Raw genomic sequence first — 42,012 nt, 5'->3', positions numbered from 1 at the left:
AGAAAAAAATGCCGGATGCGGCGCTGGTGCGTCTTATTCGTCCTACGCAGGGTTACGGTAGGGGGCAACAGCGCATTATTCCCTCACATACGCCAGATTCAGCAACGGATACGGTTTCCCCAAATCGTCCACCTCAGAGCGCCCTGTAACCTTAAAGCCCATCTTCTTATAGAACCCAACCGCCTGCTTATTTTGCTCATTAACGTTGGTTGTCAGTTCCGGTGCCATCGAGAGCGCATGCTCCACCAGCATCCGACCCACGCCGCAGCCGCGCACATCAGGATCGATAAACAGCGCATCCATATGCTGCCCACTTAATAACATAAACCCAACCGGCTGATCCCGCTCATTAACCGCGACCCACAACGGTGCTTCCGGCAGAAAGGAACGCACCAGCTCTTCCAATTCGGCCCTATACTCTGCTGATAAAAAATCGTGGGTGGCATCGACAGAACGACACCAAATCGCAACGAGTTCCTCCCCTTCCTCATGCCGTGAGCGGCGAATACTAATAACCATTTTCTCTCCTTTTAGTCATTCTTATATTCTAACGTAGCCTTTTCCTTGAAACTTTCTCACCTTCAACATGCAGGCTCGACATTGGTAAATTTTCTGGTTATCTTCAGCTATCTGGATGTCTAAACGTATAAGCGTATGTAGTGAGGTAATCAGGTTATGCCGATTCGTGTGCCGGACGAGCTACCCGCCGTCAATTTCTTGCGTGAAGAAAACGTCTTTGTAATGACAACTTCTCGCGCGTCTGGTCAGGAAATTCGTCCGCTAAAGGTGCTTATCCTTAACCTGATGCCGAAGAAGATCGAAACTGAAAATCAGTTCTTACGCCTGCTTTCAAACTCGCCTTTACAGGTCGATATTCAGCTGTTGCGCATCGATTCCCGTGAATCGCGCAACACGCCCGCAGAGCATCTGAACAACTTCTACTGTAACTTTGAAGATATTCAGGAACAGAACTTTGACGGTCTGATAGTCACCGGTGCGCCGCTGGGTCTGGTGGAGTTTAATGATGTCGCTTACTGGCCGCAGATCAAACAGGTGCTGGAGTGGTCGAAAGATCACGTCACCTCAACGCTGTTTGTTTGCTGGGCGGTACAGGCCGCGCTCAATATCCTCTACGGCATTCCTAAGCAAACTCGCACCGACAAACTCTCTGGCGTTTACGAGCATCATATTCTCCATCCTCATGCGCTTCTGACGCGTGGCTTTGATGATTCATTTCTTGCACCACATTCGCGCTATGCTGACTTTCCGGCAGCGTTGATTCGTGATTATACCGATCTGGAAATTCTGGCGGAGACAGAAGAAGGGGATGCATATCTGTTTGCCAGTAAAGATAAGCGCATTGCCTTTGTGACGGGCCATCCCGAATATGATGCGCAAACGCTGGCGCAGGAATATTTCCGCGATGTGGAAGCCGGACTAAACCCGGATGTACCGTATAATTATTTCCCGCACAACGATCCGCAAAACAAACCGCGAGCGAGCTGGCGCAGTCATGGCAATTTGCTGTTTACCAACTGGCTCAACTATTACGTCTACCAGATCACGCCATACGATCTACGCCGTATGAATCCTACACTGGATTAATCTTCTGTGGCGGTCGATCGTTAAGCGATTCAGCACTTTACCTCAGGCACCTTCGGGTGCCTTTTTTATTTCCGAAACACACCTCAGCAGGTGAATAAATTTTATTCATATTGTTATCAATAAGTTATCATATATTTTTATTTAAAATGGAAATTGTTTTTGATTTTGCATTTTAAATGAGTAGTCTTAGTTGTGCTGAACGAAAAGCACACAACGATCCTTCGTTCACAGTGGGGAAGTTTTCGGATCCATGACGAGGAGCTGCACGATGACTGAACAGGCAACAACAACCGATGAACTGGCTTTCACAAGGCCGTATGGCGAGCAGGAAAAGCAAGTTCTCACTGCCGAGGCGGTAGAATTTCTGACTGAGCTGGTGACGCATTTTACGCCCCAACGCAATAAACTTCTGGCAGCGCGCATTCAGCAGCAGCGGGATATCGATAACGGAACGTTGCCTGATTTTATTTCGGAAATAGCTTCCATTCGTGATGCAGGCTGGAAAATTCGCGGGATTCCTGCGGACTTACAAGATCGTCGAGTCGAGATAACTGGCCCGGTTGAGCGCAAGATGGTGATCAACGCACTCAACGCGAATGTGAAAGTGTTTATGGCCGATTTCGAAGATTCACTGGCACCAGACTGGAACAAAGTGATCGATGGGCAAATTAACCTGCGCGATGCGGTTAACGGCACCATCAGTTACACCAATGAAGCAGGCAAAATCTATCAGCTCAAGCCAATTCCCGCGGTGTTGATTTGTCGGGTACGCGGCCTGCATTTGCCGGAAAAACATGTCACCTGGCGCGGCGAAGCGATTCCTGGCAGCCTGTTTGATTTTGCGCTCTATTTCTTTCACAACTACCAGGCACTGTTGGCAAAAGGCAGCGGCCCCTATTTCTATCTGCCGAAAACCCAGTCCTGGCAGGAAGCGGCCTGGTGGAGCGAAGTCTTCAGCTATGCAGAAGATCGCTTTAATCTGCCGCGCGGCACTATCAAGGCGACGTTGCTGATTGAAACGCTGCCTGCCGTGTTCCAGATGGACGAAATCCTTCACGCGCTGCGTGACCATATTGTTGGTCTGAACTGCGGTCGCTGGGATTACATCTTCAGCTATATCAAAACGTTGAAAAACTATCCCGATCGCGTCCTGTCAGACAGACAGGCAGTGACGATGGATAAACCCTTCCTGAATGCTTACTCACGCCTGTTGATTAAAACCTGCCATAAACGCGGTGCTTTTGCGATGGGCGGCATGGCGGCGTTTATTCCGAGCAAAGATGAAGAGCTCAATAACCAGGTGCTCAACAAAGTAAAAGCGGATAAATCGCTGGAGGCCAATAACGGTCACGATGGCACATGGATCGCTCACCCAGGCCTTGCGGATACGGCAATGGCGGTATTCAACGACATTCTCGGCTCCCGCAAAAACCAGCTTGAGGTGATGCGCGAACAAGACGCGCCGATTACTGCCGATCAGCTGCTGGCACCTTGTGATGGTGAACGCACCGAAGACGGTATGCGCGCCAACATTCGCGTGGCTGTGCAGTACATCGAAGCGTGGATCTCTGGCAACGGCTGTGTGCCGATTTATGGCCTGATGGAAGATGCGGCGACGGCTGAAATTTCCCGTACCTCGATCTGGCAGTGGATCCATCATCAAAAAACGTTGAGCAATGGCAAACCGGTGACCAAAGCCTTGTTCCGCCAGATGCTGGGCGAAGAGATGAAAGTCATTGCCAGCGAACTGGGCGAAGAACGTTTCTCCCAGGGGCGTTTCGACGATGCCGCACGCCTGATGGAACAGATCACCACTTCTGATGAGTTAATTGATTTCCTGACCCTGCCAGGCTACCGCCTGTTAGCGTAAACCACCACATAACTATGGAGCATCTGCACATGAAAACCCGTACACAACAAATTGAAGAATTACAGAAAGAGTGGACTCAACCGCGTTGGGAAGGCATTACTCGCCCATACAGCGCGGAAGATGTGGTGAAATTACGCGGTTCAGTCAATCCTGAATGCACGCTGGCGCAACTGGGCGCGGCGAAAATGTGGCGTCTGCTGCATGGCGAGTCGAAAAAAGGCTACATCAACAGCCTCGGTGCACTGACTGGCGGTCAGGCGCTGCAACAGGCGAAAGCGGGCATTGAAGCGGTCTACCTGTCTGGCTGGCAGGTTGCGGCAGACGCTAACCTGGCGGCCAGCATGTATCCGGATCAGTCGCTCTATCCGGCGAACTCGGTTCCTGCCGTAGTGGAGCGGATCAACAATACTTTCCGCCGTGCGGATCAGATCCAGTGGTCCGCGGGCATTGAGCCGGGCGATCCGCGCTATGTCGATTACTTCCTGCCGATCGTTGCTGATGCGGAAGCCGGTTTTGGCGGTGTCCTGAATGCCTTTGAACTGATGAAAGCGATGATTGAAGCCGGTGCAGCGGCAGTTCACTTCGAAGATCAGCTGGCGTCAGTGAAGAAATGCGGTCACATGGGCGGCAAAGTTTTGGTGCCAACTCAGGAAGCTATTCAGAAACTGGTCGCGGCGCGTCTGGCAGCTGACGTGACGGGCGTTCCAACCCTGCTGGTTGCACGTACCGATGCTGATGCGGCGGATCTGATCACCTCCGATTGCGACCCGTATGATAGCGAATTTATTACCGGCGAGCGCACCAACGAAGGTTTCTTCCGTACTCATGCAGGTATTGAACAAGCGATCAGCCGCGGCCTGGCGTATGCGCCGTATGCTGACCTGGTATGGTGTGAAACCTCCACGCCGGATCTGGAACTGGCGCGTCGCTTTGCGGAAGCCATCCACGCGAAATATCCGGGCAAACTGCTGGCTTATAACTGCTCGCCGTCGTTCAACTGGCAGAAAAACCTCGACGACAAAACTATTGCCAGCTTCCAGCAGCAGCTGTCGGATATGGGTTACAAGTTCCAGTTCATCACCCTGGCAGGCATCCACAGCATGTGGTTCAACATGTTCGACCTGGCAAACGCCTATGCGCAGGGCGAGGGTATGAAGCACTATGTTGAAAAAGTGCAGCAACCGGAATTCGCCGCCGCGAAAGATGGCTACACCTTTGTTTCTCACCAGCAGGAAGTGGGGACAGGTTATTTCGATAAAGTGACGACCATTATTCAGGGCGGCACGTCGTCAGTTACCGCGCTGACCGGCTCCACCGAAGAATCGCAGTTCTAACAACCGATAAACGTTGCTAACTGTAGGCCGGATAAGGCGTTCACGCCGCATCCGGCAATGAGCGCCTGATGCGACGCTTGCGCGTCTTATCATGCCTACAAATGTTGCTGACGCGTAGGCCAGATAAGGCGTTCACGCCGCATCCAGCAATCAACGCCTGATGCGACGCTTACGCGTCTTATCATGCCTACAAATGTTGCTGACCGTAGGCCGGATAAGGCGTTCACGCCGCATCCGGCAATGAGCGCCTGATGCGACGCTTGCGTGTCTTATCATGCCTACAAATGTTGCTGACTGTAGGCAGGATAAGGCGTTCACGCCGCATCCGGCAACGAGCATCTGATGCGACGCTTGCGCGTCTTATCCGGCAATTCTCTGCTCCCGACGAGGACAACAAATGCCGCGTGGCCTGGAATTACTGATTGCACAAACCATTTTGCAAGGTTTCGACGCTCAGTATGGTCGATTTCTCGAAGTGACCTCCGGGGCGCAGCAGCGTTTCGAGCAAGCCGACTGGCACGCTGTCCAGCAGGCGATGAAAAACCGTATCCATCTTTATGATCATCATGTTGGTCTGGTGGTGGAACAGCTGCGCTGTATCACTAACGGCCAAAGCACGGACGCGGAATTTTTACTGCGCGTCAAAGAGCATTACACCCGGCTGTTGCCGGATTACCCGCGCTTCGAGATTGCGGAGAGCTTTTTTAACTCTGTGTACTGTCGGTTATTTGACCACCGCTCGCTGACTCCCGAGCGGCTTTTTATCTTTAGCTCCCAGCCAGAGCGTCGCTTTCGTACCATTCCGCGCCCGCTGGCAAAAGACTTTTATCCCGATCACGGCTGGGAATCGCTACTAATGCGTGTCCTCAGCGACCTGCCGCTGCGTCTGCGCTGGCAGAATAAAAGCCGTGACATTCATTACATCATTCGCCATCTGACGGAAACGCTGGGGACAGAAAACCTCGCGGAAAGCCATTTACAGGTGGCGAACGAACTGTTTTACCGCAATAAAGCCGCCTGGCTGGTGGGCAAACTGATCACGCCTTCCGGCACGTTGCCCTTTTTGCTGCCTATCCACCAGGCGGACGACGGCGAGCTGTTTATTGATACCTGCCTGACGACGACCGCCGAAGCGAGCATCGTCTTTGGCTTCGCGCGTTCATATTTTATGGTTTACGCGTCGCTACCTGCCGCACTGGTCGAGTGGTTACGGGAAATTCTACCGGGCAAAACGACCGCAGAGCTGTACATGGCCATCGGCTGCCAGAAGCACGCCAAAACTGAAAGTTACCGTGAATATCTGATTTATCTGCAAGGCTGTAATGAGCAATTTATTGAAGCGCCGGGCATTCGTGGAATGGTGATGCTGGTGTTCACGCTGCCGGGCTTTGATCGGGTATTCAAAGTGATTAAAGACAAGTTCGCGCCGCAGAAAGAGATGTCTGCCGCTCACGTTCGCGCCTGCTATCAGTTGGTTAAAGAGCACGATCGTGTAGGTCGAATGGCGGACACCCAGGAGTTTGAAAACTTTGTGCTGGAGAAGCGGCAAATCGCACCGGCATTAATGGAATTACTGCTCCAGGAAGCGCCGGAAAAAATCACCGATCTCGGCGAACAGATTGTGATTCGCCATCTCTACATTGAACGGCGGATGGTGCCGCTCAATATCTGGCTGGAACAGGTTGAGGGCCAACAGCTGCGCGACGCTATTGAAGAGTACGGCAACGCTATTCGCCAGCTTGCCGCCGCCAACATCTTCCCCGGCGACATGCTATTTAAAAACTTTGGTGTCACCCGTCACGGGCGCGTGGTGTTTTATGATTACGATGAAATTTGCTACATGACGGAAGTGAATTTCCGCGACATCCCACCGCCGCGCTACCCGGAAGACGAACTTGCCAGTGAGCCGTGGTACAGCGTTTCGCCGGGCGATGTTTTCCCGGAAGAATTCCGCCACTGGCTATGTGCCGACCCGCGCATTGGGCCACTGTTTGAAGAGATGCACGCCGACCTGTTCCGCGCTGATTACTGGCGAGCGCTACAAAACCGTATCCGTGAAGGGCACGTGGAAGATGTTTATGCGTATCGGCGCAGGCAGCGGTTTAGCGTGCGATTCGTATAAATCAGAGACGAAAAGTCATCGCATTCCGCCATACGCCAGCGTCACTTCCTTCGCCGCTTTAATCACCATCGCGCCAAACTCGGTTACGCGGTCGTCGGTAATACGTGAAATCGGCCCGGAAATCGAAATTGCGGCAAATGGTTCGCGGTGCTCATCGAAAATACACGCCGCGAGGCAACGAAGCCCCAACGCATGTTCTTCATCGTCAAATGAATAGCCACGTTTACGCGTCTGGGCGAGGTCCTCTTTTAGATGCACAGGAGACACCAGCGTCGCGTGGGTATAGGCATGTAATCCTTTGCGATGCAGCAGCTTCGTCACCTGCTCTTCGCTTAGTTGGGCTAAAAAGGCTTTACCGGCACCAGAGGCATGCATCGGTAACTTACCGCCGATAGGGGCTGACATACGCATCAGATGCGTACACTGCACCTGGTCGATAATAATCGCTTCGTGATCGCTTTGATCCAGCACCGCCATATTGACCGTTTCGCCAGACTCTTCCATCAGATTGCGCAGAATAGGATGGACAATGGCTAACAAATTACGGCTCTGGAGAAAGCTGCTGCCGACCATAAAAGCATGTGCGCCGATCGCCCAGTGACCCAGTTCACCGACCTGACGCACGAAACCCTGCTGTTGCATCGTGGTTAGCAGGCGGTGAGTCGTGGAATTGGGTAATCCGGCTTGCTGTGCCAGTTCCGTAAGTGCCACACTGCCATTGGATTCGGCAATCCACTCCAGTAATTTCAGCCCACGCGTTAAAGACTGAACCTGTCCAGTCGCGGGTGCGGTGGCAACGGCGGGTTTTCTGCCGCGTTTTGCGGGAATGGGTGCGACCATGACAGTCTCCTTTTTCTGTATCGTGGAAATCATTTTCATTTTTATTACGGTGTAATGCAATAGTTGCCACACTGATCCGATGAGTTAATGTTGAACAAATCTCATGTTGCGTGGTGGTCGCTTTTACCACTGATGCGTTTATGCCAGTATGGTCTGTTGAATTTTTTTACAGTCTGGGTTGAGCGTGTCGGGAGCGAGTGTGAGCAGCAAAGTTGAACAACTGCGTGCGCAGTTAAATGAACGTATTCTGGTGCTGGACGGCGGTATGGGCACCATGATCCAGAGTTATCGACTGAACGAGGCAGATTTTCGCGGTGAACGTTTTGCCGACTGGCCTTGCGATCTTAAAGGTAACAACGACCTGCTGGTTCTCAGCAAACCGGAAGTGATCTCCGCCATCCACAACGCTTACTTTGAAGCGGGCGCAGATATCATCGAAACCAACACCTTCAACTCCACGACGATTGCGATGGCGGATTACCAGATGGAATCCCTGTCGGCGGAAATCAACTTTGCGGCGGCGAAACTGGCGCGTGCTTGTGCTGACGAGTGGACCGCGCGCACGCCGGAGAAACCGCGCTACGTTGCTGGTGTTCTCGGCCCAACCAACCGCACGGCGTCTATATCGCCGGACGTAAACGATCCGGCATTCCGCAACATCACTTTTGACCAGCTGGTGGCGGCTTATCGCGAATCCACCAAAGCGCTGGTGGAAGGTGGCGCGGATCTGATCCTGATTGAAACCGTTTTCGACACCCTTAACGCCAAAGCGGCGATTTTTGCGGTGAAAACGGAGTTCGAAGCGCTGGGCGTTGAACTGCCGATTATGATCTCCGGCACCATCACCGACGCCTCCGGGCGCACGCTCTCCGGGCAGACCACCGAAGCATTTTACAACTCATTGCGCCACGCCGAAGCGCTGACCTTTGGCCTGAACTGTGCGCTGGGACCCGATGAACTGCGCCAGTACGTGCAGGAGCTGTCTCGGATTGCAGAATGCTACGTCACCGCCCACCCGAACGCCGGGCTGCCCAACGCTTTTGGTGAATACGATCTCGATGCCGACACGATGGCAAAACAGATACGTGAATGGGCGGAAGCGGGATTCCTCAATATCGTCGGCGGTTGCTGCGGCACCACGCCACGACATATTGCGGCAATGAGTCGCGCAGTAGAAGGATTAGCGCCGCGCAAACTGCCGGAGATTCCCGTCGCCTGCCGTTTGTCCGGCCTTGAGCCGCTGAACATTGGCGAAGACAGCCTGTTTGTTAACGTCGGCGAGCGGACTAACGTCACCGGTTCTGCCAAATTCAAACGCCTGATTAAAGAAGAGAAATACAGCGAGGCGCTGGATGTGGCGCGTCAGCAGGTGGAAAGCGGCGCGCAGATTATCGATATCAACATGGATGAAGGGATGCTCGATGCCGAAGCGGCGATGGTGCGTTTCCTCAGCCTGATTGCTGGTGAGCCGGATATTGCCCGCGTGCCGATTATGATCGACTCCTCAAAATGGGACGTCATTGAAAAAGGTCTGAAGTGTATTCAGGGCAAAGGCATTGTTAACTCTATCTCAATGAAAGAGGGCGTCGACGCCTTTATCCATCATGCGAAACTGTTGCGTCGTTACGGTGCAGCGGTGGTGGTAATGGCCTTTGACGAACAGGGCCAGGCCGATACCCGTGCACGGAAAATCGAAATTTGCCGTCGGGCGTACAAAATACTCACCGAGGAAGTCGGCTTCCCGGCGGAAGACATCATCTTTGATCCGAACATCTTCGCGGTCGCAACTGGCATTGAAGAGCACAACAACTACGCGCAGGACTTTATCGGCGCGTGTGAAGACATCAAACGCGAACTGCCGCACGCGCTGATTTCCGGCGGCGTCTCTAACGTTTCCTTCTCGTTCCGTGGTAACGATCCGGTGCGCGAAGCTATTCACGCGGTGTTCCTCTACTACGCCATTCGTAACGGTATGGATATGGGGATCGTCAACGCCGGGCAACTGGCGATTTACGACGACCTGCCCGCCGAACTGCGCGACGCGGTGGAAGATGTGATCCTTAACCGTCGCGACGATGGCACCGAGCGTTTACTGGAACTTGCCGAGAAATATCGCGGCAGCAAAACCGACGATACCGCTAACGCCCAGCAGGCGGAGTGGCGCTCGTGGGACGTGAATAAACGTCTGGAATACTCGCTGGTCAAAGGCATTACCGAGTTTATCGAACAGGACACCGAAGAAGCCCGCCAGCAGGCCGAGCGCCCCATTCAGGTGATTGAAGGCCCGCTGATGGACGGCATGAACGTGGTCGGCGACCTGTTTGGCGAAGGGAAAATGTTCCTGCCGCAGGTGGTGAAATCGGCGCGCGTCATGAAACAGGCGGTGGCGTATCTCGAACCGTTTATCGAAGCCAGCAAAGAGCAGGGCAAAACCAACGGCAAGATGGTGATCGCCACCGTGAAGGGCGATGTGCACGATATCGGTAAAAATATCGTTGGCGTGGTGCTGCAATGCAACAACTATGAAATCGTCGATCTCGGCGTGATGGTGCCTGCGGAAAAAATCCTCCGTACCGCCAGAGAAGTGAATGCCGATTTGATTGGTCTTTCGGGATTGATCACGCCATCGCTGGACGAAATGGTCAACGTGGCGAAAGAGATGGAGCGTCAGGGCTTCACCATTCCGCTACTGATTGGCGGTGCGACCACCTCAAAAGCGCACACGGCGGTGAAAATCGAGCAAAACTACAGCGGCCCGACGGTGTATGTGCAGAACGCCTCGCGCACCGTTGGCGTCGTGGCGGCGCTGCTTTCTGACACTCAGCATGACGACTTTGTCGCTCGTACCCGCAAAGAGTACGAAACCGTGCGTATTCAGCACGGACGCAAGAAACCGCGCACCCCGCCAGTTACGCTGGAAGCGGCGCGCGATAACGATTTCGCTTTTGACTGGCAGGCTTACACGCCGCCCGTGGCACACCGTCTCGGCGTGCAGGAAGTCGAAGCCAGCATTGAAACGCTGCGTAATTATATCGACTGGACGCCGTTCTTTATGACCTGGTCGCTGGCCGGGAAGTATCCGCGCATTCTGGAAGATGAAGTGGTGGGCGAAGAGGCGAAGCGGCTGTTTAAAGACGCCAACGACATGTTGGATAAATTAAGCGCCGAGAAAACGCTGAATCCGCGTGGCGTGGTGGGCCTGTTCCCGGCAAACCGTGTGGGCGATGACATTGAAATCTACCGTGACGAAACGCGTACACATGTGATCAACGTCAGCCACCATCTGCGTCAACAGACCGAAAAAACGGGCTTCGCTAACTACTGTCTCGCTGACTTCGTTGCGCCGAAGCTTTCTGGTAAAGCAGATTACATCGGTGCATTTGCCGTGACTGGTGGGTTGGAAGAAGACGCGCTGGCTGATGCGTTCGAAGTGCAGCACGATGATTACAACAAAATCATGGTGAAGGCCCTTGCCGATCGTCTGGCGGAAGCCTTTGCAGAATATCTCCATGAGCGCGTGCGTAAAGTTTACTGGGGCTATGCGCCGAACGAGAACCTCAGCAACGAAGAGCTGATCCGCGAAAACTACCAGGGCATCCGTCCGGCACCGGGCTATCCGGCTTGCCCGGAACACACGGAAAAAGCCACCATCTGGGAGCTGCTGGAAGTGGAAAAACACACTGGCATGAAACTCACGGAATCTTTCGCGATGTGGCCCGGTGCATCGGTTTCGGGTTGGTACTTCAGCCATCCGGACAGCAAGTACTATGCCGTGGCGCAGATTCAACGCGATCAGGTCGAAGACTATGCCCGTCGTAAAGGTATGAGCGTTACCGAAGTTGAGCGCTGGCTGGCGCCGAATCTGGGGTATGACGCGGACTGATTCACAAATATGTCACTTTTCCTTACAACAAACAGGGCACTCAATGGGTGCCCTGTCTCTTTATTAATATGAAACACTTATACTGGAATCAGGCGGGAATAATCTTAGCCGGAAAAACGAATGTCAAAAGGCACAGTAAAGATGCCAGCCAGCGTGTTTCCGGTCCTTTGGTCATTCAATTGCTTCAGGAACATATAACGATAAGGAGAACCTGAACTCGTGTTAACGCTGCTTCACCTGCTTTCTGCCGTCGCCCTGTTGGTCTGGGGGACGCATATTGTTCGAACAGGCGTAATGCGCGTCTTCGGCGCACGCCTGCGTACAGTCCTTAGCCGGAGCGTCGAAAAGAAGCCGCTCGCCTTTTGCGCGGGGATCGGCGTTACCGCACTGGTACAGAGTAGTAATGCCACCACCATGCTGGTGACCTCGTTTGTCGCCCAGGATCTGGTTGCTCTCGCGCCCGCGCTGGTGATTGTGCTGGGGGCTGATGTCGGGACGGCGCTAATGGCGCGGGTCCTCACCTTCGATTTATCCTGGTTGTCACCGCTGCTCATTTTTATCGGCGTTATTTTTTTCCTCGGACGCAAACAGTCACGCGCCGGGCAACTGGGCCGCGTCGGTATTGGTCTTGGGCTGATTTTGCTGGCGCTGGAGTTGATTGTGCAGGCCGTAACGCCGATCACCCAGGCAAACGGCGTTCAGGTGATCTTTGCTTCGTTGACTGGCGATATTCTGCTGGATGCGCTGATTGGCGCGATGTTCGCCGTTATCAGCTACTCCAGCCTTGCTGCTGTATTGCTGACCGCTACTTTGACCGCCGCAGGCATTATCTCCTTCCCGGTGGCGCTCTGTCTGGTAATCGGAGCCAACCTCGGTTCCGGCCTGCTGGCGATGCTCAACAATAGTGCCGCCAATGCCGCCGCTCGACGTGTTGCGATGGGTAGCTTGTTGTTTAAGCTGGTGGGGAGCTTGATTATCCTGCCATTTGTCCATGTTCTGGCTGAATCAATGGATAAACTGCCTTTGCCAAAAGCGGAACTGGTTATCTATTTCCACGTCTTCTACAACCTCGTTCGTTGCCTGGTCATGCTGCCGTTTGTCGATCCAATGGCGCGATTTTGCAAAACGATTATTCGCGATGAACCTGAGTTGGATGCCCATCTGAAACCAAAACATCTGGACGTTAGTGCGCTGGATACTCCGACTCTTGCTCTGGCGAATGCCGCCCGTGAAACACTGCGCATCGGTGACGCGATGGAACAGATGATGGAAGGGCTGAATAAAGTGATGCACGGTGAACCGCGTGAAGAGAAGGTGTTGCGCAAGCTGGCGGATGATATCAACGTCCTCTACACCGCGATTAAACTTTATTTGGCGAGGATGCCAAAAGAAGAGCTGGCGGAAGAAGAGTCGCGCCGCTGGGCAGAGATTATCGAAATGGCTCTCAACCTGGAGCAGGCTTCCGATATCGTCGAGCGCATGGGCAGCGAAATTGCTGACAAATCACTGGCAGCACGGCGGGCATTTTCGCTTGATGGGTTGAAGGAACTAGATGCGCTCTATGAGCAATTGCTCAGTAATTTAAAGCTGGCAATGTCGGTGTTCTTCTCTGGCGATGTCACCAGCGCTCGTCGTTTGCGCCGTAGTAAGCATCGCTTTCGCATTCTTAATCGCCGTTATTCCCATGCTCACGTCGATCGCCTGCATCAGCAAAACGTGCAAAGCATTGAAACCAGTTCGCTGCATTTAGGCTTACTGGGCGATATGCAGCGTCTGAACTCGCTGTTTTGTTCGGTGGCTTACAGTGTGCTGGAACAGCCGGATGAAGATGAGGGACGGGACGAGTATTAATATGCCTGATAAGACGCGTCAAGCGTCGCATCAGGCACTATGTACAAGATGCCGGATCATGCATCCGGCAATTCACTTAAAAACGGTGACCCGCTTCCAGCGGCACCGCTTCCTCACCAGCTTTAAATACATAAGTGGTATTCGGGCCGCCCAGCGTAGCGTGACCTTTACTCACCGTGATCCAGTTACCTTCCGGCAGGCCAATAATGGTCAGTTCTGGCGCGACGACCAGCAGTTCGCGAATACGCTGCTCGCGCGTTTCCCCTTTATGGCCTTCCGGCAGCGCGTTGGTGAAGTGCGGGTTGATTTGCAGCGGGAACAGATTCAGCGCATCGAAACCTTGCGGATCGACAATCGGCATATCGTTGGTGGTGCGGATAGTTGGGCAAGCAAGGTTAGCGCCTGCGCTCCAGCCAATATACAGCGCGCCACGTTTAACCACGTCAGTAATTGGTGCCAGCAGCCCGCGCTCGCGGCACTGTTTCAGCAACTGGAAAGTGTTGCCGCCGCCGACAATCACGATCTCAGCATTTTCAATCGCGGCAACAGGATCGGCCACGCTATGAATACCGGTGACAGAAACGCCAAGTGGGGCAAGGACCGCAGCCGTTTTGGCCGTATAATCATCCCAGGTTTGCGTTACGCCAGCGAAAGGAATAAACACCGCTGAACGGCGACCTTGCAACTGTTCAGCAATCAACGGCAGCGCATGTTCCAGCCAGGCTTTACCCGGCAGCGTCGAGTTACTCAATAAAAGCAGTTCCATTACTTCTCCGGTTAGTAAGAAAACACGGAAGGAATGCTACCACTGCAAATTTAACCACTTACTGACGTGGCTCACGATGTCACACATTGTACCAGGCGTTCTGAAGACGGTTAGCAAACAAGGCGCTGAGGCTGATGACAAACGTAAGATTGCCTGATGCGCTACGCTTATCAGGCCTACAAGCTAATCGCAATATCTTGAATTTTCGCGATTTTGTAGGCCGAATAAGGTGTTTGCGCCGCATCCGGCATGAACAACGTGTACTTTGCCACCAATCAGAGCGCCCCTTAATGCGCTGATGTTTCTTATCCTTCTCGTGCAAATTGTGCCGCTTCAGTAATCAGCTGCGCATCAGGTCGCGAAGTTGCCGGGGCGACCGGCCAGCGACATGCACAGTTGAGTATCGCGATTAATCATGGCTGATTGCCTTTGCATGAGTGAGCAGATATTGCTCCGCCTCACCGGACCATACTCCCTGATGACGCGTCAGAATTGCCGCCAGTGCTTGATCCTGAATCTGCGTGAGTGACGTCAGCGGCAGGTCTTTCCCGGTATACACCAGTTTTTTGCCGCCGCCGACGGCAGGCAATTCAAGCGTGGTTTCGCCCGCAGCATTCAGCCCAAGAATATGTGTTACCACTTTTGCGGCCTGCACTTTTTTCTCTTCGATCAGTTTGACCGCCGCACGCATGTCATCGGTATTGCCGCCCGATGTGCCAACGTAATGAGTAAAGGCATAATGCACATCGTAGAAATTAATTGGCGCGCTGAAGTGCTTATCCTGCGGTCCGGCGAAGAAATTCAGACAACCATCTGTCGCCAGCAAGGAAGAGGCGAGAGTCACCAGTCCTTCATTTGGCACAAAGACGAAAATATCATCGAAGCCGTGACCGCCACTCAGTGCCATTAACGTATCAAATGCTGCATCGGCGGCATTGAGATAATGAATCAGTGTTTGCGGTTCTGATGGATAGTGCTGTCGCGCATAACTCAATTTGTTATTGTCGGTATCGGTAATAACGAGTAGCGACGGGTTAACTGGCCCATGCAGCGCATAATCAATCGCTAACAGTCCCATTGGTCCGGTGCCGCCGAGGATCAGTGTGCGCCCTTGCGGGCGAATCCCCATCGTGTGGTTATAACTACCTTCCTGAAGATGATAGTTGGCGTTGAACGCGCCAATCACGCAGGAAAGCGGTTCAACCAGCGAGCCTTCAAAGTAGGTTTCGCCGTCGTATGCCAGCAGGCAATCCTGTTCCATAACCTCATTTGGGATAACCACATGTGTGGCTTCACCACCCACCCACGGGAAAGAGTAACCGGGGCAGTCCGGGCTTTCCGGCAATTGCAGGTTGGCCTGAATCACATAGCGCTGGCCCGGCTGAAATTTGTGCTGCCACTTTTTACCCACGGCCAGAATATCGCCGCAAAATTCATGGCCGATGATGATGGGATTGGTCGCTACATCGTCGGGTACTTTTTTATGGTTTTCACCCAGATTGGCCTCTTTCCAGGAAGAGAGGCACAGGCTGTCGGTGACCACCGTCGCGAGGATTTCATCCTCCTGCATTTCAGGAAGATCAAAGGTTTCCAGGCGTAAATCACGTTTACCATAAAGACGCAGAGCTGTTGTTTTCATAAACCACCTCGTGTTGAACGATGGCCCCGACGGTTGCGCCGGGGCGAAGAATCAGGACAGGAAGCCCAGTGCATTGCCGATAATCCCTAAGCCAAACAGGGCGAAAATCAGCCATACCGGGTTAATTTTTTTGTTGAGCAGACGCACCATCAGCAGCGTCAGACCGAGCGCCAGCAAACCAGGGCAAAGTTGGTCGAGAATGTTCTGCACGGTCATGGTGACGGTGGAGCCATCGGCGGCAGGCGTTTGCGAAACTACCAACGGCACGTTGATCGACGTCCATTTGGTGACCAGCACGCCCATCACAAACAGTCCGAGAATCGATGCGCCCTCAGTCAGTTTTTGCAGCAAATTACCGCCCATATCGCTGACGATATTCACCCCTTTACGAAAGCCCAGTTGCAGCCCATACCATTTCATTGCCAGACGTACTGCATTGAAAATAAAGAAGAACAGCAGTGGGCCGAGAATGTTGCCAGAAAGAGCCAGAGATGCGCCGAGCGCGGCGGTAATCGGGCGTAGGGTTCCCCAGACCAGTGGATCGCCAACCCCTGCCAATGGTCCCATCAGACCGACTTTGATGCCGTTAATGGTGCCGTCATCAATTTCTGCACCGTTGGCCCGCGCTTCTTCCATGGCGGCGGTCACGCCGATGACCGGACCACATACGGCTGGCGTGGTATTGAAGAACACCAGGTGTCGCCTGAGCGCCGCAACCTGATCCTCTTTTAATGGGTAGAGTCGCTTGATGGCGGGGATCATGTCGTAGCAAAAGCCCAGCCCATGAATGCGTTCAAAGTTGAAGGACGCCTGTTGCAGGTTGGAGCGCAGAAACATGCTCACCAGATCGCTGCGTGTAATTTTTCTCTGTTCCATGATGGCTCCGTTAATCATCAAGTTGGTCAAGGGCGGTGATAGTGGTGGCCTGGGGATGTGGTTCAGCTTTACGCCACTGTGGATTTAGCTGGATGTAGAGCAGGGCCATGATCACGCCGACACCACCGAACGCCAGCAGACTGAGATCGAGGTAGCCACCTGCGAGGAAACCGAGGAAAAAGAAAGGCATCAAATATTTCACGCCCATCATGCGAAGCACCATGGCGTAACCGACCACCACGATAAAACCGCCAGCAATCTGCAGTCCACGGGTCACAAATTCGGGAATGGCGCTCAGCATATTGCTCACCATATCGGCGCTGACGAACAGCGAGACAATCAGTGCTGGAATCGCAACGCGCAGTGCCTGCACGCCAAGCGCGGAGACATGCAGAATATCGAGAGTGCGAAACCGCGCTTCTTCCGCTGCTTTATCCGCCGCGTGCTGGAACACAACGGTGATGGTGCGGGCAAACACCGTCAGCACCTGGCCTGCCGCAGCCACAGGCAACGCGATGGCGATACCGGTGGCGATGCTTTGCTGACCAACGATAACCAGAATGGCGGAGATTATGCTGGCGAGTGCAGAATCCGGAGATTGCGCCGCGCCGACGTTCATCCAGCCGAGAGCTATCAATTCCAGCGTACCACCGAGCATAATTCCGGTTTTTAAATCACCGAGAATTAAACCAATCACCGTACAGGCAATTAACGGGCGATGAGTCTGAAATTCATCCAGCACGCTGCCCATTCCGGCAATACAGGAAAAAAGAAATATGGCAATGATTTGTAGGGTACTTATTTCCATGATTTGTCACCTTTTAAGTGTCGTCATCCCTGCCTGTTAAAGCATATGTACACAGGCGCTATTATTTAATTTGCGACTAACTGTTCTTTTATTTTGTCGATAATATTGATGGAAGGATCTGACGCTACAACGCGTAAATCCAGCGTGACGCCAAGATTATTTAACTCATGAAATGCGTTAATATCATCGTCATCTAATGAAACTGCTTTGGTTAACTGTTTTTTACCGGGTCGCCAGGCCATGCCGCCAATATTCAGGGTGCCGATTTTTACTCCCTGGCGAACCATCGCTAAGGCATCCTGAGGTCGGGTAAAAAGATAAAATACGGTTTCGTCCTGATATTGTGGGTTGTGATACACCGCGACGGCTTTTTCAATATTGACCACGTTAACTTTCATTCCTGGCGGGGCGGCCTGACGCAATAATGTCCGGCGAACTTCATCGTTATACACTTCGTCATTGCAGATAATAATGCGCTGGGCGTTAGCCACTTTCGACCAGACGGTAGTGACCTGGCCGTGGATTAGGCGGTCATCAATGCGGGCGAGCGTAATGTTCATCAGAAATCCTCCTCTGCCGTTGCCAGTTGTTTCCAGACAACGCAGGTTTGCTTTGCGATTTGCGTCAGGTGTTCACACAGTTCATCAACGTTCATGCTGTCCTGGTTATCGACCAGTTCGAGCGCCAGCGGCAGGGAAAGGCCGCTGATTACCCGCAGGCGCGGATTACGCATCGCAAGCGTTGCCGCCGCGTTCCACGGGCTGCCGCACTGTAAGTCCACGGCGATTAACCACTCGTCATGATTGTGAATACTCACTAACTTTTCCAGCTTTGCCACGATGTCTCCGGCGTTCTCGCCGGGCACAAATTCAACTGCCTCAACATTGGCGTCGCCGTACACCATCTGAACCGATTCCAGCATGGCGCAAGCTAATTTGCCGTGGGCGCAAAAAATGGCATTGACCATAAAGCCTCCTTAGCCGCGCGTTTTTCCGCCAGCAATGTTAGTGGTTACTCCGGTAATATAACTGGCGCGTTCAGATAGCAGATAACTAACAAAATCAGCCACTTCTGCTAATTTTCCGGCGCGCCCAATAGGAATGGCGTTTTTGGTATAGCCTTCACGCAGCTGTTCGACGGTGATATTGCGCGTCCACGCCAGCGCCTCTTCATATTCCGGCGTGCGCAGCCCGGTTTTTTCCAGAATCCCCGGCGCGATGCCCACCACGCGGATACCATGTTTACCCAACTCTTTCGACCAGGAGCGCGTGAAGCTATTGAGCGCGGCTTTAGTGGCGGCGTAACAGCTTTGGCCTTCTGAGCCTTCCAGCCCACTTTCCGAGGAGACATTCACAATCACCCCATCATGTTGTTTGACCATCTGTCTCGCCACTGCCTGCGACATCAGAAAAACGCCTTTCTGGTTGATATTGACCATTTTTTCGAATGCGGCTTCGTTGAGTTCATACTGTCCGGCAGGCGCTTTCTCATCGACCAGCAGACGCGGGAAGTTGACCCCGGCGTTATTGACCAGACCGTCGATGCGACCAAAACGCTGAATAATTTCCGCTACCGTATGATTTACCTCTTTGGCGCTGGAAATATCGGTCGGCCAGAACTGATAACCTTTATGACTTTCATATTGACCATCGCCACCGTGAATATCGACCATCTGTACATTCGCGCCTTGTGCTAATAATTCATCCACAATCGCCAGACCAATACCGGATGCGCCACCGGTGACAATAATGATTTTATCCTGCAAATTTAACCACGTTTGCATAACAGACTCCTGATTTTAGGTAATAAAGGCCCGCCGTAATTTTTTATTACGGTAAACATCGGGAAGATTTTTATTTCAGTAATAGTTCAGCTGTGCTGCTATTCGTTACCAGACAATTAATATATTTTCCACGCAGTGCACCAATAATTCCGCTGTATTTTTCTTCACTCATGGCAATGCCAATGGAATACCGCGCCTGCTTTAATTTATTCATTTCGATAGAGAGTGTTTTCTCGCTCATATTCGTTTCGACCATTGCGCCGTGAATATCAAAAAAGCGTGAGCAAATATCACCGGCAACCTGACGGGCATTCAGGTCGTCACTCTCTTCGCCGCCATAAAATGCATGCCAGTTGGCGCCATCGCGAATAGTCGGTGAGCCAATCCCCACGAGGGCGACATCCAGATTATCCCAGTAGGCTGAGATGGTTTTAAAGTGCTGAGACTGCATGATCCCATTACGAATTAAGGGGTTATCTAGCAGAGCTGGAAAATCCGCGAGCTGCGATTCCCCTTTCAGCTTTGCCGCCGCGCTGTAGGTTAATGTGTTTACGTGATAGCGGCTTTCGAGTTTACCGGACGGGCCGCCAATAATCGGCACGCAAATTAACTGCCGCGATTGCCCCGCCTGCGGCAAGTTTTCAACCAGTGCGCTCACCGCGCGGCCCCAGGAAAAACCAACAATATCACCAGGTTCCAGCAAACGATCTAACAATTGCGCGCCGTGTAACCCCATTACCGCCAACTGAGCGTCTTCCTCTTCATCGCGCCCTGATACCACCACAGCTTCTTTCAGACCAAACTTTTGCTTCAGTTGCTGCTCCAGCCAGAGATTTTCGTTGTTGTCATAGTTGATGGCGATGGTGACAATTCCCTGTTCGCGGCCCCGTTTAAGTAAGCGGCTGATGGTGGTCCGATAAATACCCAGTTCGCGGGCGATTTGCGCCTGCGTCATGTCCTGTTCGTAATAGAGTTGGGCAATCTTCACAATCAAACGGATATCGTCACTGTTTTCCATCGCCGCCTCCTGATTTTGCACATTTGTGCAAATATGCTTTTTAACCGCTTGATCTGATATAACTCCATCATGGTGACCTTTAAAAGCGATTTTTCACTCTTTGTTTGGGTTGAAATGGCGCTTTATCTTGCACATTTGTTTCTCTGCGTAGCAGTCATCAGCACAGGTGTGCAGAGATTCGTAATAGGTTGATTATCCTGGTTTTCGCCAGGCAAATTTGCATCAGGCTTCTGGTGACACTTTTGTGATAAAAGGCGCGGCAGATCACATTTAATTTCGACGTTGCCGCATAACCCTGTTTTTCCCCGCTAAGAGGTACGGTATATTCCGCGTTTTACAGGAGAATTTATGCTGCCCGACTCATCAGTCCGTTTAAATAAATACATCAGCGAAAGCGGAATTTGCTCACGCCGCGAAGCGGATCGCTACATCGAGCAAGGCAATGTGTTCCTTAATGGCAAGCGTGCCACCATTGGCGATCAGGTGAAACCCGGCGACGTTGTAAAAGTAAACGGTCAGTTGATTGAGCCACGGGAAGCCGAAGATTTGGTACTTATCGCCCTGAACAAGCCCGTCGGTATTGTCAGCACCACCGAAGATGGCGAGCGCGATAACATTGTCGATTTCGTTAACCACAGCAAACGCGTGTTCCCGATTGGACGCCTGGATAAAGACTCCCAGGGGCTGATTTTCCTCACCAACCACGGCGATCTGGTGAATAAGATCCTCCGCGCGGGTAACGATCATGAGAAAGAATATCTGGTGACGGTCGATAAACCGATTACCGAGGAGTTTATTCGCGGCATGAGTGCGGGGGTGCCAATCCTCGGGACAGTGACTAAAAAGTGCAAAGTCAAAAAAGAAGCGCCGTTTGTCTTCCGCATTACCCTGGTGCAGGGGCTGAACCGTCAGATCCGTCGCATGTGCGAGCACTTTGGCTACGAAGTGAAAAAGCTGGAACGTACGCGCATTATGAACGTCAGCTTAAGCGGCATTCCGCTGGGAGAATGGCGCGATTTAACCGACGACGAGCTTATCGATCTCTTTAAGCTCATTGAAAATTCCTCTTCCGAGGCGAAGCCCAAAGCGAAGGCCAAACCGAAAACGGCAGGCATCAAACGCCCGGTGGTGAAGGTAGAAAAAACGGCGGAGAAAGGTGGCCGCCCGGCATCAAACGGCAAGCGTTTCGCCTCGCCGGGGCGGAAGAAAAAAGGTCGTTAATCAGCGTTTGCCGCGCGTCGACGTATTTGCCGACCAACTGAATGATGCTTCAGGATCCGGTTTATAAGCCTGCTTTTTCTTCAACTGGCGGGCTTTTTTCGCTTCAGCCTCACGCTCAACCATTAATTTATCGATGTACTCTTTCTTAATGCTGTTGGTTTCGGCGTTGGTCAGCACGCGACCATGTGCAATACGCGCGCGATCCAGCAGCGTCTTCAGTTCGCGCTGTTCACGCTCAGTCATCTCTTTTTGAGTAATACGGGGGAGTGCCATGATGGTGCCCTCTGTTAATCGGATAGTTCAGTGTACGGGAATTTATTTGCAAGCAGAACTGATAAGATTCATTTGCCTTCTCTTTATTTTTATCTGCTTAGATAATTGGCGATAAATACAGATAAAAATTTAACGAAAATAAATGACCGCTAACTTATAAAATTTAATTAATTCTTTGTTATTCAATACGTTAAAGTTGTAATTTTACTTCTGGCCTGTTTTTCGCAATAACGCTATCTCATTGATAACATCTCTGTTTTCAGTGGTCTTGTTCGGGGTAGTTAATATCAAAGGATGAATCAAATGCCATTAAATGGAGTCAGTGCTGCGATGCGTGAACGGGTATCGCAGCAGTTAAAGGAAATTGAACGTCGCTATGGCGTGAAAGTGCTGTACGCCTGCGAATCGGGGAGTCGCGGCTGGGGATTTGCTTCGCCCGACAGCGATTACGATGTGCGGTTTTTGTATGTTCATCCGCTGGAATGGTATCTGCGGGTAGAGTCACCACGCGATGTTATCGAACTGCCTATCGACGACGAGTTAGATGTTTCCGGTTGGGAATGGCGCAAAGCGCTGGGATTGCTGAAAGGTGCGAACCCGACGCTAATTGAATGGCTGGATTCACCGGTGGTCTATCAACAAGATGAAGAAACGATAACGGCGCTTAAGGCAATGGTCCCAATGTGGTTTTCTCCGTTGCGTGCGCGTTGGCATTATTATTCGATGGCGCGGAAAAATTTTCGCGGTTATTTACAAGGCGACGAAGTGCGGCTGAAAAAATACTTTTATGTGCTGCGTCCGCTGCTGGCCGTGCGCTGGGTCGAAGCGGGAAAAGGCGTACCGCCAATGCGTTTTTCCGAATTGCTGGCGGGAAGTGAGTTGGATGCGGCCTTACGCGCAGAAATAGATGAGTTGCTGGAACGTAAACAGCGTGCGGGTGAAGCGGAATATGGCCCACGCCGTCCATTGCTACATGCGTTTATCCATGCGGAACTGGCGCGTGGGGAAATTCCGCCTGTGTTACCGGATAGTAGGGATGGTGATGCCAGGGAGCTGGATAGGTTGTTGATGGCGACAGTGATGGGAGAATAAATTCGGCCCGGCAAGTATCATCCGGGCCGCACTGTTTTTACTCAAACAAATTACTATGCAGTTTCTGCACCACCTGTTCCGCATCTTCGCCTGGCACCAGGAAGCACAGGTTATGGCTGGAAGCACCGTAGCAAATCATGCGAATGTTGAACGGTTCAAGTACGCCAAACACCTCTTTGCCAACACCACAGGCTTTTGACAGATCGTTACCAATCAGAGCCACCAGCGCCAGGCCTTCTTCCACTTCTACCCGGCACAGAGCTGAAAGCTCCATCAGCAGCGATTGTGTCAGCAACGTATCGCCAGTTGACGTTGAACCGGTAGTGTCGAGAGTTAATGCCACGCTCACTTCTGACGTAGTAATTAAATCCACCGAAATATTATGCCGTGCGAGAATGCCGAAAACCTCCGCGAGGAAGCCGCGAGAATGCAGCATATTCAGGCTATGCAGGGTTAATAGCGTTTGTTTGCGACGCAGAGCCAGCGCACGAAACAACGGCGGATTCTCGGTTTTATTACACACCAAAGTACCGCCAGCACGCGGATCTTTGCTTGAACCGACAAACACCGGGATATCGCTGCGAACTGCAGGCAGTAAGGTTGCCGGATGAAGTACTTTGGCACCAAAGGTTGCCATTTCAGCTGCTTCTTCAAAGGCGATTTCATCAATTCGTTTGGCATCAGGCACGACGCGTGGGTCGGTAGTATAAATCCCCGGCACATCTGTCCAGATATCGACGCGAGCAGCGTTTAACGCTTCTGCCAATAGTGCCGCCGTGTAGTCACTACCGCCGCGACCAAGCGTTGTGGTGCGCCCTTTACTTTCACTGCCAATAAAGCCCTGGGTGATGACTAAACCTTCGCTGAGACGTGGGGTTAGTTGCAGCGCAGACAGTTCTGCCAGCGCAGCAATATCTGGCTCCGCGCGGCCAAAGCGATCGTTTGTGCGCATCACTTTACGCACATCGAACCACTGGGCCTGAACATTGCGTTCACGCAGAATCTCCACAAACAGTAGGGTAGACATCAGTTCGCCGTGGCTGACCAGTTCATCAGTTAGTGCTGGAGAGGTTGCCAGTGCAGCAGCTTCGGCCAGGACGGTAATGTTCTCCAGCAAACGTTCAATCTCTTCACGGATGACGTTCGGGTAACGCAGGCGCTCCAGAATGGCGAACTGAATATTGCGAATGGCATCGAGTTTTTCGAAACGCTCAACCGGTTCCAGACCTTCAGCCAGTGCAACCAACAGATTGGTAATGCCCGCAGAAGCAGAAAGCACAACTAAACGCACATTCACATCAGAAAGCACAATGTCGGCGCTGCGGTTCATGGCGTCGAAATCAGCCACGCTAGTACCACCAAATTTGGAGACAACAATATCGGGCATAACAACCTCGTGTCAGGGAATGAAAGAAGCGACCTTGGCACAAAGGCAAAACAGAAACCGGTGCAGGCGCAGACCGTATTTATAAATAAAAGGTGTAGGGGAGTGTGTCAACGCTGGGATTATGCGGATTATTCATGCAGCGGGCGTGGTCAGAAATTGTGCTTATAACGTCTACACTTTTTATCCTCTTCAGTGGTTAGCTGAGCTAACGGCACTAAAACCATCACATTTTTCTGTGACTGGCGCTACAATCTTCCACAGTCACAATTCTCAATATCAGAAGAGTATTGCTAATGAAAAACATCAATCCAACGCAGACCGCGGCCTGGCAGGCACTACAGAAACACTTCGATGAAATGAAAGACGTTACGATCGCCGATCTTTTTGCTAAAGACGGCGATCGTTTTTCTAAGTTCTCCGCAACCTTCGACGATCAGATGCTGGTGGATTACTCCAAAAACCGCATCACTGAAGAGACGCTGGCGAAATTACAGGATCTGGCGAAAGAGTGCGATCTGGCGGGCGCGATTAAGTCGATGTTCTCTGGCGAGAAGATCAACCGCACCGAAAACCGTGCCGTACTGCACGTGGCGCTGCGTAACCGTAGCAATACCCCGATTCTGGTTGATGGCAAAGATGTTATGCCGGAAGTCAACGCGGTGCTGGAGAAGATGAAAACCTTCTCAGAAGCGATTATTTCTGGTGAGTGGAAAGGCTATACCGGCAAAGCCATCACCGACGTGGTGAACATTGGGATCGGCGGTTCTGACCTCGGCCCGTACATGGTGACCGAAGCACTGCGCCCTTACAAAAACCACCTGAACATGCACTTTGTTTCTAACGTTGATGGTACTCACATCGCGGAAGTGCTGAAAAAAGTAAACCCGGAAACCACGCTGTTCCTGGTAGCATCTAAAACCTTCACCACTCAGGAAACTATGACCAACGCCCATAGCGCGCGTGACTGGTTCCTGAAAGCGGCAGGTGATGAAAAACACGTTGCGAAACACTTTGCGGCGCTCTCCACCAATGCCAAAGCCGTTGGCGAGTTTGGTATTGATACCGCCAACATGTTCGAGTTCTGGGACTGGGTCGGCGGCCGTTACTCTTTGTGGTCAGCGATTGGCCTGTCGATTGTTCTCTCCATCGGCTTTGATAACTTCGTTGAACTGCTTTCTGGCGCACACGCGATGGACAAGCATTTCTCCACTACGCCTGCCGAGAAAAACCTGCCTGTACTGCTGGCGCTGATTGGCATCTGGTACAACAATTTCTTTGGCGCGGAAACTGAAGCGATTCTGCCGTACGACCAGTATATGCACCGTTTCGCGGCGTACTTCCAGCAGGGCAATATGGAATCCAACGGTAAGTATGTTGACCGTAACGGTAACGTGGTGGATTACCAGACTGGCCCGATTATCTGGGGTGAACCAGGCACTAACGGTCAGCATGCGTTCTACCAGCTGATCCACCAGGGAACCAAAATGGTACCGTGCGATTTCATCGCTCCGGCTATCACCCATAACCCACTCTCTGATCATCACCAGAAACTGCTGTCTAACTTCTTCGCTCAGACCGAGGCTCTGGCGTTTGGTAAATCCCGTGAAGTGGTTGAGCAGGAATATCGCGATCAGGGTAAAGATCCGGCAACGCTTGACTACGTGGTGCCGTTCAAAGTGTTCGAAGGTAACCGCCCGACCAACTCCATCCTGCTGCGTGAAATCACTCCGTTCAGCCTGGGTGCGTTGATTGCGCTGTATGAGCACAAAATCTTTACTCAGGGCGTGATCCTGAACATCTTCACCTTCGACCAGTGGGGCGTTGAACTGGGTAAACAGCTGGCGAACCGTATTCTGCCAGAGCTGAAAGATGATAAAGAAATCAGCAGCCACGATAGCTCGACCAATGGTCTGATTAACCGCTATAAAGCGTGGCGCGGTTAATCATCGTGCATGCATGATGCCGATATGTACATCGTATTCGGCAATTAATACATAGCACGATTGATTAAATAACCTTAATAACAATGCCGACTATAAGTCGGCATTGTTTTATCAGATAAATCCCCTTGTCGGAGATTTAACGAAAATCATACCGTGAGGTTAATCCTAAAATAGATTTTTAGTCTGTAATGATTTCGGAAAATACGCAGATCAATCACTTTTTATTTTATTTTAACTTAATGATTTTTAATCTTATTTATATATAAGTTGTAGCTTATATTTGATATTCATTCCAATTATCCTAAAACCCCATCACTAATTCCCCGCGCCGTAATTCGCATGCTTTAGTTGTGTATACTCGATCCCGCCCGAAATGTTTTTGGGTAAATCTCCATTCATTCAATGAAGGGAAATTGTTATGAAAAAAGTTCTGTATGGCATTTTTGCCATATCTGCGCTTGCGGCGACTTCTGCGTGGGCTGCACCTGTACAGGTGGGCGAAGCGGCAGGGTCGGCAGCAACGTCGGTTTCAGCGGGTAGTTCCTCCGCGACCAGCGTCAGCACCGTAAGCTCGGCGGTGGGTGTCGCGCTCGCGGCAACCGGTGGCGGTGATGGTTCTAATACCGGGACCACCACAACCACGACCACCAGTACCCAGTAATAACGTATGTATCCCCAAAATAATTCAGTATGACGGGGATTAACCATAACCACACTCCGGTGTGGTTATTCTGCCCCTCTGGAGAAGAGTCGTGAAGCGACCTGCACTCATTCTTATCTGCCTGTTATTACAGGCCTGTTCAGCCACGACTAAAGAGCTGGGCAATTCACTGTGGGACAGTCTGTTTGGTACGCCAGGCGTACAGCTGACGGACGATGATATCCAAAATATGCCCTACGCCAGCCAGTACATGCAGCTTAATGGCGGTCCACAATTATTTGTCGTTTTGGCCTTCGCTGAAGACGGACAACAAAAATGGGTCACTCAGGATCAGGCCACTCTCGTTACACAACATGGGCGTCTGGTGAAAACTTTGCTTGGCGGCGACAACCTGATTGAAGTGAATAACCTTGCCGCCGACCCGCTGATTAAACCCGCACAAATTGTTGATGGTGCAACATGGACGCGCACGATGGGCTGGACCGAGTACCAGCAGGTACGCTACGCCACCGCACGCTCAGTCTTCAAATGGGATGGCACCGATACCGTCAAAGTCGGCAGCGATGAAACTCCGGTTCGCGTGCTGGACGAAGAGGTCTCCACCGACCGGGCGCGCTGGCATAACCGCTACTGGATCGACAGCGAAGGGCAAATTCGCCAGTCGGAACAGTATCTCGGCGCGGATTATTTCCCGGTGAAAACCACTCTCATCAAGGCGGCAAAACAATGATTAAAAAAACTATTGTCGCGTTGCTTTTGAGTGTGGGAGCGTCATCGGTCTTCGCGGCGGGAACCGTCAAGGTATTCAGCAATGGCAGCAGTGAGGCCAAAACGCTGACGGGTGCAGAGCATTTAATCGATCTGGTAGGCCAACCTCGACTGGCAAACAGCTGGTGGCCCGGTGCGGTGATTAGCGAAGAGCTGGCAACGGCGGCAGCATTGCGTCAGCAGCAGGCGTTGCTGACACGGCTGGATGAACAAGCCGCAGATTCCAGCGCCGACGATGCCGCCGCCATTAACGCCTTACGCCAGCAAATTCAGGCGTTGAAAGTGACGGGCAGGCAAAAAATCAAACTTGATCCCGATATCGTCCGCGTTGCTGAACGCGGTAACCCGCCGTTGCAGGGCAACTACACGCTGTGGGTCGGACCACCGCCGTCCACGGTCACATTGTTCGGGCTTATCAGCCGTCCTGGCAATCAGCCATTCACTCCCGGTCGCGACGTGGCGAGCTATCTCTCCGGGCAAAGTCTGCTTAGCGGTGCGGATCGCAGCTACGCGTGGGTGGTTTACCCGGACGGACGCACGCAAAAAGCGCCGGTGGCTTACTGGAACAAGCGTCACGTAGAGCCAATGCCCGGCAGCATTATTTATGTTGGCCTCGCGGATTCTGTCTGGAGTAAGACGCCCGACGCCCTTAACGCAGACATTCTTCAGACCCTGACGCAGCGGATACCCCAATAATGAAAAAAAGACATCTGCTTAGCTTACTGGCGCTGGGCATTAGCACGGCTTGCTACGGCGAAACGTATCCAGCGCCCATTGGCCCGTCGCAATCGGATTTCGGTGGCGTAGGACTGTTACAAACGCCCACCGCCCGCATGGCGCGGGAAGGGGAGTTGAGCCTGAACTATCGCGATAACGATCAGTACCGTTATTACTCAGCTTCCGTGCAACTCTTCCCGTGGCTGGAAACAACGCTGCGCTACACCGACGTGCGCACCCGGCAGTACAGCAGCGTCGAAGCGTTCTCTGGTGATCAAACGTATAAAGATAAAGCCTTCGATCTCAAACTGCGTTTGTGGGAAGAGAGTTACTGGATGCCGCAAGTGGCGGTTGGTGCGCGGGATATCGGCGGTACGGGGCTGTTTGATGCGGAATATCTTGTTGCCAGCAAAGCCTGGGGGCCGTTCGATTTTACGCTCGGCCTGGGCTGGGGATATCTGGGCACCAGCGGTAATGTGAAAAATCCGCTCTGTTCAGCCAGTGATAAATATTGCTATCGCGATAACAGCTACAAACAGGCGGGATCTATCGACGGCAGCCAGATGTTCCACGGCCCGACCTCACTGTTTGGCGGCGTGGAATACCAGACGCCCTGGCAACCGCTGCGTCTGAAACTGGAGTATGAAGGCAATAATTATCAGCAGGATTTTGCCGGAAAGCTGGAGCAAAAAAGTAAGTTTAACGTCGGGGCGATTTATCGCGTTACCGATTGGGCCGACGTTAACCTTAGCTATGAACGTGGCAACACTTTTATGTTTGGCGTCACGCTGCGCACCAACTTTAACGATCTGCGCCCGTCTTACAACGATAACGCCCGCCCGCAATATCAACCGCAGCCACAGGATGCCATTTTGCAGCATTCGGTGGTGGCGAATCAGTTAACGCTGTTGAAATACAACGCCGGACTGGCCGATCCGCAGATCCAGGCGAAAGGCGATACACTGTATGTTACTGGCGAGCAGGTGAAGTATCGTGATTCGCGCGAAGGGATCATTCGTGCTAATCGGATCGTGATGAACGATCTGCCGGAGGGGATCAAGACGATCCGCGTTACGGAAAATCGCCTTAACATGCCGCAGGTGACGACGGAAACCGATGTCGCCAGCTTGAAAAATCATCTCGCCGGAGAGCCGCTGGGCCACGAAACGAAGCTGGCGCAAAAACGCGTCGAGCCAGTGGTTCCGAAGTCCACCGAGCAGGGCTGGTATATCGACAAATCGCGCTTTGATTTCCATATCGATCCGGTGCTGAACCAGTCGGTCGGTGGCCCGGAAAACTTTTACATGTATCAGCTGGGCGTGATGGGAACGGCGGATTTGTGGCTGACGGACCATCTGCTCACCACCGGTAGCCTGTTTGCTAACCTTGCCAACAATTACGACAAGTTTAACTACACCAATCCACCGCAGGACTCACACTTACCGCGTGTTCGTACCCATGTGCGCGAGTATGTGCAGAACGATGTCTATGTGAATAACCTGCAAGCCAACTACTTCCAGCATCTGGGCAACGGCTTCTACGGTCAGGTCTACGGCGGCTATCTCGAAACCATGTTTGGCGGTGCGGGGGCAGAGGTGTTGTATCGCCCCCTGGACAGCAACTGGGCGTTTGGTCTGGATGCCAACTACGTTAAACAGCGCGACTGGCGTAGCGCAAAAGATATGATGAAATTCACCGATTACAGTGTGAAAACCGGACATCTGACCGCGTACTGGACGCCATCTTTCGCCCAGGACGTGTTGGTGAAAGCGAGTGTCGGGCAGTATCTGGCAGGGGATAAAGGCGGCACGCTGGAGATCGCCAAACGCTTTGATAGCGGCGTGGTGGTGGGTGGCTATGCCACGATCACTAATGTTTCGAAAGAGGAGTACGGCGAAGGGGACTTCACCAAAGGTGTGTATGTCTCTGTACCGCTGGATCTCTTCTCGTCTGGCCCGACACGTAGCCGTGCGGCAATTGGCTGGACGCCGCTGACGCGTGACGGGGGTCAGCAACTTGGGCGTAAGTTCCAGTTGTATGATATGACCAGCGACCGTAGCGTGAATTTCCGCTAAGTCATGGGAAAGGTGCCAGTTTTCGCAATCACTGGCACCCTCATTCTTAATGGCCTGTTGAGCCATCAGGAACGCAGTTCACCCCCGGTTTGCGATCTGGTGTGTAAAGGCGAAAACATTCTGTCTTCCTGTCCGTCGATATGGGTTGCAGGTCTGGTTGCCTGAGCGACTGGGCCATCATTGGGCTGGAGACATTGCTTTGCGATAGGTCGGCTTTATCAGCAGTACCGAGCGGACCGGCATAAGCAGGAAGAACAGAGACTGATAACATCAAAGCAGCAAAATAAGGCTTCATTTTTACCACCTTTATCAGGTTACGTTTCATTTGTTCCAGAGGAACATTGTCGATTTTTCGCGCATTATTGGTGGCTGAGAATCACCTGAATGGGTGATTTTTGCATTACCGGCTTTGGTGCGGTTTGCCTTGCCGGATGCGCGCCCCAAATCCAGGTTGAACAAAACATACACAAAAAATATAGATCTCCGTCACATTTTTACGTTATACAGGAAGCTCGCCACTGTGAAGGAGGTACTGCTATGACGTCACTCTCTCGCCCGCGCGTGGAGTTTATCTCCACCATTTTGCAGACCGTACTCAATCTTGGCCTGCTGTGTCTCGGCCTGATTTTGGTTGTCTTCCTTGGCAAAGAAACGGTGCATCTGGCTGATGTGCTGTTCGCGCCAGAACAAACCAGCAAATATGAGCTGGTGGAAGGACTGGTGGTTTACTTTCTCTATTTCGAATTTATCGCGCTGATTGTGAAGTACTTTCAGTCCGGTTTTCACTTCCCGCTGCGTTACTTTGTCTATATCGGGATCACCGCCATTGTGCGCTTGATCATCGTCGATCATAAATCGCCACTGGATGTGTTGATCTACTCGGCAGCGATCCTGTTGCTGGTGATCACCCTGTGGTTATGTAATTCGAAACGGCTGAAGCGGGAGTAAAAAAGAGGCGCTCCGAAGAGCGCCGAATAACAGTCACAAGTTAGGATAACGTAAGTTGAGGGTCTAGCGGCATAACATTGGCAGAACATTGGCAGAACAACATCTTTAACCTTTCACACCACCTGCCGTCAGGCCGTTAACCAGCCAGCGTTGAGCCAGCAAGAAGACGATGGTGATGGGTAATGCAGACATCACGGCAGCGGCAGCAAAGTCGCCCCACAGGTAGTTTTGCGGGTTGAGGTATTGCTGCATACCCACGGCCAGGGTGTAACTGTTCACGTCACGCAGTAACAACGACGCGACCGGAACTTCGGTAATGGCAGCGATAAACGACAGGATGAACACCACCGCCAGAATCGGTACAGATAATGGCAACAGGACGAGGCGGAAAGCTTGCCACGGTGTCGCACCATCCAGCGCCGCCGCTTCTTCCAGCGAGCTGTCGATGGTTTCGAAATAGCCTTTAATCGTCCAGACGTGCAGCGCAATCCCCCCCAGGTACGCGAAGATCACGCCACCGTGAGTATTCAGGCCGATGAACGGAATGTATTCACCCAGACGATCAAACAACGCATACAACGCCACCAGTGAGAGTACTGCCGGGAACATCTGGAAAATCAGCATCCCTTTCAGCAGCGTCGCTTTGCCAGGGAAGCGCATACGGGCGAAGGCATAAGCGCAGGTGGTGGAGAGCGCCACAATACCAATCGCGGAAATACCGGCGACCTTTACCGAGTTCCACAGCCACAGCAGTACCGGGAATGGCGGTGGCGTAATGCGGCCATCCGCCTGTTCAACGCTAAAACCTAACGCCAGTTTCCAGTGATCCCACGAGATTTGCTCCGGGATCAGGCTACCGGTCGCGAAGTTCCCCTGGCGCAGCGAGATGGCGACGACCATCAGCAGCGGGAACATAATTGCCGCGATAAAAAGTAGTAGTAGCAGGTGAGTAATAAACAAACGTGCTTTTTGCGATTTCGGTTGGACCATTGCCATTTTTGTTATCTCCCTTAATCAAACTTCATTCGCGTGGCTTTCAGGTTCACTATCGCCAGCGCACCCACCAGCAGGAAGATCAGCGTGGCAATCGCCGCCGCCAGACCGAAGTCCTGACCCCCGCCGCCTTCAAAAGCGATACGGTAGGTGTAGTTAACGAGCAGGTCGGTATAACCGGCTGGCGTGGTCGTGCCAAGACGATCCGGGCCGCCGTTGGTCAACAGTTGAATCAGCACGAAGTTATTAAAGTTAAAGGCGAAGCTGGCGATCATCAGCGGTGTGAGCGGCTTAATCAGCAGCGGTAGCGTAATCTTAAAGAAGTTCTGGAACGGACCTGCGCCATCCATCGCTGAGGCCTCATACAGATCGTCGGGAATCGCTTTCAGTAAGCCCATGCAGAGGATCATCATATACGGATAACCCAGCCAGGTGTTGACGATAATCAGCATCGTTCTGGCGGTGGTTGGATCGCTGAACCAGGCGGGCTTCACACCAAACAGCGCGCTCAACATCATGTTGATTTCACCAAAGCTCTGGTTGAACAATCCTTTGAAAATCAAAATTGAAATAAACGATGGCACCGCGTAGGGCAGAATCAGCAGGACGCGATAGACAGCTTTGCCGCGTAACGCTTCCCACTGCACCAGACACGCCAGCACCATGCCGACCGCCACCGTTAAAAAGACGGTGATAAGTGAGAACACTACGGTCCAGACGAAAATTGCAAGGAACGGTTTTTGGATCCCTTCGTCGGTGAAGACGCGGGTAAAGTTTTTCCAGCCAGTAGTCACGGTATAACCCGGGCTGAGTTTTTCGTCACCCCAGTTGCCGTCAGCAGTGATGGACTGGTAAAAACCAATCTGGTCGTTTGGACGATATTTTACGCCACTCTGGTTATTGGTCAGCGTACCGTCATCGCCTAATGTGTACAGCGGCTGAGTGCCGGAGAACTGGCGCAGGGAGCTCATCATCACTTTGTTGCCATCCGGCAGAATGGCGGTAATGTTGCTCAGGGCTTGACGATTCTGGGTAATCACGCGCAGATTCGCACGCTCGCCTTCAGGCTGCGTGGCCGTTTCTTTCAGTTGCAGTTTTTGCTCGCCGCCAAATTTAAAGGCGTCGGAGAGATAATTTTTGCCGGTTTCGCCGTCGGTGAGCGCCAGTTGCCACTCATCACCAGCGGGATAAAGACCAAAGTTATAGGTTTTCCCTGCCTGCCAGGCGCGGTCCAACAGAACTTCCTGAGCGCGTTCAAAGGTAAGCTGGTTGGTGCTGCTGTAGTTGGTGAAGGCGATGGCGATGGTGCAGACCAGAGGGAAGAGGACGAATAGCCCCATCCCGGCCATTCCCGGGTAGACATAGCGCCAGGCGTAGGCTTTACGATTGGCGAAAATATAGAGCCCCGCTGAGCTCAAAATTAGCGTGGTAATGGCGAACAGGTATTCCCCTTGTGCGTACATTAAAACAACAAGGTAACCCACCAGCAGGCCGAGCAGACCTAACACTGACCATTTCAGCGCGTCGCTTTGCCACCAATGTTTCTTTTTAATGACATCCATGGGGTTCTTCCTCATTCCAGGACAGATAAGGCGTTTACGCCGCATCCGGCAACAACTGCCTGATGCGACGCTGGTGCGTCTTATCAGGCCTACATACGTTTCGGCTTCGTAGGCCGGATAAGGCGTTTACGCCGCATCCGGCATTTCAGGCATTACTTAGTGATACGACCCTGTGCATCTTTTAGCGCGGCATCAACGGTCTGACGACCACTGGCTGCGTTGATTACTGCGGTACGCACGGCATACCAGAAGGCGGACATCTGCGGGATGTTCGGCATGATTTCACCGTTCTTGGCGTTATCCATGGTGGCGGCGATGCGTTGATCTTTCGCCAGCTGATCCTGGTAAGACTTCAGCGCCACGGCACCCAGCGGTTTGTCTTTATTCACCGCTTCCAGACCTTCGTCGGTCAGCAGGTAGTTTTCGAGGAACTCTTTCGCCAGCTCTTTGTTCGGACTGGCCGCGTTAATGCCTGCGCTCAGCACGCCAACGAACGGTTTGGACGGTTGTCCCTTGAAGGTTGGCAGCATCGTCACACCGTAGTTCACTTTGCTGGTGTCGATGTTAGACCATGCCCACGGACCATTAATGGTCATCGCAGTTTCACCTTTGTTAAAGGCTGCCTCTGCAATGGAGTAGTCAGTATCCGCATTCATGTGTTTGTTTTTAATCAGATCAACCAGGAAGGTCAGACCCGCTTTCGCGCCAGCGTTATCCACGCCAACGTCTTTCACGTTGTATTTGTCGTTTTCATACTTGAACGCATAACCACCGTCGGCAGCAATCAGCGGCCAGGTAAAGTACGGTTCTTGCAGGTTGAACATCATCGCGCTCTTACCTTTCGCTTTCAGTTCTTTATCCAGCGCCGGGATCTCTTCCCAGGTTTTTGGCGGGTTCGGCAGCAGATCTTTGTTATAAATCAGCGATAACGCTTCAACGGCAACCGGGTAAGCAATGAGTTTGCCGTTAAAACGCACGGCATCCCAGGTGAATGGATAAATCTTGTCCTGGAGCGCTTTGTCCGGAGAGATTTCAGCTAACAGACCAGACTGGGCATAGCCGCCAAAGCGGTCGTGCGCCCAGAAGATGATGTCCGGACCATCGCCAGTTGCCGCAACCTGGGGGAATTTCTCTTCCAGCTTATCCGGATGCTCAACGGTGACTTTAATTCCGGTATCTTTCTCGAATTTCTTACCGACTTCAGCAAGGCCGTTGTAGCCTTTATCGCCGTTGATCCAGATTACCAGCTTACCTTCTTCGATTTTGGCGAGAGCCGAGGCGGAAAACATCATCGTCGTTAAAACAGATAATGCGAGGATGCGTGCACCTGTTTTTATTTTCATAATCTCTGGTCCTTGTTGGTGAAGTGCTTGTGAAAACGCCTAAACGGACTCTAGTTTCTTTATACGGCAACCTCTTTCCATCCTCCTTGCCCCTACGCCCCACCTTCGTTTTGTGTGATCCATGTCGCAGAAATGGCAGTATTGCGGGAGGGCGCACACAAAATCGCCATGTTTTTTGCAAGCAACATCACGAATTTCCTTACTTTCCTTCGGATTAGTACGCAGACACCACCTTCTCATCCTCCCGCCTCCTCCCCCATAAAAAAGCCTGGGGGTGGAGGATTTAAGCTATCTGTCGATCAAGCATAGTCACCGCATCATGAATGTTGCTGTCGATGACAGGTTGTAACGAAGGGAGAAGGGCATGGCGAGCGTACAGCTGCAAAATGTAACGAAGGCCTGGGGGGATGTGGTGGTATCGAAAGATATCAACCTCGAGATCCACGAAGGTGAGTTCGTGGTGTTTGTCGGGCCATCTGGCTGCGGTAAATCAACGTTACTGCGCATGATTGCCGGTCTTGAGACGATCACCAGCGGCGACCTGTTCATCGGTGAGAAACGAATGAACGATACCCCGCCAGCAGAACGCGGCGTCGGCATGGTGTTCCAGTCCTATGCGCTCTATCCCCATCTGTCAGTGGCAGAAAACATGTCCTTTGGCCTGAAACTGGCGGGCGTGAAGAAAGAGGTGATCAACCAGCGCGTTAACCAGGTGGCGGAAGTACTGCAACTGGCGCACTTGCTTGATCGCAAACCGAAGGCACTCTCTGGCGGGCAGCGTCAGCGAGTGGCGATTGGTCGTACTCTGGTGGCAGAGCCAAGCGTATTTTTACTTGATGAACCGCTATCCAACCTTGACGCTGCGCTGCGTGTGCAGATGCGTATCGAAATCTCCCGCCTGCATAAACGTCTGGGCCGCACGATGATTTACGTCACCCACGATCAGGTCGAAGCGATGACGCTGGCCGATAAAATCGTGGTGCTGGATGCCGGGCGCGTGGCGCAGGTCGGGAAACCTCTCGAACTGTATCACTATCCGGCAGACCGCTTTGTCGCAGGTTTTATTGGTTCGCCGAAAATGAACTTCCTGCCGGTAAAAGTGACCGCCGTTGCAATCGATCAAGTCCAGGTTGAGCTGCCGATGCCAAACCTCCAGCAAGTCTGGCTTCCGGTTGAAAGCCACAACGTTCAGGTCGGAGCCAACATGTCACTGGGCATTCGCCCGGAACATCTACTGCCAAGTGATATCGCCGACGTCATCCTTGAAGGTGAAGTTCAGGTCGTCGAGCAACTCGGCAACGAAACCCAAATTCATATCCAGATCCCTTCCATTCGTCAAAACCTGGTGTACCGCCAGTCTGACGTGGTGTTGGTAGAAGAAGGTGCCACATTCGCTATCGGCCTGCCGCCAGAGCGTTGCCATCTGTTCCGTGAGGATGGCACTGCATGTCGTCGACTGCATCAGGAGCCGGGCGTTTAAGCACCCAACAAAAGACACAAAACCTGTGACAGGTGATGTGAAAAAAGAAAAGCAATGACTCAGGAGATAGAATGATGATTACTCTGCGCAAACTTCCTCTGGCGGTTGCCGTCGCAGCGGGCGTAATGTCTGCTCAGGCAATGGCTGTGGATTTCCACGGTTACGCTCGTTCCGGTATCGGCTGGACAGGGAGTGGCGGTGAACAACAGTGTTTCCAGACCACTGGTGCTCAAAGTAAATACCGTCTTGGCAACGAATGTGAAACTTATGCTGAATTAAAATTGGGTCAGGAAGTGTGGAAAGAGGGCGATAAGAGCTTCTATTTCGACACTAACGTGGCCTATTCCGTCGCGCAACAGAATGACTGGGAAGCCACTGATCCGGCCTTCCGTGAAGCGAACGTGCAGGGTAAAAACCTGATTGAATGGCTGCCTGGTTCCACCATCTGGGCGGGTAAGCGTTTCTATCAACGTCATGACGTTCATATGATCGACTTCTACTACTGGGATATTTCTGGTCCTGGTGCCGGTCTGGAAAACATCGATGTTGGCTTCGGTAAGCTCTCTCTGGCTGCAACCCGCTCTTCTGAAGCAGGTGGTTCTTCCTCGTTCGCCAGCAACAATATCTATGACTACACCAACGAAACTGCGAACGATGTCTTCGACGTGCGTTTAGCGCAGATGGAAATCAACCCAGGCGGTACGTTAGAACTGGGTGTCGACTACGGTCGCGCTAACCTGCGTGATAACTATCGTCTGGTTGATGGCGCATCGAAAGACGGTTGGTTATTCACTGCTGAACATACTCAGAGCATCCTGAAGGGCTTCAACAAGTTTGTTGTTCAGTACGCAACTGACTCGATGACCTCGCAGGGTAAAGGTCTGTCACAGGGCTCTGGCGTCGCGTTTGATAACGAACACTTTGCCTACAACATCAACAACAACGGTCACATGCTGCGTATTCTTGATCATGGTGCGATCTCGATGGGCGACAACTGGGACATGATGTACGTGGGTATGTATCAGGACATCAACTGGGATAACGATAACGGCACCAAGTGGTGGACCGTCGGTATTCGCCCGATGTACAAGTGGACGCCAATCATGAGCACCTTGATGGAGATCGGCTACGACAACGTCGAATCCCAGCGCACTGGCGACAAAAACAATCAGTACAAAATTACCCTCGCACAACAATGGCAGGCTGGCGACAGCATCTGGTCACGCCCGGCTATTCGTGTCTTCGCAACCTACGCCAAGTGGGATGAGAAATGGGGCTATGACTACAACGGTAGTTCCTCTTCCAACCCGAACTACGGTAAAGCCGTTCCGGCGAGCTTCGAAGGTGGTAGCTTCGGTCGCGGTGATAGCGACGAGTGGACCTTCGGCGCCCAGATGGAAATCTGGTGGTAATAGCAATGTGCATGCCGGATAAGGCGTTTACGCCGCATCCGGCATAAAAACACGTTGCCATTATCTATAAGGGCGCAAGCCCCTCTGATTATCGGTTTAGCGCGCTATTGCCTGGCTACCGCTGAACTCCAGATTTTGAGGTGAAAACAATGAAAATGAATAAAAGTCTCATCGCCCTCTGTTTATCAGCAGGGTTGCTGGCGAGCGCGCCTGGAATTAGCCTCGCCGACGTCAACTACGTACCGCAAAACACCAGTGACGCGCCTGCCATTCCATCTGCTGCGCTGCAACAATTAACCTGGACACCCGTCGATCAATCCAAAACTCAGACTACCCAGTTAGCGACTGGCGGCCAACGGTTGAACGTTCCTGGTATCAGTGGCCCGGTTGCGGCATACAGCGTTCCGGCAAACATTGGCGAACTGACCCTTACGCTGACCAGCGAAGTGAACAAACAAACCAGTGTATTTGCGCCGAACGTGCTGATTCTTGATCAGAGCATGACGCCATCTGCCTTCTTCCCCAGCAGTTATTTCACTTACCAGGAACCTGGCGTAATGAGCGCAGATCGTCTGGAAGGGGTGATGCGCCTGACACCAGCGTTGGGGCAGCAAAAACTGTATGTTCTGGTCTTTACCACGGAAAAAGATCTCCAGCAGACGACGCAACTGCTCGACCCGGCAAAAGCCTATGCCAAAGGTGTCGGTAACTCGGTGCCAGATATTCCAGATCCGGTTGCCCGTCATACCACTGATGGCCTGCTGAAACTGAAAGTGAAAACCAACTCCAGCTCCAGTGTGCTGGTGGGACCGTTATTTGGTTCTTCCGCCCCAGCTCCGGTTACGGTAGGCAACACGGCGGCACCAACCGTGGCTGCATCCGCTCCGGCGCCAGCGAAGAAAAGCGAACCGATGCTCAACGACACGGAAAGTTATTTTAATACCGCGATCAAAAACGCTGTCGCGAAAGGTGATGTTGATAAGGCGTTAAAACTGCTTGATGAAGCTGAACGCCTGGGATCGACATCTGCCCGTTCCACCTTTATCAGCAGTGTAAAAGGCAAGGGGTAAGTACGCCCCACAGTGCTGATTTTGCAACAACTGGTGCGTCTTCGGGCGCACCTTTTTTTCTCCCCCCCCAGTGATTGTTGCGTTTTTGTTGCGTATTAGATCACTTAATATGCTTTACATCTCCCGTTATCGCTTTTCTGCGATACAATGCCTTTACGTTATGTAACGGAGAGTTCGGCATGTCACACCCCGCGTTAACGCAACTGCGTGCGCTGCGCTATTTTGCAGAGATTCCTGCGCTGGAACCGCAACTGCTCGACTGGTTGTTGCTGGAAGATTCCATGACTAAACGTTTTGAACAGCAGGGAAAAACGGTGAGCGTAACGATGATCCGCGAAGGGTTTGTCGAGCAGAATGAAATCCCCGAAGAATTACCGCTGCTGCCGAAAGAGCCCCGTTACTGGTTACGAGAAATATTGTTATGTGCTGATGGTGAACCCTGGCTCGCCGGGCGTACCGTCGTTCCTGTGTCAACGTTAAGTGGCCCCGAGCTGGCGTTACAAAAATTAGGTAAAACGCCGTTAGGCCGCTATCTGTTCACATCATCGACATTAACCCGGGACTTTATTGAGATAGGCCGTGATGCCGGATTGTGGGGGCGACGTTCCCGCCTGCGATTAAGCGGTAAGCCACTGCTGCTGACCGAGCTATTTTTACCGGCGTCACCGTTGTACTAAGAGGAAAAAAATATGGAGTGGAGTCTGACGCAAAATAAGCTGCTGGCGTTTCACCGCTTAATGCGTACGGATAAGCCAATTGGCGCGTTACTGCTGCTCTGGCCAACGTTGTGGGCGCTGTGGGTGGCGACCCCAGGTGTTCCCCAACTCTGGATCCTGGCGGTGTTTGTCGCAGGCGTCTGGCTGATGCGCGCCGCCGGTTGCGTGGTGAATGACTATGCTGACCGTAAGTTTGACGGCCATGTTAAGCGCACGGCAAACCGACCACTTCCCAGCGGTGCGGTTACGGAGAAAGAGGCGCGAACGCTATTTGTGGTGCTGGTGCTGCTTTCGTTCTTACTGGTATTGACACTGAACACGATGACCATTCTGTTGTCGATTGCCGGACTGGCGCTGGCGTGGGTTTACCCGTTTATGAAGCGGTATACCCATTTACCGCAAGTGGTGCTGGGGGCGGCGTTTGGTTGGTCGATTCCAATGGCTTTTGCCGCTGTGAGTGAATCAGTGCCGTTAAGCTGCTGGCTGATGTTCCTTGCCAATATTCTGTGGGCGGTGGCTTATGACACGCAATATGCGATGGTCGACCGTGACGATGACGTGAAGATTGGCATTAAATCCACCGCAATCCTGTTCGGCCAATACGATAAGTTGATTATCGGTATTTTGCAGATTGGCGTACTGGCGCTGATGGCAATCATCGGTGAGTTAAATGGCTTAGGCTGGGGATATTACTGGTCAATTCTGGTGGCTGGCGCGCTGTTTGTTTATCAACAAAAACTGATTGCCAACCGCGAGCGTGAAGCCTGCTTTAAAGCATTTATGAATAATAACTATGTTGGCCTGGTGCTGTTTTTAGGGCTGGCAATGAGTTACTGGCATTTCTGATGATGTAAAAAAGCCGGATGATCATCCGGCTTTCTTCTGGGCTGCCTGATGCGCTGCGTTTATCAGGCCTACACAATAAATCGCAATTTATTGAATTTGCAGATTATGGTCGGCCGGATAAGGCGTTTGCGCCGCATCCGGCAACTCTCACCGATTACCCTTCGCTTTGCGTCGCACTCTCAATCGTCAAACGTACATCTGACGTAATCAACTCCGCCAGCAACTGATAGACCTTCATCGTCTCTGCCGGTTCGGCGTCGCCGCTGTCGCTGATATACCCTTCATCACGCAGCGTCAGTACCAGAGAACTGAATACTGCTTTGTCGAAGAACTCTGGCGCGTTGATGCCGTGAAGCACGGAGAGACGTTGCGCCACGGTGCGGCTCTCTTTCTCCAGCGTACCGCGGTTGATCGACGGGTTGGCGCTCAGCAGCCAGAAAGTGATGGCATAACGTTGCAGCGTTTCGCGCGCGCCTGCGGCCAGCAACTGAAGCGTGCGGGAATGCGCTGGGTTGATATGCAATTCATCATCTTGCAGCGTAATCAGCCCCTGACGTTGCATTTCATTCGCCAGCGCATCAATAACGCCCGGCAACTCGTCGCGCTCCCAGCGCAGGAACAGCTCCGCTTTCAGCATCGGATACAGCACATTGACGTGCTCCATCAATACGTCGCGGGAGATGTGGCGATGCTGGGTGACAATTGCCGCCATCAGCGAAGGCAGCACCAACATATGCGCAATGTTGTTGCGATAGTAGGTCATCAGCACTGCTTGCTCGCGCGGCAGAATGATGATGTCGCCGATCGTATCCTTCTCAACTTCAAACTTGTTCATCTGCAGCGCGTGATCGATAAGCTCGCTGGCACTGGCTGAAGGAACGGTAGAGTCCGTGGAGTAAGGCACGTTGCGCATCAAATCCAGATAGCAGTTGAGTTGCTCGGTTAACTGCTCGCGGGTGAGTGAGCGCTGACGTGACGCCAGCAGCGCAGTACAGCACAGGTTCATGGCGTTTGCGGCGCCCGCGTTGTTAATGCGTACCATCAGATCGGCTGCAATGTTATTGACCGTCGGCGTTAACCAGGCCGGACGCACCGCTTCGATGGGGTCGA

Annotated in this window: 36 protein-coding genes (1 of these 36 running past the window's edge); 19 read left to right on the top strand and 17 right to left on the bottom strand. The window is 52.4% G+C overall.

The genetic code is table 11. The features are described 5' to 3' along the window. Positions 1-75: 75 nt before the first annotated feature. Positions 76-519 carry an acetyltransferase gene (locus FEK66_RS05715; protein ID WP_135495465.1) on the bottom strand — a complete coding sequence of 148 codons (444 nt, stop codon included), beginning with the start codon at positions 517-519 and terminating at the stop codon, positions 76-78. 156 nt (positions 520-675) lie between these two features. Between FEK66_RS05715 and metA the strand changes: the two genes are divergently transcribed. The 4 genes from metA (at position 676) to aceK (ending at position 6,931) form a co-directional block, all read left to right on the top strand. After that, positions 676-1,605: a homoserine O-succinyltransferase gene (gene metA / locus FEK66_RS05710; protein WP_130205743.1), complete on the top strand. Its 930-nt coding sequence runs from the start codon at positions 676-678 to the stop codon at positions 1,603-1,605. A 268-nt stretch (positions 1,606-1,873) separates the two neighbouring features. Continuing rightward, positions 1,874-3,475, top strand: coding sequence for a malate synthase A (gene aceB / locus FEK66_RS05705; RefSeq protein ID WP_135495466.1), 1,602 nt, complete (start codon positions 1,874-1,876; stop codon positions 3,473-3,475). 29 nt (positions 3,476-3,504) lie between these two features. Next, positions 3,505-4,809, top strand: coding sequence for an isocitrate lyase (gene aceA / locus FEK66_RS05700; protein WP_000857847.1), 1,305 nt, complete (start codon positions 3,505-3,507; stop codon positions 4,807-4,809). Positions 4,810-5,206: 397 nt separating this feature from the next. Further along, entirely contained in the window at positions 5,207-6,931 is a 1,725-nt protein-coding gene (gene aceK, locus FEK66_RS05695; RefSeq protein ID WP_135495175.1) for a bifunctional isocitrate dehydrogenase kinase/phosphatase, read from the top strand. A 15-nt stretch (positions 6,932-6,946) separates the two neighbouring features. On the opposite strand, the gene iclR is transcribed toward aceK, so the two are convergent. Further along, positions 6,947-7,771, bottom strand: coding sequence for a glyoxylate bypass operon transcriptional repressor IclR (gene iclR, locus FEK66_RS05690; protein ID WP_000226403.1), 825 nt, complete (start codon positions 7,769-7,771; stop codon positions 6,947-6,949). 199 nt (positions 7,772-7,970) lie between these two features. On the opposite strand from iclR, the gene metH reads away from it, so the two are divergent. Further along, complete coding sequence (metH, locus tag FEK66_RS05685; protein WP_135495174.1) at positions 7,971-11,654, top strand: methionine synthase; 3,684 nt, start codon at positions 7,971-7,973, stop codon at positions 11,652-11,654. A gap of 219 nt (positions 11,655-11,873) precedes the next feature. Then, on the top strand, positions 11,874-13,505 hold the full coding sequence (locus FEK66_RS05680) for a Na/Pi cotransporter family protein (RefSeq protein WP_135495173.1): 1,632 nt from the start codon (positions 11,874-11,876) through the stop codon (positions 13,503-13,505). A 76-nt stretch (positions 13,506-13,581) separates the two neighbouring features. On the opposite strand, the gene pepE is transcribed toward FEK66_RS05680, so the two are convergent. The 8 genes from pepE to FEK66_RS05640 all read right to left on the bottom strand — a co-directional run bounded on the left by pepE (position 13,582) and on the right by FEK66_RS05640 (position 20,395). Then, positions 13,582-14,271: a dipeptidase PepE gene (pepE, locus tag FEK66_RS05675; RefSeq protein ID WP_133142544.1), complete on the bottom strand. Its 690-nt coding sequence runs from the start codon at positions 14,269-14,271 to the stop codon at positions 13,582-13,584. Positions 14,272-14,680: 409 nt separating this feature from the next. Further along, positions 14,681-15,910, bottom strand: a complete 1,230-nt coding sequence (gene sorE, locus FEK66_RS05670; protein WP_131162355.1) for an L-sorbose 1-phosphate reductase — start codon at positions 15,908-15,910, stop codon at positions 14,681-14,683. 51 nt (positions 15,911-15,961) lie between these two features. Further along, positions 15,962-16,786, bottom strand: coding sequence for a PTS system mannose/fructose/sorbose family transporter subunit IID (locus FEK66_RS05665; RefSeq protein WP_130205755.1), 825 nt, complete (start codon positions 16,784-16,786; stop codon positions 15,962-15,964). 10 nt (positions 16,787-16,796) lie between these two features. Beyond that, a complete protein-coding gene (locus FEK66_RS05660; protein WP_061336292.1) occupies positions 16,797-17,594 on the bottom strand; it encodes a PTS mannose/fructose/sorbose transporter subunit IIC in 798 nt (265 codons plus the stop codon). Between the two features lie 65 nt (positions 17,595-17,659). Then, entirely contained in the window at positions 17,660-18,154 is a 495-nt protein-coding gene (locus FEK66_RS05655) for a PTS system mannose/fructose/N-acetylgalactosamine-transporter subunit IIB (protein ID WP_130205757.1), read from the bottom strand. Next, entirely contained in the window at positions 18,154-18,561 is a 408-nt protein-coding gene (locus FEK66_RS05650; protein WP_131162353.1) for a mannose/fructose/sorbose PTS transporter subunit IIA, read from the bottom strand. The genes FEK66_RS05655 and FEK66_RS05650 overlap by 1 nt, the downstream gene beginning before the upstream one ends. A gap of 9 nt (positions 18,562-18,570) precedes the next feature. Continuing rightward, on the bottom strand, positions 18,571-19,377 hold the full coding sequence (locus FEK66_RS05645; protein WP_130205761.1) for an SDR family oxidoreductase: 807 nt from the start codon (positions 19,375-19,377) through the stop codon (positions 18,571-18,573). Positions 19,378-19,447: 70 nt separating this feature from the next. Next, the gene (locus FEK66_RS05640; protein WP_135495172.1) at positions 19,448-20,395 is read right to left on the bottom strand and encodes a sugar-binding transcriptional regulator; all 948 of its coding nucleotides are present in this window, start codon (positions 20,393-20,395) and stop codon (positions 19,448-19,450) included. A gap of 348 nt (positions 20,396-20,743) precedes the next feature. On the opposite strand from FEK66_RS05640, the gene rluF reads away from it, so the two are divergent. Further along, complete coding sequence (gene rluF / locus FEK66_RS05635) at positions 20,744-21,616, top strand: 23S rRNA pseudouridine(2604) synthase RluF (protein WP_130218604.1); 873 nt, start codon at positions 20,744-20,746, stop codon at positions 21,614-21,616. Here the strand turns inward: rluF and FEK66_RS05630 are convergent, their stop codons facing one another. Next, the gene (locus FEK66_RS05630; protein ID WP_001207629.1) at positions 21,617-21,889 is read right to left on the bottom strand and encodes a DUF3811 domain-containing protein; all 273 of its coding nucleotides are present in this window, start codon (positions 21,887-21,889) and stop codon (positions 21,617-21,619) included. A 303-nt stretch (positions 21,890-22,192) separates the two neighbouring features. Between FEK66_RS05630 and FEK66_RS05625 the strand changes: the two genes are divergently transcribed. Further along, positions 22,193-22,981, top strand: a complete 789-nt coding sequence (locus FEK66_RS05625) for a nucleotidyltransferase domain-containing protein (protein ID WP_135495171.1) — start codon at positions 22,193-22,195, stop codon at positions 22,979-22,981. Positions 22,982-23,018: 37 nt separating this feature from the next. Here FEK66_RS05625 and lysC read toward each other — a convergent pair whose 3' ends face one another. After that, a complete protein-coding gene (gene lysC, locus FEK66_RS05620; RefSeq protein WP_130224367.1) occupies positions 23,019-24,368 on the bottom strand; it encodes a lysine-sensitive aspartokinase 3 in 1,350 nt (449 codons plus the stop codon). A 293-nt stretch (positions 24,369-24,661) separates the two neighbouring features. On the opposite strand from lysC, the gene pgi reads away from it, so the two are divergent. The 5 genes from pgi (at position 24,662) to FEK66_RS05595 (ending at position 30,532) form a co-directional block, all read left to right on the top strand. Next, positions 24,662-26,311 carry a glucose-6-phosphate isomerase gene (pgi, locus tag FEK66_RS05615; protein WP_000789986.1) on the top strand — a complete coding sequence of 550 codons (1,650 nt, stop codon included), beginning with the start codon at positions 24,662-24,664 and terminating at the stop codon, positions 26,309-26,311. Between the two features lie 418 nt (positions 26,312-26,729). Then, positions 26,730-26,972, top strand: a complete 243-nt coding sequence (gene yjbE, locus FEK66_RS05610) for an exopolysaccharide production protein YjbE (protein ID WP_000757333.1) — start codon at positions 26,730-26,732, stop codon at positions 26,970-26,972. A gap of 91 nt (positions 26,973-27,063) precedes the next feature. Beyond that, a complete protein-coding gene (locus tag FEK66_RS05605; protein WP_135495170.1) occupies positions 27,064-27,702 on the top strand; it encodes a YjbF family lipoprotein in 639 nt (212 codons plus the stop codon). Beyond that, a complete protein-coding gene (locus FEK66_RS05600; protein ID WP_135495169.1) occupies positions 27,699-28,436 on the top strand; it encodes a capsule biosynthesis GfcC family protein in 738 nt (245 codons plus the stop codon). The genes FEK66_RS05605 and FEK66_RS05600 overlap by 4 nt, the downstream gene beginning before the upstream one ends. After that, a complete protein-coding gene (locus FEK66_RS05595) occupies positions 28,436-30,532 on the top strand; it encodes a YjbH domain-containing protein (RefSeq protein ID WP_135408630.1) in 2,097 nt (698 codons plus the stop codon). Before FEK66_RS05600 ends, FEK66_RS05595 begins: the two co-directional genes overlap by 1 nt. A gap of 46 nt (positions 30,533-30,578) precedes the next feature. On the opposite strand, the gene FEK66_RS05590 is transcribed toward FEK66_RS05595, so the two are convergent. Continuing rightward, complete coding sequence (locus FEK66_RS05590) at positions 30,579-30,857, bottom strand: hypothetical protein (protein WP_024187885.1); 279 nt, start codon at positions 30,855-30,857, stop codon at positions 30,579-30,581. 212 nt (positions 30,858-31,069) lie between these two features. On the opposite strand from FEK66_RS05590, the gene psiE reads away from it, so the two are divergent. Beyond that, positions 31,070-31,480 (top strand): phosphate-starvation-inducible protein PsiE, encoded by a 411-nt coding sequence (gene psiE / locus FEK66_RS05585; RefSeq protein WP_000202902.1) that lies wholly within the window; start codon positions 31,070-31,072, stop codon positions 31,478-31,480. Between the two features lie 105 nt (positions 31,481-31,585). Here the strand turns inward: psiE and malG are convergent, their stop codons facing one another. The 3 genes from malG to malE form a co-directional block, all read right to left on the bottom strand. Beyond that, positions 31,586-32,476, bottom strand: a complete 891-nt coding sequence (gene malG, locus FEK66_RS05580; protein ID WP_001252058.1) for a maltose ABC transporter permease MalG — start codon at positions 32,474-32,476, stop codon at positions 31,586-31,588. A 14-nt stretch (positions 32,477-32,490) separates the two neighbouring features. Next, complete coding sequence (malF, locus tag FEK66_RS05575; RefSeq protein WP_130224353.1) at positions 32,491-34,035, bottom strand: maltose ABC transporter permease MalF; 1,545 nt, start codon at positions 34,033-34,035, stop codon at positions 32,491-32,493. Between the two features lie 152 nt (positions 34,036-34,187). Further along, positions 34,188-35,378: a maltose/maltodextrin ABC transporter substrate-binding protein MalE gene (gene malE / locus FEK66_RS05570; protein ID WP_135495168.1), complete on the bottom strand. Its 1,191-nt coding sequence runs from the start codon at positions 35,376-35,378 to the stop codon at positions 34,188-34,190. A gap of 364 nt (positions 35,379-35,742) precedes the next feature. On the opposite strand from malE, the gene malK reads away from it, so the two are divergent. From malK to ubiA, 5 genes are all read left to right on the top strand, one after another. Further along, positions 35,743-36,858 carry a maltose/maltodextrin ABC transporter ATP-binding protein MalK gene (gene malK / locus FEK66_RS05565; RefSeq protein ID WP_135495167.1) on the top strand — a complete coding sequence of 372 codons (1,116 nt, stop codon included), beginning with the start codon at positions 35,743-35,745 and terminating at the stop codon, positions 36,856-36,858. A 71-nt stretch (positions 36,859-36,929) separates the two neighbouring features. After that, a complete protein-coding gene (gene lamB / locus FEK66_RS05560; RefSeq protein ID WP_130205783.1) occupies positions 36,930-38,270 on the top strand; it encodes a maltoporin LamB in 1,341 nt (446 codons plus the stop codon). 149 nt (positions 38,271-38,419) lie between these two features. Next, positions 38,420-39,340: a maltose operon protein MalM gene (gene malM, locus FEK66_RS05555; RefSeq protein ID WP_135495166.1), complete on the top strand. Its 921-nt coding sequence runs from the start codon at positions 38,420-38,422 to the stop codon at positions 39,338-39,340. A 179-nt stretch (positions 39,341-39,519) separates the two neighbouring features. Then, entirely contained in the window at positions 39,520-40,017 is a 498-nt protein-coding gene (gene ubiC, locus FEK66_RS05550; protein ID WP_064525550.1) for a chorismate lyase, read from the top strand. A gap of 12 nt (positions 40,018-40,029) precedes the next feature. Then, positions 40,030-40,902 carry a 4-hydroxybenzoate octaprenyltransferase gene (gene ubiA, locus FEK66_RS05545; RefSeq protein ID WP_130205787.1) on the top strand — a complete coding sequence of 291 codons (873 nt, stop codon included), beginning with the start codon at positions 40,030-40,032 and terminating at the stop codon, positions 40,900-40,902. 154 nt (positions 40,903-41,056) lie between these two features. Here the strand turns inward: ubiA and plsB are convergent, their stop codons facing one another. Next, on the bottom strand, positions 41,057-42,012 hold the final stretch of the coding sequence (plsB, locus tag FEK66_RS05540; protein ID WP_130206092.1) for a glycerol-3-phosphate 1-O-acyltransferase PlsB. The gene runs 1,468 nt beyond the window's last position; 956 of the gene's 2,424 nt are visible here — the last part of the coding sequence; the start codon falls outside the window, past its right edge; the stop codon is at positions 41,057-41,059.

This window comes from Escherichia sp. E1130 (assembly GCF_005781065.1).
Classification (GTDB): domain Bacteria; phylum Pseudomonadota; class Gammaproteobacteria; order Enterobacterales; family Enterobacteriaceae; genus Escherichia.
Note: the sequence above shows the minus strand (reverse complement) of the source record. Positions and strands in the feature narration are given on the sequence as shown.

What these genes read in the sequence shown, in the direction of transcription:
- FEK66_RS05715 (WP_135495465.1), bottom strand. Translation starts at nt 519, where the DNA reads ATGGTTATTAGTATTCGCCGCTCACGGCATGAGGAAGGGGAGGAACTC.
- metA (WP_130205743.1), top strand. Translation starts at nt 676, where the DNA reads ATGCCGATTCGTGTGCCGGACGAGCTACCCGCCGTCAATTTCTTGCGT.
- aceB (WP_135495466.1), top strand. Translation starts at nt 1,874, where the DNA reads ATGACTGAACAGGCAACAACAACCGATGAACTGGCTTTCACAAGGCCG.
- aceA (WP_000857847.1), top strand. Translation starts at nt 3,505, where the DNA reads ATGAAAACCCGTACACAACAAATTGAAGAATTACAGAAAGAGTGGACT.
- aceK (WP_135495175.1), top strand. Translation starts at nt 5,207, where the DNA reads ATGCCGCGTGGCCTGGAATTACTGATTGCACAAACCATTTTGCAAGGT.
- iclR (WP_000226403.1), bottom strand. Translation starts at nt 7,771, where the DNA reads ATGGTCGCACCCATTCCCGCAAAACGCGGCAGAAAACCCGCCGTTGCC.
- pepE (WP_133142544.1), bottom strand. Translation starts at nt 14,271, where the DNA reads ATGGAACTGCTTTTATTGAGTAACTCGACGCTGCCGGGTAAAGCCTGG.
- sorE (WP_131162355.1), bottom strand. Translation starts at nt 15,910, where the DNA reads ATGAAAACAACAGCTCTGCGTCTTTATGGTAAACGTGATTTACGCCTG.
- FEK66_RS05665 (WP_130205755.1), bottom strand. Translation starts at nt 16,786, where the DNA reads ATGGAACAGAGAAAAATTACACGCAGCGATCTGGTGAGCATGTTTCTG.
- FEK66_RS05660 (WP_061336292.1), bottom strand. Translation starts at nt 17,594, where the DNA reads ATGGAAATAAGTACCCTACAAATCATTGCCATATTTCTTTTTTCCTGT.
- FEK66_RS05655 (WP_130205757.1), bottom strand. Translation starts at nt 18,154, where the DNA reads ATGAACATTACGCTCGCCCGCATTGATGACCGCCTAATCCACGGCCAG.
- FEK66_RS05650 (WP_131162353.1), bottom strand. Translation starts at nt 18,561, where the DNA reads ATGGTCAATGCCATTTTTTGCGCCCACGGCAAATTAGCTTGCGCCATG.
- FEK66_RS05645 (WP_130205761.1), bottom strand. Translation starts at nt 19,377, where the DNA reads ATGCAAACGTGGTTAAATTTGCAGGATAAAATCATTATTGTCACCGGT.
- FEK66_RS05640 (WP_135495172.1), bottom strand. Translation starts at nt 20,395, where the DNA reads ATGGAAAACAGTGACGATATCCGTTTGATTGTGAAGATTGCCCAACTC.
- rluF (WP_130218604.1), top strand. Translation starts at nt 20,744, where the DNA reads ATGCTGCCCGACTCATCAGTCCGTTTAAATAAATACATCAGCGAAAGC.
- FEK66_RS05630 (WP_001207629.1), bottom strand. Translation starts at nt 21,889, where the DNA reads ATGGCACTCCCCCGTATTACTCAAAAAGAGATGACTGAGCGTGAACAG.
- FEK66_RS05625 (WP_135495171.1), top strand. Translation starts at nt 22,193, where the DNA reads ATGCCATTAAATGGAGTCAGTGCTGCGATGCGTGAACGGGTATCGCAG.
- lysC (WP_130224367.1), bottom strand. Translation starts at nt 24,368, where the DNA reads ATGCCCGATATTGTTGTCTCCAAATTTGGTGGTACTAGCGTGGCTGAT.
- pgi (WP_000789986.1), top strand. Translation starts at nt 24,662, where the DNA reads ATGAAAAACATCAATCCAACGCAGACCGCGGCCTGGCAGGCACTACAG.
- yjbE (WP_000757333.1), top strand. Translation starts at nt 26,730, where the DNA reads ATGAAAAAAGTTCTGTATGGCATTTTTGCCATATCTGCGCTTGCGGCG.
- FEK66_RS05600 (WP_135495169.1), top strand. Translation starts at nt 27,699, where the DNA reads ATGATTAAAAAAACTATTGTCGCGTTGCTTTTGAGTGTGGGAGCGTCA.
- FEK66_RS05595 (WP_135408630.1), top strand. Translation starts at nt 28,436, where the DNA reads ATGAAAAAAAGACATCTGCTTAGCTTACTGGCGCTGGGCATTAGCACG.
- FEK66_RS05590 (WP_024187885.1), bottom strand. Translation starts at nt 30,857, where the DNA reads ATGAAACGTAACCTGATAAAGGTGGTAAAAATGAAGCCTTATTTTGCT.
- psiE (WP_000202902.1), top strand. Translation starts at nt 31,070, where the DNA reads ATGACGTCACTCTCTCGCCCGCGCGTGGAGTTTATCTCCACCATTTTG.
- malG (WP_001252058.1), bottom strand. Translation starts at nt 32,476, where the DNA reads ATGGCAATGGTCCAACCGAAATCGCAAAAAGCACGTTTGTTTATTACT.
- malF (WP_130224353.1), bottom strand. Translation starts at nt 34,035, where the DNA reads ATGGATGTCATTAAAAAGAAACATTGGTGGCAAAGCGACGCGCTGAAA.
- malE (WP_135495168.1), bottom strand. Translation starts at nt 35,378, where the DNA reads ATGAAAATAAAAACAGGTGCACGCATCCTCGCATTATCTGTTTTAACG.
- malK (WP_135495167.1), top strand. Translation starts at nt 35,743, where the DNA reads ATGGCGAGCGTACAGCTGCAAAATGTAACGAAGGCCTGGGGGGATGTG.
- lamB (WP_130205783.1), top strand. Translation starts at nt 36,930, where the DNA reads ATGATGATTACTCTGCGCAAACTTCCTCTGGCGGTTGCCGTCGCAGCG.
- malM (WP_135495166.1), top strand. Translation starts at nt 38,420, where the DNA reads ATGAAAATGAATAAAAGTCTCATCGCCCTCTGTTTATCAGCAGGGTTG.
- ubiC (WP_064525550.1), top strand. Translation starts at nt 39,520, where the DNA reads ATGTCACACCCCGCGTTAACGCAACTGCGTGCGCTGCGCTATTTTGCA.
- ubiA (WP_130205787.1), top strand. Translation starts at nt 40,030, where the DNA reads ATGGAGTGGAGTCTGACGCAAAATAAGCTGCTGGCGTTTCACCGCTTA.